General features: G+C 61.4%; 54 protein-coding genes (2 of these 54 only partly in view). 31 read left to right on the top strand and 23 right to left on the bottom strand.

Annotation, left to right across the window (positions count from 1 at the left end; genetic code table 11):
• On the bottom strand, positions 1-424 hold the 5' end (the start) of the coding sequence (locus tag G9X64_RS10295; RefSeq protein ID WP_171376516.1) for a 23S rRNA (adenine(2030)-N(6))-methyltransferase RlmJ. The gene continues 446 nt to the left of window position 1, outside the view; the window shows 424 of its 870 coding nt (coding positions 1-424); the start codon lies at positions 422-424; the stop codon falls past the left edge of the window.
• Positions 425-440: 16 nt separating this feature from the next.
• Here G9X64_RS10295 and G9X64_RS10300 point away from each other — a divergent pair, with 16 nt between their 5' ends.
• Positions 441-2,645 carry a molybdopterin-containing oxidoreductase family protein gene (locus G9X64_RS10300; RefSeq protein WP_171376517.1) on the top strand — a complete coding sequence of 735 codons (2,205 nt, stop codon included), beginning with the start codon at positions 441-443 and terminating at the stop codon, positions 2,643-2,645.
• Positions 2,642-3,232 carry an NUDIX domain-containing protein gene (locus G9X64_RS10305; RefSeq protein ID WP_171376518.1) on the top strand — a complete coding sequence of 197 codons (591 nt, stop codon included), beginning with the start codon at positions 2,642-2,644 and terminating at the stop codon, positions 3,230-3,232. Before G9X64_RS10300 ends, G9X64_RS10305 begins: the two co-directional genes overlap by 4 nt.
• Here the strand turns inward: G9X64_RS10305 and G9X64_RS10310 are convergent.
• Together G9X64_RS10310 and G9X64_RS10315 are read right to left on the bottom strand one after the other, a co-directional pair.
• Positions 3,229-3,633 carry a type II toxin-antitoxin system VapC family toxin gene (locus G9X64_RS10310; RefSeq protein ID WP_171376519.1) on the bottom strand — a complete coding sequence of 135 codons (405 nt, stop codon included), beginning with the start codon at positions 3,631-3,633 and terminating at the stop codon, positions 3,229-3,231. The two genes, G9X64_RS10305 and G9X64_RS10310, sit on opposite strands and share 4 nt — an antisense overlap.
• Complete coding sequence (locus G9X64_RS10315; RefSeq protein WP_017959842.1) at positions 3,633-3,872, bottom strand: type II toxin-antitoxin system Phd/YefM family antitoxin; 240 nt, start codon at positions 3,870-3,872, stop codon at positions 3,633-3,635. Before G9X64_RS10315 ends, G9X64_RS10310 begins: the two co-directional genes overlap by 1 nt.
• A gap of 181 nt (positions 3,873-4,053) precedes the next feature.
• Between G9X64_RS10315 and G9X64_RS10320 the strand changes: the two genes are divergently transcribed.
• Positions 4,054-5,223 carry an alpha-D-ribose 1-methylphosphonate 5-triphosphate diphosphatase gene (locus G9X64_RS10320; protein ID WP_171376520.1) on the top strand — a complete coding sequence of 390 codons (1,170 nt, stop codon included), beginning with the start codon at positions 4,054-4,056 and terminating at the stop codon, positions 5,221-5,223.
• Here G9X64_RS10320 and purN read toward each other — a convergent pair.
• A complete protein-coding gene (gene purN, locus G9X64_RS10325) occupies positions 5,220-5,891 on the bottom strand; it encodes a phosphoribosylglycinamide formyltransferase (RefSeq protein WP_171376521.1) in 672 nt (223 codons plus the stop codon). The two genes, G9X64_RS10320 and purN, sit on opposite strands and share 4 nt — an antisense overlap.
• Positions 5,888-6,961: a phosphoribosylformylglycinamidine cyclo-ligase gene (purM, locus tag G9X64_RS10330; protein WP_171376522.1), complete on the bottom strand. Its 1,074-nt coding sequence runs from the start codon at positions 6,959-6,961 to the stop codon at positions 5,888-5,890. Before purM ends, purN begins: the two co-directional genes overlap by 4 nt.
• A gap of 245 nt (positions 6,962-7,206) precedes the next feature.
• Here purM and G9X64_RS10335 point away from each other — a divergent pair, with 245 nt between their 5' ends.
• The 4 genes from G9X64_RS10335 to ppx all read left to right on the top strand — a co-directional run bounded on the left by G9X64_RS10335 (position 7,207) and on the right by ppx (position 12,841).
• On the top strand, positions 7,207-8,331 hold the full coding sequence (locus G9X64_RS10335) for an AI-2E family transporter (RefSeq protein WP_168309830.1): 1,125 nt from the start codon (positions 7,207-7,209) through the stop codon (positions 8,329-8,331).
• Positions 8,324-9,037 (top strand): DnaA regulatory inactivator HdaA, encoded by a 714-nt coding sequence (gene hdaA / locus G9X64_RS10340; RefSeq protein ID WP_018241492.1) that lies wholly within the window; start codon positions 8,324-8,326, stop codon positions 9,035-9,037. The genes G9X64_RS10335 and hdaA overlap by 8 nt, the downstream gene beginning before the upstream one ends.
• Positions 9,038-9,103: 66 nt before the next feature.
• Positions 9,104-11,308: an RNA degradosome polyphosphate kinase gene (locus G9X64_RS10345; RefSeq protein WP_171376523.1), complete on the top strand. Its 2,205-nt coding sequence runs from the start codon at positions 9,104-9,106 to the stop codon at positions 11,306-11,308.
• Positions 11,309-11,320: 12 nt separating this feature from the next.
• A complete protein-coding gene (ppx, locus tag G9X64_RS10350; RefSeq protein WP_171376524.1) occupies positions 11,321-12,841 on the top strand; it encodes an exopolyphosphatase in 1,521 nt (506 codons plus the stop codon).
• A gap of 276 nt (positions 12,842-13,117) precedes the next feature.
• Here ppx and G9X64_RS10355 read toward each other — a convergent pair whose 3' ends face one another.
• The 4 genes from G9X64_RS10355 to G9X64_RS10370 form a co-directional block, all read right to left on the bottom strand.
• Positions 13,118-14,476: an esterase-like activity of phytase family protein gene (locus G9X64_RS10355; RefSeq protein ID WP_171376525.1), complete on the bottom strand. Its 1,359-nt coding sequence runs from the start codon at positions 14,474-14,476 to the stop codon at positions 13,118-13,120.
• A 106-nt stretch (positions 14,477-14,582) separates the two neighbouring features.
• A complete protein-coding gene (locus G9X64_RS10360) occupies positions 14,583-15,644 on the bottom strand; it encodes an adenylate/guanylate cyclase domain-containing protein (protein ID WP_168309834.1) in 1,062 nt (353 codons plus the stop codon).
• Positions 15,645-15,821: 177 nt separating this feature from the next.
• On the bottom strand, positions 15,822-16,967 hold the full coding sequence (gene rnd / locus G9X64_RS10365) for a ribonuclease D (RefSeq protein WP_171376526.1): 1,146 nt from the start codon (positions 16,965-16,967) through the stop codon (positions 15,822-15,824).
• Between the two features lie 174 nt (positions 16,968-17,141).
• Positions 17,142-18,533: a multicopper oxidase family protein gene (locus tag G9X64_RS10370; protein WP_168309835.1), complete on the bottom strand. Its 1,392-nt coding sequence runs from the start codon at positions 18,531-18,533 to the stop codon at positions 17,142-17,144.
• Between the two features lie 253 nt (positions 18,534-18,786).
• Between G9X64_RS10370 and aspS the strand changes: the two genes are divergently transcribed.
• Complete coding sequence (aspS, locus tag G9X64_RS10375; RefSeq protein WP_171376527.1) at positions 18,787-20,577, top strand: aspartate--tRNA ligase; 1,791 nt, start codon at positions 18,787-18,789, stop codon at positions 20,575-20,577.
• 63 nt (positions 20,578-20,640) lie between these two features.
• Here the strand turns inward: aspS and G9X64_RS10380 are convergent, their stop codons facing one another.
• On the bottom strand, positions 20,641-21,807 hold the full coding sequence (locus G9X64_RS10380) for a serine hydrolase domain-containing protein (protein WP_171376528.1): 1,167 nt from the start codon (positions 21,805-21,807) through the stop codon (positions 20,641-20,643).
• A gap of 66 nt (positions 21,808-21,873) precedes the next feature.
• Here G9X64_RS10380 and G9X64_RS10385 point away from each other — a divergent pair, with 66 nt between their 5' ends.
• Complete coding sequence (locus G9X64_RS10385) at positions 21,874-22,515, top strand: TetR/AcrR family transcriptional regulator (RefSeq protein WP_171376529.1); 642 nt, start codon at positions 21,874-21,876, stop codon at positions 22,513-22,515.
• A gap of 58 nt (positions 22,516-22,573) precedes the next feature.
• Here the strand turns inward: G9X64_RS10385 and G9X64_RS10390 are convergent, their stop codons facing one another.
• On the bottom strand, positions 22,574-23,761 hold the full coding sequence (locus G9X64_RS10390) for an aq_1923 C-terminal domain (RefSeq protein WP_168309839.1): 1,188 nt from the start codon (positions 23,759-23,761) through the stop codon (positions 22,574-22,576).
• 235 nt (positions 23,762-23,996) lie between these two features.
• On the opposite strand from G9X64_RS10390, the gene parC reads away from it, so the two are divergent.
• Both parC and G9X64_RS10400 read left to right on the top strand, forming a co-directional pair.
• Entirely contained in the window at positions 23,997-26,252 is a 2,256-nt protein-coding gene (gene parC, locus G9X64_RS10395) for a DNA topoisomerase IV subunit A (RefSeq protein WP_171376530.1), read from the top strand.
• A gap of 158 nt (positions 26,253-26,410) precedes the next feature.
• Positions 26,411-26,869, top strand: a complete 459-nt coding sequence (locus tag G9X64_RS10400; protein ID WP_168309884.1) for an SRPBCC family protein — start codon at positions 26,411-26,413, stop codon at positions 26,867-26,869.
• Here G9X64_RS10400 and G9X64_RS10405 read toward each other — a convergent pair.
• From G9X64_RS10405 to hemB, 6 genes are all read right to left on the bottom strand, one after another.
• Positions 26,853-27,248 (bottom strand): type II toxin-antitoxin system death-on-curing family toxin, encoded by a 396-nt coding sequence (locus tag G9X64_RS10405; RefSeq protein WP_168316287.1) that lies wholly within the window; start codon positions 27,246-27,248, stop codon positions 26,853-26,855. The two genes, G9X64_RS10400 and G9X64_RS10405, sit on opposite strands and share 17 nt — an antisense overlap.
• Entirely contained in the window at positions 27,248-27,469 is a 222-nt protein-coding gene (locus tag G9X64_RS10410) for an AbrB/MazE/SpoVT family DNA-binding domain-containing protein (protein ID WP_003547144.1), read from the bottom strand. The genes G9X64_RS10405 and G9X64_RS10410 overlap by 1 nt, the downstream gene beginning before the upstream one ends.
• A 59-nt stretch (positions 27,470-27,528) precedes the next feature.
• A complete protein-coding gene (locus tag G9X64_RS10415; RefSeq protein WP_168309842.1) occupies positions 27,529-28,416 on the bottom strand; it encodes a DMT family transporter in 888 nt (295 codons plus the stop codon).
• Positions 28,417-29,193, bottom strand: a complete 777-nt coding sequence (locus G9X64_RS10420) for an arginyltransferase (protein WP_171376531.1) — start codon at positions 29,191-29,193, stop codon at positions 28,417-28,419.
• A 218-nt stretch (positions 29,194-29,411) separates the two neighbouring features.
• Entirely contained in the window at positions 29,412-29,870 is a 459-nt protein-coding gene (locus tag G9X64_RS10425) for an RDD family protein (RefSeq protein ID WP_168309844.1), read from the bottom strand.
• Positions 29,871-30,151: 281 nt separating this feature from the next.
• Complete coding sequence (gene hemB / locus G9X64_RS10430) at positions 30,152-31,165, bottom strand: porphobilinogen synthase (RefSeq protein WP_168316290.1); 1,014 nt, start codon at positions 31,163-31,165, stop codon at positions 30,152-30,154.
• 232 nt (positions 31,166-31,397) lie between these two features.
• Between hemB and G9X64_RS10435 the strand changes: the two genes are divergently transcribed.
• The 7 genes from G9X64_RS10435 (at position 31,398) to G9X64_RS10465 (ending at position 38,131) form a co-directional block, all read left to right on the top strand.
• Positions 31,398-31,835: a DUF6163 family protein gene (locus G9X64_RS10435; protein ID WP_130694244.1), complete on the top strand. Its 438-nt coding sequence runs from the start codon at positions 31,398-31,400 to the stop codon at positions 31,833-31,835.
• Positions 31,836-31,963: 128 nt separating this feature from the next.
• Positions 31,964-32,479 (top strand): transcriptional regulator LdtR, encoded by a 516-nt coding sequence (gene ldtR, locus G9X64_RS10440; RefSeq protein ID WP_003547156.1) that lies wholly within the window; start codon positions 31,964-31,966, stop codon positions 32,477-32,479.
• A 444-nt stretch (positions 32,480-32,923) separates the two neighbouring features.
• Positions 32,924-34,225 (top strand): L,D-transpeptidase family protein, encoded by a 1,302-nt coding sequence (locus G9X64_RS10445; RefSeq protein ID WP_168309846.1) that lies wholly within the window; start codon positions 32,924-32,926, stop codon positions 34,223-34,225.
• Positions 34,226-34,442: 217 nt separating this feature from the next.
• Positions 34,443-35,741, top strand: coding sequence for a serine hydroxymethyltransferase (glyA, locus tag G9X64_RS10450; protein ID WP_168316291.1), 1,299 nt, complete (start codon positions 34,443-34,445; stop codon positions 35,739-35,741).
• Positions 35,742-35,750: 9 nt separating this feature from the next.
• Positions 35,751-36,227, top strand: a complete 477-nt coding sequence (gene nrdR / locus G9X64_RS10455; RefSeq protein WP_003547190.1) for a transcriptional regulator NrdR — start codon at positions 35,751-35,753, stop codon at positions 36,225-36,227.
• A gap of 3 nt (positions 36,228-36,230) precedes the next feature.
• The gene (ribD, locus tag G9X64_RS10460) at positions 36,231-37,520 is read left to right on the top strand and encodes a bifunctional diaminohydroxyphosphoribosylaminopyrimidine deaminase/5-amino-6-(5-phosphoribosylamino)uracil reductase RibD (protein WP_171376532.1); all 1,290 of its coding nucleotides are present in this window, start codon (positions 36,231-36,233) and stop codon (positions 37,518-37,520) included.
• Positions 37,520-38,131, top strand: coding sequence for a riboflavin synthase (locus tag G9X64_RS10465; RefSeq protein ID WP_168309849.1), 612 nt, complete (start codon positions 37,520-37,522; stop codon positions 38,129-38,131). Before ribD ends, G9X64_RS10465 begins: the two co-directional genes overlap by 1 nt.
• Before the next feature lie 31 nt (positions 38,132-38,162).
• Here G9X64_RS10465 and G9X64_RS10470 read toward each other — a convergent pair whose 3' ends face one another.
• The 3 genes from G9X64_RS10470 to G9X64_RS10480 all read right to left on the bottom strand — a co-directional run bounded on the left by G9X64_RS10470 (position 38,163) and on the right by G9X64_RS10480 (position 39,727).
• Positions 38,163-38,678, bottom strand: a complete 516-nt coding sequence (locus G9X64_RS10470) for a GNAT family N-acetyltransferase (protein WP_168316293.1) — start codon at positions 38,676-38,678, stop codon at positions 38,163-38,165.
• Between the two features lie 26 nt (positions 38,679-38,704).
• Positions 38,705-39,208 (bottom strand): cupin domain-containing protein, encoded by a 504-nt coding sequence (locus G9X64_RS10475; protein ID WP_171376533.1) that lies wholly within the window; start codon positions 39,206-39,208, stop codon positions 38,705-38,707.
• A 159-nt stretch (positions 39,209-39,367) separates the two neighbouring features.
• On the bottom strand, positions 39,368-39,727 hold the full coding sequence (locus G9X64_RS10480) for a hypothetical protein (protein WP_168309852.1): 360 nt from the start codon (positions 39,725-39,727) through the stop codon (positions 39,368-39,370).
• 345 nt (positions 39,728-40,072) lie between these two features.
• Here G9X64_RS10480 and ribH point away from each other — a divergent pair, with 345 nt between their 5' ends.
• From ribH to G9X64_RS10495, 3 genes are all read left to right on the top strand, one after another.
• Complete coding sequence (gene ribH / locus G9X64_RS10485) at positions 40,073-40,528, top strand: 6,7-dimethyl-8-ribityllumazine synthase (protein WP_003558337.1); 456 nt, start codon at positions 40,073-40,075, stop codon at positions 40,526-40,528.
• A gap of 3 nt (positions 40,529-40,531) precedes the next feature.
• Positions 40,532-41,014, top strand: coding sequence for a transcription antitermination factor NusB (gene nusB / locus G9X64_RS10490; protein ID WP_018241520.1), 483 nt, complete (start codon positions 40,532-40,534; stop codon positions 41,012-41,014).
• Between the two features lie 198 nt (positions 41,015-41,212).
• Positions 41,213-43,351: a sodium-translocating pyrophosphatase gene (locus G9X64_RS10495; protein ID WP_131664262.1), complete on the top strand. Its 2,139-nt coding sequence runs from the start codon at positions 41,213-41,215 to the stop codon at positions 43,349-43,351.
• 104 nt (positions 43,352-43,455) lie between these two features.
• On the opposite strand, the gene G9X64_RS10500 is transcribed toward G9X64_RS10495, so the two are convergent.
• Positions 43,456-43,989 (bottom strand): outer membrane protein assembly factor BamE, encoded by a 534-nt coding sequence (locus G9X64_RS10500; RefSeq protein ID WP_168309853.1) that lies wholly within the window; start codon positions 43,987-43,989, stop codon positions 43,456-43,458.
• A 137-nt stretch (positions 43,990-44,126) separates the two neighbouring features.
• Between G9X64_RS10500 and G9X64_RS10505 the strand changes: the two genes are divergently transcribed.
• The 6 genes from G9X64_RS10505 to G9X64_RS10530 all read left to right on the top strand — a co-directional run bounded on the left by G9X64_RS10505 (position 44,127) and on the right by G9X64_RS10530 (position 48,618).
• Positions 44,127-44,783 carry a ubiquinol-cytochrome C chaperone family protein gene (locus tag G9X64_RS10505; RefSeq protein WP_168316295.1) on the top strand — a complete coding sequence of 219 codons (657 nt, stop codon included), beginning with the start codon at positions 44,127-44,129 and terminating at the stop codon, positions 44,781-44,783.
• Positions 44,784-44,794: 11 nt separating this feature from the next.
• A complete protein-coding gene (locus G9X64_RS10510; protein ID WP_168316296.1) occupies positions 44,795-45,349 on the top strand; it encodes a YceD family protein in 555 nt (184 codons plus the stop codon).
• A gap of 98 nt (positions 45,350-45,447) precedes the next feature.
• On the top strand, positions 45,448-46,494 hold the full coding sequence (gene plsX, locus G9X64_RS10515; protein WP_130743515.1) for a phosphate acyltransferase PlsX: 1,047 nt from the start codon (positions 45,448-45,450) through the stop codon (positions 46,492-46,494).
• A 20-nt stretch (positions 46,495-46,514) separates the two neighbouring features.
• Positions 46,515-47,486, top strand: a complete 972-nt coding sequence (locus G9X64_RS10520) for a beta-ketoacyl-ACP synthase III (RefSeq protein ID WP_011651317.1) — start codon at positions 46,515-46,517, stop codon at positions 47,484-47,486.
• 105 nt (positions 47,487-47,591) lie between these two features.
• Complete coding sequence (locus G9X64_RS10525; protein WP_047616420.1) at positions 47,592-47,930, top strand: integration host factor subunit alpha; 339 nt, start codon at positions 47,592-47,594, stop codon at positions 47,928-47,930.
• A gap of 148 nt (positions 47,931-48,078) precedes the next feature.
• Positions 48,079-48,618: a MerR family transcriptional regulator gene (locus G9X64_RS10530; RefSeq protein WP_047616421.1), complete on the top strand. Its 540-nt coding sequence runs from the start codon at positions 48,079-48,081 to the stop codon at positions 48,616-48,618.
• A gap of 9 nt (positions 48,619-48,627) precedes the next feature.
• Here G9X64_RS10530 and G9X64_RS10535 read toward each other — a convergent pair whose 3' ends face one another.
• Positions 48,628-48,975, bottom strand: coding sequence for a response regulator (locus tag G9X64_RS10535; RefSeq protein WP_168316297.1), 348 nt, complete (start codon positions 48,973-48,975; stop codon positions 48,628-48,630).
• A gap of 377 nt (positions 48,976-49,352) precedes the next feature.
• On the opposite strand from G9X64_RS10535, the gene G9X64_RS10540 reads away from it, so the two are divergent.
• Positions 49,353-50,999 carry an ATP-binding protein gene (locus G9X64_RS10540; RefSeq protein ID WP_171376534.1) on the top strand — a complete coding sequence of 549 codons (1,647 nt, stop codon included), beginning with the start codon at positions 49,353-49,355 and terminating at the stop codon, positions 50,997-50,999.
• 40 nt (positions 51,000-51,039) lie between these two features.
• Here the strand turns inward: G9X64_RS10540 and G9X64_RS10545 are convergent, their stop codons facing one another.
• The gene (locus G9X64_RS10545) at positions 51,040-51,354 is read right to left on the bottom strand and encodes a DUF1236 domain-containing protein (protein WP_168309860.1); all 315 of its coding nucleotides are present in this window, start codon (positions 51,352-51,354) and stop codon (positions 51,040-51,042) included.
• Between the two features lie 325 nt (positions 51,355-51,679).
• On the opposite strand from G9X64_RS10545, the gene bcsN reads away from it, so the two are divergent.
• The 3 genes in view from bcsN to G9X64_RS10560 are tightly spaced (at most 58 nt apart) and all read left to right on the top strand, a layout consistent with a single transcriptional unit that may run on beyond the window.
• Positions 51,680-52,660: a cellulose biosynthesis protein BcsN gene (bcsN, locus tag G9X64_RS10550; protein WP_171376535.1), complete on the top strand. Its 981-nt coding sequence runs from the start codon at positions 51,680-51,682 to the stop codon at positions 52,658-52,660.
• 58 nt (positions 52,661-52,718) lie between these two features.
• Positions 52,719-54,911, top strand: coding sequence for a UDP-forming cellulose synthase catalytic subunit (bcsA, locus tag G9X64_RS10555; RefSeq protein WP_168309862.1), 2,193 nt, complete (start codon positions 52,719-52,721; stop codon positions 54,909-54,911).
• Positions 54,908-55,717, top strand: the 5' portion of a protein-coding gene (locus G9X64_RS10560; protein ID WP_171376536.1) for a cellulose biosynthesis cyclic di-GMP-binding regulatory protein BcsB. It continues 1,647 nt past the right edge of the window; the window shows 810 of its 2,457 coding nt (coding positions 1-810); the start codon lies at positions 54,908-54,910; its stop codon lies beyond the right edge, outside the window. The genes bcsA and G9X64_RS10560 overlap by 4 nt, the downstream gene beginning before the upstream one ends.

A 55,717-nucleotide genomic window follows, 5' to 3' on the forward strand; every position in this document is an offset into this window, starting at 1 on the left:
TGATGCGGGCATGGTGATCGCCCTCGAACAGCCGGTGCAGCCTGACGTAATCCTCGGGATGCAGTTCCATCGCCGACAGCCGGTCTTGCGGCCGGAACAGCATGCGCGCAAGTTTCGGCGATCCGGGATAGAAGCGGATGCCGCCCTGCGGATTGAGTTCGCGGATTGCCGAAAGGTAGGGCTCCAGCAGTTCGGAAACCTGAGGGTCGAGGTCTGCCTCCATCAGCTTGCCGATGCCATCGAGCCATTCGCCGGTTTTCTGCGCTTCTTCCAAGGAGAGGTCGTAAAGGCCGATGCCGGCATGCGTGTCGAGCACGCGGAACCCGCCATCCTTTTTCTGCATGTAACGGATCAGCCGCGTCAGCACGACATGTTTCAGCACATCGGCAAAGTTGCCCGCGTGATAGATGTGGCGGTAGTTCATTTTCGCTGATGTCCGTATGAATTCGCGTCATGGGAAATTTTTGTGGCTTTTGGCCGTGCAAGCCTTGGAATATACAAATGCCATGAACATTGCGACCCCCATCCACGCCAAATCAGAAAAGCCGGACAACAGGGTAGGCCACACGGCCTGTCCGCATGACTGTCCCTCCACCTGCGCGCTGGAGGTCGAGATATCGGAGGATGGTCGCATCGGCCGTGTGCGCGGCGCGAACGACCATTCCTACACGTCGGGCGTCATTTGCGCCAAGGTCGCCCGCTACGCCGAGCGGCTCTACCATCCCGATCGCCTGATGCATCCGTTGCGTCGCACCGGCGCCAAGGGGGGAGGGCAGTGGCAGCAGATTTCCTGGGACGATGCGCTGGATGAGATCGCCGAAGCCTTTGTGAAGTCCGAGGCAAGGGACGGCAGCGAGGCGATCTGGCCGTATTTTTACGCGGGCACCATGGGCTGGGTGCAGCGCGATTCGATCGATCGCCTCCGTCACGCCAAGCGTTACTCCGGCTTTTTCTCGTCGATCTGCACCAACCCCGCCTGGACCGGCTTTACCATGGCGACCGGCACATTGCGCGGCCCCGATCCGCGCGAGATGGGCCTCACCGATTGCGTCGTCATCTGGGGCACCAACGCGGTTTCGACGCAGGTCAATGTGATGACCCACGCCATCAAGTCGCGCAAGGAGCGCGGCGCGAAGATCGTCGTCATCGACATCTACGACAATCCGACGATGAAGCAGGCCGACATGGCGCTGATCGTCAGGCCGGGTACCGACGCCGCACTCGCTTGCGCCGTTATGCACATCGCCTTCCGCGACGGTTACGCCGACCGCGAATACATGGCGAGATATGCCGATGATCCAGAGGGTCTCGAAGCGCATCTGAAGGCGAAGACGCCGCAATGGGCCGCCGCTATCACCGGCCTTTCGGTGGAGGAGATCGAAGCCTTCGCCAGCCTCGTCGGCACGACGAAGAAGACTTTTTTCCGCCTGGGCTATGGCTTCACCCGCCAGCGCAACGGCGCGGTCGCCATGCATGCGGCCGCGTCGATCGCCACCGTTCTCGGCTCCTGGCAATATGAAGGCGGCGGCGCCTTCCATTCGAACAGCGACATCTTCCGTATGAACAGTGCCGAACTGACCGGCCGGTCTATGAAGGATGCCGATATCCGCATGCTCGATCAGTCGCAGATCGGCCGCGTGCTGACAGGCGATGCCGTGGCGCTGCGCCATCGCGGCCCGGTGACTGCTATGCTGATCCAGAACACCAATCCCGCAAACATCGCCCCCGAGCAGCGCCTCGTCAGACGTGGCTTTGCCCGTGAGGACCTCTTCGTTGCCGTGCACGAGCAGTTCATGACCGAAACGGCCGAGATCGCCGATATCGTCATCCCGGCGACGATGTTCGTCGAGCATGACGACATCTACCGTGCCGGCGGCCAGAACCATATCCTGCTGGGACCGAAGCTGGTCGAGCCGCCGCCCACCGTGCGCACCAATCTCTTCGTCATCGAGGAACTGGCCAAGCGCCTCGGCGTCGCCGATCGCCCCGGCTTCGGTTTCACCGCCCGTGAAATGGTCGACCGCATCCTGGAATCGAGCGGCCTGCCGGATTACGACCATTTCCTCGAACACAAATGGTTCGATCGCCAGCCTGTTTTCGAGGAAGCGCATTACCTGAGCGGCTTTGCCCATCCGGATGGCAAGTTCCATTTCCGCCCGGACTGGATCAATCAGCCGGCGCCGAACAAGCCGCCGGCGGCGATCGGCGCACTCGGGCCGCACGCCGCGCTGCCGGCCTTCCCCGATCAGGTCGATGTCATCGAAGTCGCCGATCCCGAGCATCCCTTCCGTCTCGCCACGTCGCCGGCGCGCAATTTCCTGAATTCGAGCTTCTCCGAGACCAAGACCTCTCGCCAGAAGGAAGGTCGCCCTGAGGTGATGATCAACCCGGCCGATGCCGAAGCCAACGGCATCGCCCACGGCGATCTCGTCCGCATCGGCAACAGCCGCGGCGATCTGCGCATTCACGCCCGCATCACTATCGAAGTGAAAGCGGGCGTGCTGATTGCCGAGGGGCTTTGGCCGAACAAGGCGCATGTCGACGGCGAGGGCATCAACGTCTTGACCGGCGCCGACCCCGTCGCGCCCTATGGCGGGGCGGCCGTGCACGACAACAAGGTCTGGCTTCGCAGGGATGCAGCATGATGCAGCCGAAATCACGCGTGAAGATCGCCGGCGAGGAAACCCTGTCGAATGGGTGGACGCGGCTGAGCAGCTATCTCCTCGACTATATCGACCGCAAGGGCACAACCCAGCGGTTGAAGCGGGAGGTCTACCACCGCACGCCTGCCGCCTGCATCCTGCTTTATGATCCCAGGCGCGACCTCGTCGTTCTCGTCCGCCAGTTCCGCCTCGCCGTTCATCTCAACGGCGATCCCGCCTGGATGATCGAGGTGCCGGCCGGCCTTCTCGACGACGACCATCCCGAAGCGGCTATCCGTCGCGAGGCGATGGAGGAGACCGGCTATCGCCTGCGCGATGCGCGCTTCCTGTTCAAATCCTATACTTCGCCGGGTGCCGTCACCGAGGTCGTGCATTTCTTCGCAGCCCTCATCGACACCGCCGATCGCGTCGCCGAAGGCGGTGGTCTGGACGAGGAGCACGAGGATATCGAAGTCCTCGAAATCTCGCTCGACGAGGCGGCGGCGATGATCGAAACCGGCGAAATCTTCGACGTCAAAACGATCGTGCTTCTGCAATGGGCGCTGTTGAACAGGGGAACGCTTTCCTAACCTCGAGCGAAGGCAAGATTTTCCGCTGATGCGGCACGTTCCAGTTTGGCGTCCAGCGTCGCAAGCGATACGTTCTCTGCGACCGCAAGCGCCAGATAAGCGGCGTCATAGGCCGATAGCTGATATTTTCCGGCAAGTCGCAAGATCGGAAGATGGTCTTCGCTTGAGACAGTGCGCAGCGGCAGGCTGTTGAGTCGCATGAGGCAAGCGAGCACATCCTCGTTGGAGATTCGTTTCCGCCGTTCCGCAGTCAACAGGATGTTGCGTATCTCATGCCAGAAGAGATCGGGCACCAAGGCATCTTCCGTTTCGAGAAAAGACAGGGCTTCTTCGGCAGTCCGACTTTCCTCATCGGCCAGCAACCAAGCCGCCGCAACTGAAGCATCGACCACGAACGGCATCAGCGCTGGCCTTCGCGCCGCCAGGCCTGGATTTCAGCCGCGGTCGCTCCTGCGCGCTCTGCCCGTTCGCTGCGGAGTGCCCGGATGGCGTCGAGCCTCTGGCGACGGTCATCGATCTTGATCATGCGGGCGACCGCGTTGTTACCGCGTGATATCACCACATCTTCGCCTGCTTCCACCTTTGTTAGAAGCTCCGAGAGATGCGTTTTTGCCTCTGCCACTTTCACTTTGATCGTCATAGCCACCGTCCACTTCTCTCTCCAATGTAACGTCGCGCCAAAACTTGGTCAACTGATTGGTCATGTATGGCAAAGCAAGAACGAAAAGAGTAAGAAGCTTGGAAGTTCTTCATGCAGTTGTCACGAAGCAGCTCTATGCGCTGCGGTTTATCAATCATCGGATGCGGTCAGGAGAAAGCCCATGTGGCTCAGCAATTTCACTCTCGTTCTCCCAGACGAGGTGGTGAGGGAAGGTTCCGTGCGTGTTGAAAATGGCACCATCGCCGAGATCAGGCCGGAGCCGGTCGCGGGTGCTGTTATCGACGGCGGCGGACGGCTTCTGATGCCCGGATTCGTCGATCTGCATGGCGACATGATCGAGCGCGAGATCGCCCCTCGGCCGAATGCGCATATGCCGATCGATTTCGGCATCCACGAACTCGACAAGAAGCTTGCCGCTGCCGGTGTCACCACGGCGTTTGCCGCCGTCTCCTTTGCGACCGAAAGCGTCTACGGCCACGTCCGCTCGCTGGAGACGACATCCGCGGTGATCGAAGGCATCAACCGCCTGCGTGACGATCTGCTGATCGACCACCGTGTCCACGCCCGTTACGAAATCACCAATGTCGGTGCAGCCGCGGCACTCGAGCGCCTGCTGAATGCCGATCAGATCGACATGGTTTCGCTCACCGACCACACGCCGGGCCAGGGCCAGTACAACAACCTGCAGAGCTACATCCTCAGCATTTCCGAGCGCCGTGCCATCTCCGAGGACATGGCGGCGGAGATCGTTGCCAAGCGCATCGCCATGCGTAGTCATCCTGAGATCGAAGCCAAGCTGAAGGAGATCGTCGCGCTGTCGCTGAAGCACAAGCTGTCGCTTGCCTCGCACGACGATGACAGCGTCGAAAAGGTCGCAGAGATGCATGATCTCGGCGTCACCATCAGCGAGTTTCCGGTCACCGCACCCGCCGCAGAAGAGGCGCGCCGCCGTGGCCTCTGGACGCTGATGGGCGCGCCGAACGCGCTGCGCGGCCAGTCGATGTCAGGCAATCTCAGCGCGCTCGATGCTGCAAGGGCAGGCATGCTGAGCGTCATCGCCGCCGACTATCATCCGGCTGCCTTCGTGCCCGGCATCTTCAAGCTTGCCGACATGGTGGAAGGCGGCTTGCCGGCAGCCGTTGCCATGGCGACCGGCAACGCGGCCCGATCCGCCGGGCTTCTGGACCGCGGCGAGATCGCCATCGGCCAGCGCGCCGATCTTGTCGTGGTCGAGCCGGGCGATATCAACCGCATCCGCGCCACCTTCCGCGCCGGCCGCTTCGTCTACAGCGACGGCACGCTGCATCCGTTGCGGGCTTTGGCGGCTTAAGCGCGGTCGCCGATCAGCGAAATCAGCTGGCCTTTGGGCGCGACAATCGAAGCCTCAGTGCCCACCGCCTTGCCGCCTTCCATCGTCACACGGCCTTCGGCAAAAAGCCGCAGCGCCTGTGGGTAGATCTGGTGCTCCACGGTGAGCACACGCGCGGCAAGGCTTTCGGCCGTGTCGCCGGAAAGAACCGGTACGGCCGCCTGGCCGATCACCGGCCCCTCATCCATGCCTTCGGTGACGAAATGCACCGTGCAGCCGGCGATCCGCATGCCGGCGTCGATCGCCCGCTGATGCGTATGCAGGCCGGGAAATAGCGGCAGCAGGGAAGGGTGGATGTTGAGCATCCGGCCTTCATAACGCTGGATGAAGGTCGCCGTCAGCAGCCGCATGTAGCCTGCCAGGCAGAGAATGTCGGGCGAAAGCTCATCGAGCGCCGAAAAGATTGCCGCCTCGTGCGCGTCCTTGCTGGCATAGTCCTTACGGGGAAAGGCGAAGGTGGCGATGCCTTCGGCGGCGGCCTTGGCAAGCCCGCCGGCATCCGCCTTGTCGGAGATGACGCCGACGATCTCGACCGGATAGTCGGTTGCCTTTGCCGCCGCAACCAGCGCCATCATGTTGGAGCCGCTGCCTGATATGAAGACGACGGCGCGTTTGCGCGGCGAGCTCATATGGCAAGCGTGCCCTTGTAGACCGTGCCGGCAGCGCCCTCGTCGCGGGCGATCATGCGGCCGAGCGTGATAACCGTCTCCCCCTCGGCTTCGAGTGCGGCGGAAACCGCCGCAACACTCTCACCGGCGACGACGGCGATCATGCCGACGCCACAGTTGAAGGTGCGCAGCATTTCCTTGGATTCGACGCCACCCGTCTTGGCGAGCCATGAAAACACCGGCGGCACCTTGACGGCGGCAAGATCGATCTCGGCCGCCAGATGCTTCGGCAGCACGCGCGGAATATTTTCCGGGAAGCCGCCGCCGGTGATGTGCGCCAGCGCCTTGATGGCGCCGGTCTCGCGGATCGCCTTCAAAAGCGGCTTCACATAGATACGCGTCGGCTCGAGCAGGGCTTCGCCGAGCTTCTTGTCTTCGGTGAACGGCGCCGGTGCATCCCAATCGAGGCCGGACAATTCGACGATCTTGCGCACCAGCGAGAAACCGTTGGAATGGACGCCGGAGGAGGCAAGGCCGAGGATCACGTCACCCTCGGCAATATCGCCTGACGGCAGGAGCTTGCCGCGTTCGGCAGCACCGACGGCAAAGCCCGCGAGATCGTAATCTCCGGAGGAATACATGCCGGGCATTTCGGCCGTCTCGCCGCCGATCAGCGCGCAGCCCGCCTCGCGGCAGCCGGCGGCAATGCCGCCGACGATAGCCGCGCCCTGGTCGGGGTCGAGCTTGCCGGTCGCGAAATAATCGAGGAAGAACAGCGGCTCGGCGCCCTGTACCACGAGATCGTTGACGCACATGGCGACGAGGTCGATGCCGACGGTGTCGTGATAGTCGGCATCGATCGCGATCTTCAGCTTGGTGCCGACGCCGTCATTGGCGGCGACGAGAACCGGATCGGTAAAGCCTGCCGCCTTGAGATCGAACAGTCCGCCGAAGCCGCCGATCTCGCCGTCGGCGCCGGGCCGGCGGGTAGAGCGCACCGCCGGCTTGATCTTCTCGACGAGGAGGTTGCCGGCATCGATGTCGACGCCCGCATCGCTATATGTCAGGCCGTTTTTCCCAGACTGGCTCATGCTGGTCTCCGATGGCTATTTCAGGCGGCAAACGTGCCGCGTCATCTGCCGGTCGCAATTGCATGACAGGGGCTTTTATGCAAGCGTTGCATGGCGAAAGCCCCCAATTTCCCGCTTCTTCCTCCGGCCTTTCCGGGATTTGGCGCGACAGGGTTGACCATCTTTGCACCTGCATCCTATGTGCTGAATGGCCGCTTCGGATCGGATGCGGCATCAGGCAGCGGCGAGCGATCAGCGGGGAAGCAATGCCACAGCAAGTCAGCGGCAACAGTCTCAAGCGCCAGATCTTCTTCTGGCTGGCGGTGCTCGTCTTCTTTATCGTCTTTTTGTATGTTTTCAGTTCGATCCTGCTACCCTTCGTGGCCGGCATGGCGATCGCCTATTTCCTCGACCCGGTGGCAGACCGGCTACAGCGGCTGGGCCTGAGCCGCATGATGGCGACGATCGTCATCCTGATTGCCTTCATCATCACCTTCACACTGGCGCTGATGATCCTCATCCCCGTGCTCGTCAGCCAGTTCAACGATTTCGCCGAGCGGCTGCCCGGTTATATCAGCCAGTTGCAGCAGTTCATCGACAATTCGAAGAACTCGCTGCTGCCGGAATGGATCAGGAGCCAGGCCGGCACGATCAAGGACAATTTCTCCGGCATCCTCTCCGAAGGCATGGGCTTTCTTACCGGTCTCTTCGCGCAGATCTGGAATTCCGGCAAGGCGATCGTCGACGTCATATCGCTGCTCGTCGTCACCCCCGTCGTCGCCTTCTATATCCTGCTCGATTGGGATCGCATGGTCTCCAAGGTCGATCAGTGGATCCCGCGCGATTATGTCAGCGATGTCCGCCAGATCGCCAGGGAAATCGACCAGGCGATCGCCGGTTTCATCCGCGGCCAGGGCTCGCTCTGCCTCATCCTCGGCATCTACTATGCCGCCGGCCTCTCTCTCGTCGGCCTGAATTTCGGCCTGCTGATCGGCCTCTTCGCCGGCATGATCAGCTTCATTCCCTATGTCGGCTCGCTGGTCGGTCTCGTTTTGTCCGTCGGCGTGGCGCTCGTGCAGTTCTGGCCGGATTATCCCTGGATCGGCCTGGTGCTCGTCGTCTTCTTCAGCGGCCAGTTCCTGGAAGGCAATATCCTGCAGCCGAAGCTCGTCGGCTCCAGCGTCGGCCTGCATCCGGTCTGGCTGATGTTTGCGCTGTTTGCCTTCGGCGCGCTCTTCGGTTTCGTCGGGCTTCTGGTTGCCGTGCCGGCGGCGGCGGCCGTCGGCGTCCTTGTTCGTTTCGCGCTTTCACGCTACCTTCAGAGCGATCTTTATTTTGGCGGGTCGCCTAGCGGCCGCGTTCAGAAGACGAAATCAGTTCCCAATGAATGACGTGAAAAACGCTGATCCGAAGCGCAAGGCCGGAGAGCAGCTGCCGCTGGTCTTTTCGCACGATGCCGCAAGCGGGCGCGACGACCTCCTGATCTCGGAGCGTCTCGCTGCCGCCGTTTCGATCGTCGATGCCTGGCCAGCATGGCCGTCGCCGGTCGTCGTGCTCGCCGGCCCCGTCGGCTCGGGAAAATCGCATCTCGCCCGCATCTGGCGGGAATTGAGCGGCGCCGTCGACATCCATCCCGAGCTTGGCTCGGACGCCGCGGTTGCCGCCGCCGCCGGACCGGTGCTGTTCGAGGACGCCGACCGCCTCGGCTTCGATGACAATGCGCTGTTCCACGTCATCAACAGCGTGCGCGAAAACGGCACCAGCCTGTTGATCACCAGCCGTCTCTGGCCAATGTCGTGGCCGGTTTTGCTGCCCGATCTTCGCTCGCGCCTGAAAGCGGCGACCGTCGTCGAGATCGGCGAACCCGATGAGGCGCTGTTGTCGCAGGTGATCGTCAAGCTCTTTGCCGACCGGCAGCTTTATATAGATGACAAACTCGTGCTCTATATCGTTAACCGGATGGAGCGGTCGCTGAACGCGGCCCAGACGATCGTCGAAAGGCTTGACCGGCTGGCCCTGTCGCGGGGCACGAAAATCACCCGGTCTCTTGCTGCCGAAGTATTGAATGAATTGGGAAATTCGGAACCGGCCGATTGACTGTCACAGTTCCGTCGTGAAACTGATATAATTGCCTTCGGCGATTGAAAATGGGGTAAGCGGACCATGGATAGTGCAGTCGCAGAACATCAGGAACTCACTCCGGAAACCAACGACAACACCCCCTCGCTGGAAGAGCTGCTCAAGAGCCCCGAGCGCTTCATCAACCGTGAATTCTCCTGGCTGCAGTTCAACCGCCGTGTCCTGGAAGAGACGCTGAATACCGAGCACCCGTTGCTCGAGCGCGTCCGCTTCCTGTCGATCTCGGCCGCCAATCTCGACGAGTTCTTCATGGTGCGCGTCGCCGGCCTCGAGGGCCAGGTACGCCAGAATATCGCTATCCGCAGCCCGGACGGCAAGACGCCGGCCGAGCAGCTCGACTCGATCCTGCAGGAGATCGACCATCTGCAGATGGAGCAGCAAGCCTCGCTCGCCGTATTGCAACAATATCTCGCCAAGGAAGATATCCTGATCGTGCGCCCCGGCGCGCTGAGCGAGGGCGACCGCCAGTGGCTGGCCGCCGAATTCGAACAGGCGATCTTCCCGGTGCTGACGCCGCTGTCGATCGATCCCGCCCATCCGTTCCCCTTCATTCCGAATCTCGGCTTCTCGATTGGTCTGCAGCTCGTCAGCAAGAACGGCCGCGAGCCGATGACGGCGCTGCTGCGCCTGCCGGTGGCGCTCGACCGCTTCGTCCGCCTGCCGGATGATGGAAACACAATCCGCTACATCACGCTGGAAGATGTCGCCAACATCTTCATCCATCGGCTCTACCCGGGTTACGAGGTGCAGGGCTCCGGTACGTTCCGCGTCATCCGCGACAGCGATATCGAAGTCGAGGAAGAAGCCGAGGATCTCGTCCGCTTCTTCGAAACGGCGCTGAAACGCCGCCGCCGCGGCAAGGTCATCCGCATCGAGACCGATTCGGAAATGCCGGCCTCGCTCCGTCAGTTCGTCGTTCAGGCGCTAAATATCCCCGACAATCGCGTCGCCGTTCTGCCGGGCCTGTTGGCGCTGAACACCCTGTCCGAGATCACCAAGGCGCCGCGCGACGATCTCAGGTTTCTTCCCTACAATGCGCGATTTCCCGAGCGCGTCCGCGAACATGCCGGCGACTGCTTCGCCGCCATCCGCGAAAAGGACATGGTCGTCCATCACCCTTACGAATCTTTCGACGTGGTGGTCCAGTTTCTTCTCCAGGCTGCGCGCGATCCTGACGTCCTGGCGATAAAGCAGACGCTTTACCGCACCTCCAACGACAGCCCGATCGTTCGCGCGCTGATCGATGCCGCCGAAGCCGGCAAGTCGGTGACGGCGCTGGTCGAGCTCAAGGCCCGCTTCGACGAAGAGGCGAACATCCGCTGGGCACGTGACCTCGAGCGCGCCGGCGTGCAGGTCGTCTTCGGCTTCATCGAGCTCAAGACCCACGCCAAGATGTCGCTGGTCGTCCGTCGCGAGGATGGCAAACTGCGCACCTATTGCCATCTCGGCACCGGCAACTATCACCCGATCACCGCGAAGATCTACACCGATCTCTCCTACTTCACCTGCAATCCCGTCATCGCCCACGACATGGCGAACATCTTCAACTTCATCACCGGCTACGGCGAGCCGGAACAGGGCATGCAGCTCGCGATCTCGCCCTATACGATGCGCTCGCGCATCCTGCGTCACATCGAGGAAGAGGTTCAGCACGCCAGGAACGGCGCGCCGGCGGCGATCTGGATGAAGATGAATTCGCTTGTCGATCCCGATATCATCGACGCGCTCTATCGCGCCAGCCATGCCGGCGTCGAGATCGATCTCGTCGTGCGCGGCATCTGCTGCCTGCGTCCGCAGGTGCCCGGCCTTTCGGAAAAGATCCGCGTCAAGTCGATCGTCGGCCGCTTCCTCGAGCACAGCCGCATCTTCTGCTTCGGCAACGGCCACGGCCTGCCGTCCGACAAGGCGCTGGTTTACATCGGCTCGGCCGACATGATGCCGAGAAACCTCGATCGCCGTGTCGAAACCATGGTTCCGCTGACGAACCCGACCGTTCACGAGCAGGTCTTGTCACAGATTATGCTCGGCAACGTGATTGACAATCAACAAAGCTACGAGATATTGCCCGACGGTACGTCGCGTCGCATGGAAGTGCGCAGAGGCGAAGAACCGTTCAATGCGCAGCAGTATTTCATGACCAATCCGAGCCTGTCAGGCCGTGGTGAAGCTTTGAAGTCCAGTGCGCCGAAGCTGATCGCCGGCCTGCTCGAAGGCCGCAACAACAAGTAAAACTGGACCTAAATGGTTGAATCTGAAGCCCAGGGGCGCCTTCCGGGGATCGCCCCGGTCTCCGTCGTCGATATTGGATCGAATTCCATTCGTCTTGTCGTCTACGAAGGCATGTCCCGTTCTCCGACCGTCCTCTTCAACGAAAAGGTCCTCTGCGGCCTCGGCAAGGGCGTCGCCCTTACCGGCAAGATGGATGAAGACAGCGTCGGCCGGGCTCTGGCGGCGCTGCACCGTTTCAAGGCTCTGTCCGACCAGGCGCGCGCCGCCACCATGTATGTGCTGGCGACGGCGGCCGCGCGAGAGGCGAGCAACGGTCCCGATTTCATTCATCAGGCAGAAACCATCCTTAACCGCAAGGTGCGCGTGCTCTCGGGCGAGGAGGAGGCGAAATTCGCATCGCTCGGTATCATCAGTGGTTTCTACAATCCTGACGGCATTGCCGGCGATCTCGGCGGCGGCTCGCTGGAGCTGATCGATATCAAAGGCAAGGAAGTCGGCAAGGGCATCACGCTGCCGCTTGGCGGCCTGCGCCTGTCGGAATATGCCGGCGGGTCGCTCTCCAAGGCGCAGACCTTTGCCCGCAAGCAGTTGAAGACGGCAAAGCTGCTATCGAAAGGTGAGGGGCGCACCTTCTACGCCGTCGGCGGCACCTGGCGAAACATCGCCAAGCTGCACATGGAAATCACGCATTATCCGCTGCACATGATGCAGGGCTATGAGGTGCCGCTCGAAGCCATGATGTTGTTCCTCGACCAGGTGGTGGCCGCGCGCGATTCCAGGGAGCCGGCGCTGCAGGCCGTTTCCAAGCACCGCCGTTCGCTGCTGCCCTTCGGCGCCATCGCCATGAAGGAAGTCCTGAGCGCGATGAAGCCGTCGTTGATTTCCTTCTCGGCGCAGGGTGTGCGCGAGGGATATCTCTATTCGCTGCTGTCGGAGGCCGAGCGCCGCGCCGATCCGCTGCTGGCCGCCGCCGGCGAACTGGCGATCCTGCGTGCCCGTTCGCCCGAGCATGCCCGCGAGCTGGCGGAGTGGACCGGCCGCATGATGCCCCTCTTCGGCATCCAGGAAACCGACGAGGAAAGCCGCTACCGTCAGGCCGCCTGTCTGCTGGCCGATATCAGCTGGCGCGCCCATCCAGACTATCGCGGCCTGCAGGCGCTGAACGTCATCGCCCACTCGTCCTTCGTCGGCATCAGTCATCCTGGCCGCGCTTTCATCGCGCTTTCCAACTATTACCGTTTCGAAGGCCTGCATGACGACGGCGCCACCGGCCCGCTGGCGCAGATCGCCACGCCGCAGCTCATCGAGCGCGCCAAGCTGCTCGGCGGCATGCTGCGCGTCGTCTATCTCTTCTCGGCCTCGATGCCCGGCATCGTGAAGAACCTGACCTTCCGCAAATCGTCGAACCCGGACCTCGACCTCGAATTCGTCGTGCCTCCCGAGTATCGCGACTTTGCGGGCGAACGCCTGGACGGTCGCCTGCAGCAGCTGTCGAGGCTGACGAACAAACGTCTGGCGTTTCGGTTCGAGTAGCTCTGATTTACAACCCGACTTGTGCCGAGGAGGCCCCCCTCTGGCCTGCCGGCCATCTCCCCCACAGGTGGGGAGATTACAAGTGGCATGACCTTCCCGCATCTTGAACGTCAAGCCGAGTTGAATCGCTGATTGTTTGGGGAAGCCCCTGCGCCCAGCCAATCTCCCCACCTGTGGGGGAGATGCCCGGCAGGGCAGAGGGGGCACACACGGCACAGCGTCAACGAAAAAGGCGGCGCCTTCGCGCCGCCCTCTCTATCTCACATCACGCTCGAATTACTTCGCGTTCAAAAACTCGCCGACCTCAAGCAAGCTGAACTCGTTATTGTCGGCCTTGTCGACCGCGCGACCGGCCGAGAAGGGCAGGTTGTTGTCGTTGCCGATGATGACGTGGGTGGCGTCGACGCGGTCGACGTTTTCGATCGTCACGAACGGCATGTCGTAGACGCCGTCCTTGCTGCCGGCCTTCTTCTTGTTGTCGGGGTCCTGGATGTTCAGGAGGTCGATATAGCCGATCTTGCGGACGGCCTTGCCGACATTGGCATCGTTGAACTCGATCTTGTAGACGCGCTTCAGCACGGCCGGAGCTTCGAAGCAATCCGGCTTCGGCTGCTTCGGGTCGGCGCAGGCCTTGTCCGTCGTGCCGGCGCCGTTATCGCGCTCGATGACGAGAGCGGTCGTGTCGTCGAGCATGTTGAAGTCGCCGATCGACACGCCCTTGTCCTCGAACGGATAGAGCCAGCTGCGGCCGGTCCACTTCTTCGAAGCGACATCGAACTCGATGACGCGGACGGCGGTGTGGCCGTCGACCGTTTCCACCGTGCCGTCATCCTTGTAGATGGCGCCTTCGAGCAGGCCGTAGAGCTTGGCGCCGTCCTTCGACATGGCGAGACCCTCGAAGCCGCCGGAGCGCTTCAGATTGAAGACCGGCATCTTGGCGGCCGGGTTGGCCGGGACCGAGAGAAGCGGATTGTCGGGCGAAAGCACCGGCTTGCCGTCGAGCGTCGTCGGGATGACGTCGGTGAGGCGGCCTGATATGTCGAACTTCAGGATGTAGGGACCGAATTCGTCGCCGAGCCAGAAGCCGTCGGCAACCGGCTGGATCGATTCGATGTCGAAGTCGGCGCCGGTGAGATAACGCGTATCGGTGCCTTCGAGAACGATCGGGAACGGAGCGATCTTGTTCGGATCGGAGAGGAAGAGGTTCTTGACGACTTCAGCCTTGTTGCCGGCCCAGTCGAACTTCATCTGGTGCAGGAAGAGCATGGAGTCCGACGAATTGGACTTCGAGCCGAAACCGTTGTCGGAGAGCGTCCAGAAGGTGCCGTCGGCCATCGTCTTGACGCCGGAAAAACCCTGGATCGGCTGGCCGTCGAAAGGAAGCTTCAGGTCGGTGACGCGGGCGCCGTCCTTACCGGGGACGGTGCCGAGCGCTTCGGTACGCTTGCGGTCCGGCGTTGTAAACTTGCCGGAATGCTTGAGAAATTCGGGGGCATCGGCCGGTGCCGGAACCATGGTGTTGGCAGGCAGGATCGCCTGGCCGGCGAGCTTGGCCGGGAACTGCTGCTGGTCGGCCGAAGCAGAGCCCGCGACCAGGATAAAAAGCGATACGGAAGCAAAAAGGACGTTCTTCATAATATCCCCGTGGAGCGGATTGCAAAGGCCTTCCGCTTAGCAGGGCTTCCGTGTCAGCGAATTGACGGTTGGGTGAAGCTTTGGTGACGTAAGGTCAAGACCGTGCTCAGCCGTGCAGAATGACGGCCGGCGTGTTCAGCACGGTGACCGCGCGCGAGGAAAGCGCCATGACGCCGAGTGCCTGGCCGCGTCCCTTCACCGCATGGGTGCCGAGATCCTCGCAGGATATGTCGTCGGGAAAATTCATGCGCCGGGCAAGCTCGGTGGAGATCAAAACCGATCGGTTCAGACTGCGGCAGAGCGTCTCCAGCCGGGCGGTGGTGTTCACCGTATCGCCGAAATAGCTGATCTTGTGATGGTCGACGCCGATTTCGGCGGTGATGATCTCGCCGCCGTGGAGGGCGGCGCGGAGCTTCGGCACCTGCCCGTAATTCTTTCGCCAGCCGGCGGCGTTGGCGTCGATATCGGCGAGGATATCGAAGATGCAGCGCACGCAACGCGCATCCTTGACGCCGCGGGCAAGTGGCCAGGTGATGATCGCAGCATCGCCGACATAGTCGTTGATCATGCCCTTGTGACGCCTGACGGGCTCGGCGAAGGTCGCAAACAGCGAGCTCAGCAGTTGTTGCGCCCTGAGGTCGCCGTGCTTTTCGGCAAAAGCCGTCGAATCGACGAGGTCGATGAACAGGAAGACGCGCTCTTCCCTGACCGGATTGCGATAGCGGCTGATGAGCATGCTGAGGAAAACTTCACGACCAAGCAGTTCCCGCACGCGCAAGACGAAGATCAGCATCGTGCAGACCGCAAGCGCATAGAGGAAGACCTCGAACGGCATGATGACGAGGTCGAGGAGCGACACCGGCTTCACCATGCCGAGCCACCAGAGCAGCAGGCCGGCGCAGGCAAAGCCGATGCTCATCAGGATTTCGTAGATCAGCAGCTCGGTGATGATGAAGGCGAAGGTCGGCAGCTTCTGGATGCGCCTGTAGAGTGCTCGAAACAGTACCTTGCGCTCGAAGGCGAGGATCGGCATGCCGATGAAGAGCGCGAAGATCGCCCCGATGATCGGCGTCTGATTAGAGTAGAACATCAGATCATAGATGACGCCGCTGGCCGCAAGGACGATCGTGATCAGGATCCAATTCTGTGTCGGAGATATTTCCCGCATGCCGCCTCTGCGCCGTGATGTTTCTTCCCGCCATTGTTTCAGGCCGGAAAAAACCGTCAAGCGAATTCGAAATTACAGCGCCGCGCGTCTTTTCCAGACACGCGGCGCTGTAGCACTTTGAATGGCTGCATAATTTTGTTCTTAAACCGATGCCGATTTAAGGCGAGTGTAGTCGCCTCAGAGGCTGACGGTTTCGACCTTGCGGTCGACGAAACGCAGGGCGATCGCGCCTTGGATCAGCTGCAGTGCCGGCTCGCCGAAAAGATCGCGCCGCCAGCCGTGCAGGGCAGCGACTTCGGCCTTCTCGCCTTCGGCGGCGATCTTGTCGAGATCTTCGCTATTGGCGATCACCTTTGGCGCCACGCCGTGTTTTTCCGAAATGAGCTTCAGCAGCACCTTCAACAATTCGACGGCAGCAGCAGCCCCTTCGGGCGCCTGCGCCTGGCGTGGCACATGGGGCATATCGGCCTTCGGAAGAGCAAGCGCCGTGTTGACGGCCTCAACGACCGCGGCGCCGGAAGTCGAACGCTCCCAACCCTTCGGAATGGTGCGCAGACGGCCGAGCGCCTCGGTATCCTTAGGCTGCTGCTGGGCGATCTCGTAGATCGCATCATCCTTCAGCACCCGCGAACGCGGCACGTTGCGGGCCCGCGCCTCGCGTTCGCGCCAGGCGGCGACATATTTCAGGATCGCCAGCTCCTGCGGCTTGCGCAGGCGCATCTTCAGCCGCTGCCAGGCATCGTCCGGATGCATGTCGTAGGTTTCGCGCGACTCGAGAATGTCCATTTCCTCGGAGAGCCAGGAGGTGCGGCCTTCGCGTTCCAGTTCCGCCTTCAGCGACAGGTAGACGTCGCGCAGGTGGGTGACGTCGGCCAGCGCATAATCCAGCTGTTTGTCCGAGAGCGGCCGGCGGCTCCAGTCGGTGAAGCGCGAAGACTTGTCGATATGGACGTTCTTGATGCGGCTGACCAGCTGGTCATAGGAGACGCTGTCGCCGAAGCCGCAGACCATGGCGGCGACCTGCGTGTCGAAGATCGGATGCGGAATGAGATTGCCGCGATTGAAGATGATTTCGATGTCCTGGCGGGCCGCATGAAAGACCTTCAGCACCTTCGTATCGGCCATCAGCTCGAAGAAGGGGGCGAGATCGATGCCCTTGGCCAGCGGGTCGACGAGAACTTCCGTCGTTGGGCTTGCCATCTGGATCAGGCAGAGCTCCGGCCAGAAGGTCGTTTCGCGCAGGAATTCGGTGTCGATGGTGATGAAGTCGGACTTGGCCAGCTCTTTGCAGGCGGCCGCCAAATCGGCGGTGGTTTCGATCATATCATTTCATTCGCAAGGAAAAGGTCGGTTAAACCTTCCTTCTCCTTTCGGTTCGATATGTCAATACAACAGCATACGCTTCGAGCATTGCTGGCGAAGAATCACGTCCAAACTGAGGCAAGGCGCGAACGCCGGCGCGAAGCACAGCCGCAACCGCGGCGAAAGCGCACTGTCTCAGCTGACCCTGAGATAGCTCGTCATCCCCGTCTTCTGATGCTCGATGATATGGCAATGCAGCAGCCAGTCGCCTGGATTATCGGCGACGAAGGCAAGCTGCACCTTCTCGTCCGGCTGGATGAGATAGGTATCGGAGGTGAGCGGCATCACCTCCCGCGTCGAGGAGGAGATCACCGTGAAGCTCATCCCGTGCAGATGGATCGGATGCGCATGCGGCGTGGTATTTTCCAGATTGAAGACATAGCTCTTGCCGAGCTTCAATTCCGCAAGCGGCGCCGTCGGATCGGGCGTGTCGCCCGGCCACGGCACCTTGTTGATGGCCCAGAAACTGTAGCCCAGCGAGCCGCAGATGCTTTCGACGGCGGCATTCTCGGCGGTGGCGCTCAGTACCAGCGGGATCTGCTCGGCGGCGGAAAGATCGGCCTTAGGGACGGGGTTGTCGACAAGCGGTCCGAGATCGCCGATGGCGCGCTTCAACGATGATCCGACCGCGCGCAGGCTGGCGATCACCTTCGGCGCCGTGCCGCGAATATCCTCGAGCGTCGCGACGGCGCCTTCACCATCCGGCATGCGCACGGCAAGATCGAGCCGTTGACCCGGTCCGATCTGCAGCAGGTCGAGGGAAAAACGCTTCGGCACCGGATTGCCGTCGATTGCAATCACGGTCGCATCGGCGCCTTCCATCTTCAGCGAGAAGATCCGCGTCACGTCGGTGACCGCGATGCGCAGCCGCACCAGCCCGCCGGCCGGCGCGTCATATCGCGGCTCCTGGTGCCAGTTGGCGGTCCGCACCGTGCCGTAGGTGCCGGTCTTGGCAGCGTCGCGCGGCCGGAAGGGGGCAATGAATTGTCCGTTGCCGCCGAGCCGCCAGTCGCGCAGGTTCAGCACCACCTCGGCATCGAATTCCGGATCGGCCGGATCTTCGACGACGATGACGCCGGTCATGCCGTGCCCCATCTGCGTCAGCGTGTTGCAATGTGGATGATACCAGAAGGTGCCGGCATCCGGCGGTGTGAAGGCATAGTCGAAGCTGTCGCCGGTATAGACGTAGGGCTGCGTCATGAACGGCACGCCGTCCATGCGATTGTCGATGCGAAGCCCGTGCCAGTGGATCGTCGTCGGCTCGTCGAGCCCATTTTTCAGCCGCGCCGCATAGGGTCGCCCCTTCCTCATCCGTACAACCGGCGGCATGCCATCATGGCCCCAGCTCATGATATCCTTGGTCGGTCCCGCCTCGGTCAGCATGGTTTCGGTCTTTACCGCCGTCAGCAGCTGCGGCTCGGGAGCCGCCTCGGCAAACCCGAATTTACTGGCAACGCCGATGCCGACACCATAGGCGCCCGCGACAGCGGATGCCTTGAGAAGGTTGCGGCGGCTAAGGAGAGGCATGCGGATGCTCCACGGTGAGAATGCCGATCCTTTTAAAGTTGACCGACATCTTCATCAATACAGGAAGCGCGGCCAAACTGCCGCAGCATGCGGGTCGCAGCCTCGCCATAAACGCGTGTCAAACGCTCAGCCGCTTGCGCCAAGCCTTGACAAATCGGAGCGTCCATGCGCTTTTCCGCCCGATTTTCTTGTCGGCGCTTGAGGGTCTTGGAACCCTTGCTGCCGTCTTAAGCCACATCCAGGATTTGAGATCATGCATCGCTACCGCAGCCACACATGCGCCGCCCTCCGCAAGTCGGATGTCGGCTCGACCGTCCGTATCTCCGGCTGGGTTCACCGCGTTCGCGACCATGGCGGCGTTCTATTCATCGACCTTCGCGACCATTACGGCATCACCCAGGTCGTTGCCGATCCCGACAGCCCGGCCTTCAAGATGGCGGAAACCGTGCGTGGAGAATGGGTCATCCGTATCGATGGCCTCGTCAAGGCCCGCACCGAAGACACCGTCAACAAGAGCATGGCGACCGGCGAGATAGAGCTCTATGCGCAGGAGATCGAAATCCTCTCCGCCGCCAAGGAATTGCCGCTGCCGGTCTTCGGCGAGCCGGATTATCCCGAAGACGTCCGCCTGAAGTATCGCTTCCTCGATCTTCGCCGCGAAACGCTGCACAAGAACATCGTCAAGCGCACCCAGGTCATCTCCGCCATGCGCCGCGAAATGGGCAATGTCGGCTTCACCGAATATACGACGCCGATCCTGACGGCTTCTTCGCCGGAGGGCGCGCGGGACTTCCTGGTGCCGAGCCGCATCCATCCCGGCACTTTCTATGCGCTGCCGCAGGCGCCGCAGCAGTACAAGCAACTGCTGATGGTGGCCGGCTTCGACCGTTATTTCCAGATCGCGCCCTGCTTCCGCGACGAAGACCCGCGTGCCGATCGCCTGCCGGGTGAATTCTACCAGCTCGACCTCGAAATGAGCTTCGTCACCCAGGAGGACGTCTGGGACACGATGGGTCCGCTGATGACCGGCATTTTCGAAGAGTTCGCCGAAGGCAAGCCGGTCACCAAGGAATGGCCGCGCATCCCCTATGACGAGGCGATCCGTAAATATGGTTCGGACAAGCCGGACCTGCGCAACCCCATCGTCATGGAAGCGGTCACCGAACATTTCGCCGGCTCCGGCTTCAAGGTTTTCGCAGGCATGATCGCCTCCAACCCGAAGGTCGAGATCTGGGCTATTCCGGCCAAGACCGGCGGTTCCAGAGCGTTCTGCGATCGCATGAATGCCTGGGCGCAGTCGACCGGTCAGCCTGGCCTTGGCTACATCTTCTGGCGCAAGGAAGGTGACAAGCTCGAGGGTGCCGGCCCGCTTGCAAAGAACATCGGCGAGGAGCGTACCGACGCGATCCGTACCCAACTCGGCCTCGATGACGGTGACGCCTGCTTCTTCATTGCCGGCGATCCGGCGAAGTTCTACAAGTTTGCCGGTGAAGCCCGCACCAAGGCCGGCGAAGAGCTGAACCTTGTCGATCGCGACCGTTTCGAACTCTGCTGGATTGTCGACTTCCCGTTCTTCGAATGGAGCGAGGAAGAAAAGAAGGTCGATTTCGCGCACAACCCGTTCTCGATGCCGCAGGGCGGCCTCGATGCGCTGCAGAACCAGGATCCACTGACGATCAAGGCATTCCAGTACGACGCCGTCTGCAACGGTTTCGAAATCGCCTCGGGCTCGATCCGTAACCAGTCGCCGGAAACCATGGTCGCCGCATTCGAAAAGGTCGGCCTCAGCCAGCAGGACGTCGAAGACCGTTTCGGCGGCCTCTACCGCGCCTTCCAGTACGGCGCGCCCCCGCATGGTGGCGCCGCCTTCGGCATCGACCGCATTGTCATGCTGCTCGTCGGCGCGAAGAACCTGCGCGAAATCTCGCTGTTCCCGATGAACCAGCAGGCCCAGGACCTGCTGATGGGTGCGCCGAGCCCGGCAACCCCGACGCAGCTGCGCGAGCTCTCGATCCGACCGATCCCGCCGGTCAAGAAAGACTGAGATCATCTGATCCCAAATGCAAAAGCCCGGCAAATCGCCGGGCTTTTCATTTTGTTCGCTCGCTCACAATGACGCGTAGATCGCCTCGCGAAGATCGACTGTGAACTTGCCCCACATGCCTTCCAGCGTCGTGTTGGTCAGCGCAACGACGGTCAGCCCGTTGACCGGATCGATGAACCAGCTATGGCCGTAGACGCCGCCCCATTTCAACGTGCCCTTGGGGAAGGGGACGCCTGCCTCGGCCGGATTGGTGATGACTGACCAGCCGAAGCCAAAGCCGGAGCCGGGTTCGTGCTGCTGACGGTGCCCGCTGGCCTGGTCGGTCATCATCATCCCTACGGTTTCGATCGAGAGCAGCGGTGCGCCACCCCTGCGGATGGTTTCGAGTATGGCGAGCACGTCACCTGCCGTTCCCGCCATGCCGGCGCCGCCCGAATGATAGGAGGCGGGGTCGAAGATACGGTTCGGCGCGAAGCGGATCGGACCCATCAGCGACATCACCAGCGCAGTCTCGCCCATCAGCACCGGTTCCGGTGAAGCGTTCATATAGGCCGCGGCAAGCCGGCTGCGATCGCGAACCGAAAACGCCGTATCGGCAAGGCCAAGCGGTTTTGTCACCAGATCAGTGACGACCTCGCCCAGCGGCACGCCGGTTTCCGCCTCGATGACGCCGCCCAGAACATCCATGGCGACGGAATATTGCCAGTCGCTGCCCGGCGCGAAGCGCAGCGGTGCGCTGGCGATCCGCCGCAGGTTCTCGGCCAGCGGCAGTCCCGGTTCGTCGAGGCCGTCGGAAACGCCGGCGCGGGCATAAGAACCGTCCTCTTCGAAGAAGCTGTAGCTGAGGCCGGATGTATGGGTCAGCAGCTGGCGAATGCGAATGGTTGCTTCGCTGCCATCAGGCAGCCTCGGTCGAAAGTCCGGCAGCCATCTCGTCACCGCGTCGTCGAGCCCGATTCTTCCCTGCTCGACGAGCCGCATCGCGGCGATGGTGACGATCGGCTTGGTGATGGAGGCAAGCCTGAAGATGGTGTCCTCGCGCATCGGCAGACCGCTTTCGCGGTCGGCAAGGCCGGCGGCGCGGCTATGCACGATCTCTCCGTCGCGCGCGACGAGCACCACCGTTCCAACCAGACGCTTTTCGGTAAGCGCACTTGTGATGGCCTCATCGACCACTGCCGCCAGCGATGAATTCCTGTCGGCATCCGCCGTTTCGAGGGGAAGACTCATCAGATTAAATCTCCTATAATCACAATGACCGTTCCTGAATATAGCAGGCCGCTTCGAATTTCTAGAGTGATCATTGTGAAAAATGCTACGGACATGAAAAAGTCTACCGCCCGCCGCCGCGGCCGACCGCCGGCTTTCGACCGCGAGACCGTGCTGTCGGCGGCCCGCGAGACCTTCTGGGCGCGTGGATACGAGGGCGCCTCGATCGCCGATCTCACCGCCGCCATGGGCATCACGCCGCAAAGCCTCTATGCCGCCTTCAATTCGAAGGCCGATCTCTATCGCGCGGCGCTCGAGCAATATCGCGGACTGGGCGCCGACACGTTTTCCGCGCTCGGCGAGCCGATCGACACCGTATCCGCCTTCGAGCGCATATTGCGGGGCTCGGCGGCGATTTTCTCGGCTCCGGAGCATCCGAAAGGCTGCATGATTTCGACGGCTGTGCTGAATTGCGCCAGCGAGAACGACGTGATCGCCGACCATGTCGCAGCGATGCGCCGTCGGTCGCTGGACGCTTTCACGGCGAGGATCGAGCGCGGCATCCGCGAGGGCGACATGAAGGCCGGGACGAATGCTCGCGCGCTAGCGCGGTTTCTTGGCGCCATCATCCAGGGCATGTCGGTGCAGGCGAGGGACGGCGCATCGCTAGAGGAATTGCTTGATATTGCAGTCCTCGCCATCGCCGAGGTCGGCCGCCACCGCGCCTAAAAACGAAAAGGCCCGGCAGTTCACGACTGCCGGGCCCTTGATCGCAAGATCGACGCAATCAGTCGTTGGCGGTAACCTTGACGCCAAGCACTTGCGGCAGCGTGTTCGGAGCGCCCATGGCGGCGCCCACGATCGTCGGGAACGGTACCGGCTTTTCAGGAGCGGCCTTGACGGTCAGGCTCTTCGGATCGTCGAGGAAGGTGTTTACGGCAGCCGAAACGGCGTTCTGCAGTTCCGGGATATTGAACTGCGCCAGCATGATCGGCGTCATCGCCTTCAGCGAATCCGCCATCTGCTTGCCGGAAATGTTCTGCTGTGCACCGGCATAATCGAGCGCGCGCTTGGTGATCGAGGCATCTTCGAAACGCACCTGCGCGGCCTCGAAGGAAAGCTGCTGCATCAGGCCGAGCATGGCAAGACCGAGCGCCTGCTGCGATTCTTCCTTGTTCGGGTTGGCTTCGGATTGCTTCATCGCATCCTGCAGCGACTTCACGAAGGCCATCGTGTAGCCCGAGATCTTGAAGCCAAGGTTCAGCTTGCCGATGTTGGTGAAGTCGAAGGCGAATTCTGAAATGTCGATCGTGCCGGGCGCGAGTTCCCAGGCGCCCTTCATGGTGATGTCGCCCTGGATGTGCTGCAGGGCCAGCTTCTCAATGGCGTCCTTGCTTTGCGGATCCTCGGCTTTGCTGAGATCGGCCTTCATGCTTTTGAAGGCGCCGTCGAAATCGAAGCCGGATTCGTCTTCGCGCAGCGTCAAGTTGACGTCGCTTTCGAGCACCGAGAACAATTCCGCCCCATCCTTGACCACCTTCAGTGGGCCGGTATGGGCAGTCTCGTAGAGCATCATGGTATCGAGCGTGTCGCCGCCCGGTGTTGCCGGGATCGAGATGCCGCCGAGCGTCAGCTCCTGCGCCGTGACCGTGACGCCGTCTTTCGTGGTGTTGATATCGGGGAAGGCAGCCTCTTCGATGTAATAGCCGCCATCCTCGTCTTCTTCGACGCCGGAGAGGGTGACTTCGCCGACGGCCAGGCTTTCGCCGCCGGCCGATTTGACGCTGACATTCTTCAGCGTCGCGGTCGTGCCGTCGATATCGACGCTGTCAGCCGAAATCGTTCCGCCCTGTGCGGCATAGGCGGCATTGAGCTTCTTCAGCAGATCGGCGCCGTCGAGAGCGAAAGCCGAGCCGGCAAGCGAGAAAAAGGCTGCGCTCGATAGCATCAGCCGCGTTGTCCGGTAAAAGTTCATGGGGTGATTCCTCTGGTGGCGTGGTGGCGGTTGGAAATCTGCAGTGACGCTACTACGGATTAGGCCTGCTTTATATTTGCCGACCTCTAAATTTTTGTTGAGAGGAACGGCAAACGAAGTCCAAATTGGGGCGGAGCGTTTGTCTCATCCTTTGATGTCGGTCCCAAGACTTCATCCACAGCTGCAATGGCCCCGATTCCTTGCCCGCCGGCCGCTTCTGAGCTAGTCAGAACCTATGGGACAAGAGATTTTGCCGCCTTCAGGCGGAGACGACGATCACATTCAGCCGGTCGACCTTAAGGCGGCGCTCGAGCAGCGCTATCTCGCCTATGCGCTGTCGACTATCATGCACCGCGCTTTGCCTGACGTGCGCGACGGGCTGAAGCCCGTTCACCGCCGCATCGTCTATGCGATGAACGAGATGGGGCTGAGGCCGAACTCGGCCTTCAGGAAATGCGCCAAGATCGTCGGCGAAGTGATGGGTAACTACCATCCGCACGGCGACCAGTCGATCTACGATGCGCTTGCTCGCCTCGCCCAGGATTTCTCGCAGCGCTACACGCTGGTCAACGGCCAGGGCAATTTCGGCAATATCGATGGCGATAGCCCCGCCGCCATGCGTTACACCGAATCGAAGATGACGGCGGTCTCGGAACTGCTGCTCGAAGGCATCGATCAGGATGCCGTCGATTTCCGTGATACTTACGACGAATCGAATACAGAGCCGGTCGTCCTTCCCGGCGCCTTTCCGAACCTGCTCGCCAACGGCTCCTCCGGCATCGCCGTCGGCATGGCGACCTCGATCCCGTCGCACAATGCCCACGAGCTTTGCGACGCGGCCCTGCATCTGATCAAACATCCCGATGCGACCGTCGAAAAGCTGGTCGAATTCATTCCCGGCCCGGATTTCCCTACCGGCGGCATCATCATCGACAACCGCGACAGCATCATCGAGAGCTACCGCACCGGACGCGGCGGTTTCCGCGTGCGGGCGAAATGGCAGACGGAAGATCTCGGCCGCGGCGGTTACCAGATCGTCATCACCGAAATTCCCTTCCAGGTGCAGAAATCGCGGCTGATCGAGAAAATCGCCGAGCTGCTGATCGCCCGCAAGCTGCCGCTGCTGGAAGATATTCGCGACGAATCGGCCGAAGACATCCGTGTCGTGCTGGTGCCGAAGACCCGCAGCGTCGATCCGACGATCCTGATGGAATCGATGTTCAAGCTGACGGAACTCGAAAGCCGCTTCCCGCTCAACATGAACGTGCTCTCCATGGGCCGCGTCCCGCGGGTCATGGCGCTGAACGAGGTGTTGAAGGAGTGGCTGGACCACCGCCGCGAAGTTCTGCAGCGCCGTTCGCGCTTCCGTCTGGCGGCGATCGACAGACGCCTTGAAATCCTCAGCGGCCTGCTGGTCGCCTACCTCAACATCGATGAGGTCATCCGCATCATCCGCGAGGAGGACGAGCCGAAGCCGGTGATGATGGCGCGCTGGGATCTCACCGACAATCAAGTCGAAGCGATCCTCAATATGCGGTTGCGCGCCTTGCGCAAGCTGGAAGAGTTCGAGATCCGCAAGGAATTCGACGAACTCACCAAGGAAAAGGGCGAGATCGAGACGCTGCTTTCCTCCGACGACAAGCAATGGCAGACGGTCGCCTGGGAAATCGGCGAAGTGAAGAAGAAATTCGCCAAGGCGACCGAGGTCGGCCGCCGCCGCACCCAGTTTGCCGATGCGCCTGAGACCGACGAGGAAGCAATCCAGCAGGCGATGATCGAGAAGGAACCGATCACCGTCGTCATTTCCGAAAAGGGCTGGATCCGCGCGTTGAAGGGCCATATCGCCGACACGGCAACGCTGACCTTCAAGGAAGGCGACGGCTTGAAGATCGCCTTCCCGGCGCAGACCACGGACAAGATCCTGATCGTTACGACAGGCGGCAAGGCCTTCACGCTCGGCGGCGACAAGCTGCCGGGCGGTCGCGGTCACGGCGAGCCGCTGCGCATCATCGTCGATATGGATAACGACCAGGCGGTGTTGACCGCTTTCGTCCATGATCCCTCGCGCAAGCAGCTGATCGTCTCGACCGCCGGCAACGGCTTTGTCGTTCCCGAAGCCGAGCTGGTCGCCAATACCCGCAAGGGCAAGCAGATCATGAATGTCGGGCTGCCCGAGGAAACGCAGTTGCTCGTGCCCGTCAGCGGCGACCATGTCGCCGTCGTCGGCGAAAACCGCAAGCTGCTGGTCTTCCCCTTAGCACAGGTGCCGGAAATGTCTCGCGGCAAGGGGGTGCGTCTGCAGCGTTACAAGGATGGCGGCATTTCCGACGTCCGCTGCTTCGCAATATCAGACGGCCTCGTCTGGGAAGACAGCGCCGGCCGCACCTTCACGAAGAACAAGGACGAGCTTGCCGAATGGCTCGCAGACCGCGCCACCGCCGGCCGCACCGTGCCGAAGGGCTTCCCGCGTAGCGGCAAATTCGCCGGCTGAGGCTTAAAAATTCCGCGTTCGGCTCTTGGCGGGCGCGGGAACTTCTCTATCTCATTCCCGTTACCAAAAATAAGAGAAGGCCGGCTCCGAAGGCGGACGGAATGGCCGCGGCCCGTGCGCTTGGGGAAAGTGCGCTTGCCCTTAACGGAGGAAAATCGATGCCCGCCAGCACCATCAAATTGCATGTCAGCCACACCTACAAAGCGCCGCCTGCTGTCGTCTACGACGCCTGGCTCAACCCCGAAATCGCCCGCCGCTTCCTGTTTGCGACCGATGACGGTCATGTCATCCGCGCCGATATCGATCCGCGTGTCGGCGGCCGTTTCTTCGTCGTCGACCGCCGCCCGACCGGCGACGCTTTTCATCAGGGCGTTTTCCTGGAATTGAAGCGCCCGCAGCGCATGGTCTTCAGCTTCTCCGTCGAGGAGCACGATCACAATTGCGACCGCGTCGAGATCAACATCGAGCCTCTCGGCGGCGGCAGCCGTCTGACGTTAACCCACGAAATGTGCGCCGAATGGGCCGAACACGAGGAAAAGACCCGGCAAGGCTGGGCGCATGTGGTCGAAGGTCTTGGCAGGGAACTGGAGCAGCAGCAGTTCAAGGCGACGGGTTGAGCGGAATGGTGAAATCCCGCAGGAAGCGGGTCGCGCCTTCTTCGTCGATCTCGCCGGCGGCTACGGCAAGAACGAAGGCGTAGAGATTGGCATCGGTCGTTTCGATCTCATAGCCATTTTCGAGAAGGAACACGCCGGCGGTTACGATCGCAATCCGCTTGTTTCCATCAACGAAGGCGTGGTTGTGCGCAAGGCCGAAAAGATAGGCGGCGGCGAGTTCGATGACGTCGTCGCAGCCGTAATTTGCCTTGTGCATCGGCCAGCCGAGAGCGGATTCCAGCGCGCCTTCATCACGCAGCCCTGCGAGACCACCGAAGCGCTCAATCTGCATTTTCTGCAGGCTCTCCACCAACGGTCTCGTCAGGAATTTGAAAGCCATTATTCGGCCAGCTTTTTCAAGGCCACCTTATACTTGTCCATGAAATATCGCGCCGCCTCGAGCTGACGAGACAAATCCTCATCGGCCGGCTTCAAAGTGATGCCGCCGTTTTCCATCTGCAATTCCAGTGAATCGCCGGTCTTCAATCCAAGTCGGTCGAGGGTTTCCTTCGGGATGATAATACCCTCGGAATTGCCGATCTTGCGGATCGTGACGTTCATCGCTTCATCCTCTGTGTGGTAACGGAGTTATAACATGGAGCGAAGCAGGCGACAATGTCCTAGCCAGCCATTTGAACGATGCTTTTTCTCCGCACCATCCAGACGGAATGCGCTGCGATCGCCGCCACCAGGATGCCGCCGCCAACGAGTGTCATGGTCGCCGGCGTTTCCGCAAAGATCAGCCACACCCAGATCGGTGCGAGCACTGTTTCGAGCAGGTAGAACATGCCGACCTCCGGCGCGGAGAGGTAACGCGGCCCGGTCGCCAGACACCAGAAGGCAAGGGGCATCATCACCGCGCCGTTAAAGAGGATCCAGGCGGGATGCTCCATCGAAAAACCGCCTGCGGGCATGACCGAGATCAGGCCGACCGCCGCCGGCAGCACCGTCGAAAGCAGCGAGACGAAGCCCATCTCCCGGCGGGATGCGCGGCTGATGGTGATGGCGGCGGCAATGATGAAGGCGGTAAGCAGCGCCATGGTATCGCCGAAGAGATGGCCGCCCGAAAGCCCGTCCCGCACGATCAGGCCGACGCCGAAGATCATCGCCGCCATGGCGACCAGCGTTGCTGGCGCCGGCCGCTCCTTGAGGAAAATCCAGGAAAGAAGGGCGGCAAACATCGGATTGAAGGCGACGATGAAAACGACATTAGCCGTCGAGGTGTTGAAAACGGCGAGAAGAAAGATCACCGTCGTCAGGCCGTAGAGTAGACCGGTGACTAGGCCCGGCCAGCCCGGCACCAGCAGCGGCCAGCGCCCATTGGCGATCCTGAGCACTGTGGCGACCAGAAGCGTCACGATAAGGGTCGCGATGCTTCTTACGGCAAGGATCGACCACAGCTCGCCGTCAGCGAGCCTCATCAGCGGGATATCCACGGAAAGCGCCAGCCCGCCGATTGCCGTCAGCAGCAGGCCCTTCCGATGGTCGGAAAGAGCGGTGGGGAACATTCAGTCGTGGGTGCTCTCGGGCATGGATGAGGGATCGAAACGTTCCCAGCCGCGCGGGGTCAGATGCTCCTGCGGCTGGAAGCGCGTCTTGTAGTCCATTTTCCGCGACCCTTGAACCCAGTAGCCGAGGTAGACATGCGGCAGTCCCAGCGCTTTCGTGCGCCTGACATGGTCGAGAATCATGAAGGTGCCGAGCGAACGCCGCTCAAGCGCCGGATTGAAATAGGAATAGACCATCGACAGCCCGTCGCTCATCGTGTCGGTGAGGGCGGCGGCGAGCAGCTCGCCCTTTGGCCGCTGCTCCAGTCCCGAGCCTTCCTCGCGCAGGCGATATTCGATGATTCTCGTATTCACATGCGTGTCTTCCACCATGATTGCATAGTCGAGCACGGTCATGTCGGACATGCCGCCCTGCTGGTGGCGAAAATCGAGATAGCGTCGGAAGAGCGAATATTGCTCGCTCGAGGGCTGGGCTGCGAATTCGGTGGCGATGACATCGGAATTGGCGCCAAGCACGCGCTTCATCGATTTCGTCGGCTCGAATTCCTGGGCGAGAATTCGCACGGAAACGCAGGCGCGACAGGATTCGCAGGCCGGGCGATAAGCGATGTTCTGCGAGCGGCGGAAACCGCCCTGCGTCAGGATGTCGTTCATCTCGGCGGCGCGCGGGCCGACCAGATGGGTGAACACCTTGCGCTCCATCTCATGCGGCAAGTACGGACACGCAGCCGGAGCCGTCAGATAAAACTGCGGGGATGGCGTCGTCTGCGTATTCATTTGTCGCGGAAATTTCCTTGTCGAGACCGTGCCGTTTCCTGACAGCATGACCTAAGAATAAAAAACGTCAACAGCGGGGCGCTTTTCGCCCTTCATATCAGTCTTCTAATTTTAAATATGGAGCGCCGGCGCCCGCCGGCAAAGAGAAGGCGGAGACTTTATTTCGTCTCCGCCCCAGGGTCGCAGTTAGGGTTTCAGCCAAAGTCTCAGCCAAAGTCTCAGACTGTGCGCACCGTCGCCGTGCCCACCAGCAGGTCATGAACCAGACGGCTGCGTTCGATAAACAGGCCGGCAAGCAGGATGAGTGGCGTTAGCACCGAGTTGAGGATCCAGAACAGTGCCAGATGCACGATCGCTGTCATGAAATCCATCGGCCGTCCATCGACGCGCACGATTGCGATCCCCATGGCCCGCATGCCGAGCGAGGCCTGGCTCGGCCCGCCGACAGTCAGGCCGAAGTAAATGCCGGCGACGATGACGAAGAGGGCAGGGTAGAGAAAGAAGCCGAGCCCCAGCGTGACGATCGACAGAAAGAACAGCACGATCGCCGCGGGAATGCAGAGCAGCGCCACGATGACGTAGTCGAGGATGAAGGCGAAGACTCGGCGGCTCAACACGCCGCTATAGGCGCGCCAGTCCTCCGGTGCGGCATAAAGCGGATTGGGGTTGTAGCTCATCTCAATCTCCTGCGGAAAAACGATGCCGCTGATATGGTATCGGCAGGGCAAAATGCAATAATCTGCCCCCAGATGCAGATGGTTTTAGGCCGTATCCGCCTAAAACCATCTGCATCCAAATCAAAGAAATGGAGCATGATGTCGTCCGAAGACCGCGGACACTTTTCGGCATCGTGCACTACAGCACCGCGCGTCTTTTGAGATGCGCAAAGGACGCTGTAGCACTTTGAATCGCTGCATAATTTTATCCTAAATCGATTCCGATTTAAGGAATTATGCAGTCACCGCTTTGCGAGAATTTTCGCCACTTCGACCGCGAAATAGGTGAGGACACCGTCGCATCCCGCCCGCTTGAATGACAGCAGCGTTTCGAGCATCGCCCGCTCGCCATCGATCCAGCCATTCATCGCCGCCGCCTTGATCTGCGTATATTCGCCGGAAACCTGGTAGGCGAAAGTCGGCAGGCCAAAGGCTTCCTTCATCCGCCAGCAGATGTCGAGATAGGGCAGGCCGGGCTTGACCATCAGCATGTCGGCGCCTTCCTCGACGTCGAGGGCCGCGTCGCGGATCGCCTCGGTGCCGTTGGCGGGGTCGATATAATAGGTCTTCTTGTCGCCTTTCAGCAGTCCGCCCGTCGAGATCGCCTCGCGATAGGGACCGTAGAAGGCGGAGGCGAATTTCGTCGCATAGCTCATGATGCCGACGCTCTGGTGGCCGGCTGCATCAAGCGCCATGCGGATCGCGCCGATGCGTCCGTCCATCATCTCCGACGGCGCGATGATATCGGCGCCGGCATCCGCCTGCATCACGGCGGCGCGCGCCACCTGATCGACAGTTTCGTCATTGACGATCTCGCCGTCTCTGAGGATGCCGTCATGGCCGTGGCTGGTGAAGGGATCGAGCGCGACATCGGTAATGATGCCGATATCAGGCACCGCCTTCTTGATCGCCGCCGTCGCCCGATTGATCAGGTTGTTGGCTTCGAGGCTGTTCGAGCCGGTCTCGTCGCGCAGCTCCATCTCGATATTCGGAAAGGTGGCAAGGGCCGGAATGCCGAGGCCGGCCGCTTCGCGCGCAGCTTCCACGGCCTTGTCGATGCTCATCCGGTTGACGCCGGGCATGGCCGGGATCGGATCGATGATGCCGGAACCCGGCACGATGAAGATCGGCCAGATCAGGTCGTCGACCGTCAGCCGGTTTTCCTGCACCAGCCGGCGTGTCCAATCCGCCTTGCGGTTGCGCCGCATGCGGCGATGGCCGGTGATGTCGTCGACGAGATGCGTCCTGTCCTGCATGATATCTGTCCCTGGCCCATTCCATTTATCGGAGCGCTCATTATCATGGCGCCTGGAAAATCCAAACCGGACGATTGGCCGCGGCGGAAAACCTGTGGCGCATGATGCCGATAATCGGAATCGATTTTTTCGGGGTATGCGCAAACTCAAAGTGATAAAGCGTTCTCCAGCGCGTCTTGTTAGACACGCGGCGTTCTTTATGAAGATGCAACCTCAAACCGATGTCTGCGCTATGGAAACCGAATCCTCGACGATACCGAAACGCACACTGGCGGATATCCTCTTCATTCTGTTCCTGAGACTGGTTGCCGTATCCTGCTTCTGGTTCGGCCTGCAATATTGGGCGATGCTCGTCGGCTATTCGCTGGTCGGCGCCGGCCGCTTCGATCTTTTGAGCCTGCCGTGGAAGGTGGCGAGCACCAGCCTCGCCGTGCTCTTCCCCGTCGCCTCCCTCGGCCTCTGGCTCACCGTCTCCTGGGGACCGGTCATCTGGGTGTTGGCCGCCGGCGGGCAGATCCTCATGTATGGCCTGCTGCCGGATATTTTCGGCCCCAACCAGCTGATCATCCTGCTGCATGTCATCGTCGCCGTGGTCTACTTGATTTTTCGCCTGCTGCTTTGGCTGGAAAAGCGGCGGCATCGCCGTCAGGTAAGTGTTGATTTACCCTGAGACAACGTGGAGTTACCGGTAAGGCTCCGTTAAGCCTGCGGTTTAAGTCGAATTTTATATGTATTCGATAGGGTCTCACTCAAGGCGGGAAGAAAACACACCGCCAAACAAACAGTGAGGCAGTCAATATGAACACGAAAATCAAGCCGCAGGCGGTATCGACCTTCCGTGACCAGCAGGATCACGACATCCGTGATCTTTACATGGAATCCCTTCATCTCGTTGAACGTCTGCACCGTCGTCTTCTCGACGTCATCAAGGACGAATTCGACCGTCAGGGTCGCAGCGACGTCAACGCCATCCAGGCGCTGCTCCTTTTCAACATCGGCAATTCCGAGCTGACCGCCGGCGAGCTGCGCTCGCGTGGCTACTATCTCGGCTCCAACGTTTCCTACAACGTCAAGAAGCTGGTCGATCTCGGCTTCATCAACCACCAGCGCTCGCGCATCGACCGCCGCTCGGTCCGCATCAGCCTGACCGAAACCGGCCAGGACATCGCCGAAACGGTGGCCAAGCTCTACGAACGCCACATCGCCTCGATCGACAAGGTCGGCGGCATCGGCACCGACGAGTTCACCCAGATGAACAAACTGCTCCAGCGTCTGGACCGTTTCTGGAACGACCAGATCCTGTATCGCCTCTGAGACCCCTGACCTCCTTCCAGGGTTGACCAAAACCGGATGCGTCCCTGCGCGTCCGGTTTTGCCGTTTGCTCTCGCGTGGCATCTTTGCAACGCAGGGCAGGCCAAGCGTTCTCGCGTGTATTCAAGCCGTTTTTTAGCCGTTATTAACCGGCACGCTTTACCCGTCATATGGTTCGTTGCGTCCTGTTTCCGGCAGTCGGTAAGTCCGTCTTCCGGCCCGGCAACACGAATTGGCCATATTGGTGTGGCAGCGGAAGGCTTAACAACCGGCGCTTTCAATAGACCGATCAGGATGTTCAGGCTGCCGCATCGCAATCTTGTGATGGGGCAAGCGGAATCTTTCGGTGCGCCGGAACAACGAATGGACTGGGATCTGCGTTAAAGCGCAGTGATATCGCAAAAGGCCGCAGATTCTCTTTATAGCGGCATTCAGTGGTTGGGACTATGTCGAAGAAAAACGGAATTGAAGCTCTCTCGCGCCGCGCCTTCCTTGCGTCTGCGGCAACGGTCGGTGCCAGCGCGCTTGCCGCGCCGGCATTCGCGCAATCGGCGCTCGATACGCTGATCAATGCGCCGCGCCGCGGCAACTGGGACGACCAGTTCGACGCCAAGGCGGCTTCGCGCACGGCGACCGCCATGGTTTCCAACACGCCGATCCTCGGGCCCCAATCGGTCGCGAGCGCCCAGCAGGCAATCATGCAGTATCAGCAGATCGCCGCAGCCGGCGGCTGGCCTGAGGTCAATCCCGGTGACCAGCGTCTGCAGCTCGGCGTCAGCTCTCCTGCCGTCCAGGCGCTGCGCCAGCGTCTTGCGATCACCGGCGATCTGCCGCGTGAGGCCGGCCTGTCCAACGCCTTCGATTCCTATGTCGATGGCGCCGTCAAGCGCTTCCAGGCGCGTCACGGCCTGCCCGCCGATGGCGTTCTCGGCGAATTCACGCTGAAGGCGATGAACATCCCCGCCGATGTCCGCCTGCAGCAGCTGAACACCAATGTCGTCCGTCTACAGACCTTCCCGGAAGACCTGGGCCGCCGTCACGTGATGGTCAACATCCCGGCCGCCTATGTGGAGGCTGTTGAAGACGGCAGTGTCGCAACGCGCCACACCGCGGTTGTCGGCCGCTTGAGCCGCCCGACGCATCTCGTCAACTCGAAGATCTACGAGGTCATCCTCAACCCTTACTGGACTTCGCCGCGCTCGATCGTCGAGAAGGACATCATGCCGCTGATGCGCAAGGATCCGACCTATCTCGAAAAGAACGCCATCCGCCTGATCGACGGCAAGGGCAACGAAGTCGCCCCCGAGACCATCGACTGGAACGGCGAGGCGCCGAACCTGATGTTCCGCCAAGACCCCGGCAAGACCAACGCCATGGCCTCGACCAAGATCAACTTCTACAACAAGAACGGCGAGTATATGCACGACACGCCGCAGCAGGGCTTGTTCAACAAGCTGATGCGCTTCGAATCGTCCGGCTGCGTCCGCGTGCAGAACGTGCGCGATCTGACGAACTGGCTGCTGCGCGAGACCCCCGGCTGGAACCGCCAGCAGATGGAGCAAGTGATCGCAACCGGCGTCAACACGCCGATCAAGCTCGCCACGGAGGTTCCGGTTTATTTCGTCTACATCTCCGCCTGGGGCATGCCCGACGGCATCGTCCAGTTCCGCGACGACATCTATCAGATGGACGGCAATGCGGAACTGGCGCTCGACACCACGGCCGGCATGGAACAGCCGGTCCAGTAATAAGCGGCAACCTCTGCGTCGTGATTGAAAACCGCGCTTTCCGGCGCGGTTTTTTTACGTCCGATAGGCGCTCCCCGGTATGGGCGTCAGGCATCGGCGTCGTACGGCCGCAAAAGAGCGGGCGCGCGCGCTTTGCTCAGCAAATGTCGTTCTCCGTATTGCCCTTGCCACGGCGGAAGGCTAATACCTCAGCGCATTCCAGTTGAGGAGCCCGCCCATGACCAATGCTTCCACCGAATCCTTCTTCAATCGCTCGCTTGCGGACGTCGATCCAGACATTTTCGGCGCGATCGGAAAGGAACTCGGTCGCCAACGGCACGAGATCGAACTGATCGCTTCTGAGAACATCGTCTCCCGCGCCGTGCTGGAAGCCCAGGGCTCCATCATGACCAACAAATATGCCGAGGGTTATCCCGGCAAGCGTTATTACGGCGGCTGCCAGTTCGTCGATATCGCCGAGGAACTGGCGATAGAGCGCGCCAAGAAGCTGTTCGGCGTCAATTTCGCCAACGTCCAGCCGAATTCCGGTTCGCAGATGAACCAGGCCGTATTCCTGGCGCTGCTGCAGCCCGGCGATACCTTCATGGGACTCGACCTGAATTCGGGCGGCCACCTCACGCATGGTTCGCCGGTCAACATGTCCGGCAAGTGGTTCAACGTCGTCTCCTACGGCGTGCGCGAAGGCGACAACCTGCTCGACATGGATGAAGTCGCCCGCAAGGCTGAGGAAACCAAGCCGAAGCTCATCATCGCCGGCGGCACTGCCTATTCCCGTATCTGGGACTGGAAGCGCTTCCGCGAGATCGCCGACAGCGTCGGCGCCTATCTGATGGTCGACATGGCCCACATTGCCGGCCTTGTCGCCGGTGGCGTTCATCCGTCGCCGTTCCCGCATTGCCATGTCGCGACGACGACGACCCACAAGTCGCTGCGCGGCCCGCGCGGCGGTGTCATCCTCACCAATGACGAGGATCTGGCGAAGAAGTTCAATTCGGCCGTCTTCCCGGGTCTGCAGGGCGGCCCGCTGATGCACATCATCGCCGCCAAGGCAGTGGCCTTCGGAGAGGCGCTGCAGCCGGAGTTCAAGGATTATGCCGCCCAGGTGGTGAAGAACGCCCAGGCGCTTGCCGAAACGCTGATATCGGGTGGCCTCGACGTCGTCTCCGGCGGCACCGACAACCACCTGATGCTGGTCGACCTGCGCAAGAAGAATGCCACCGGCAAGCGCGCCGAGGCAGCCCTCGGACGCGCCTACGTCACCTGCAACAAGAACGGCATTCCCTTCGACCCGGAAAAGCCCTTCGTCACCTCGGGTGTGCGTCTCGGCGCGCCGGCCGGCACGACCCGCGGCTTCAAGGAAGCGGAATTCCGCGAGATCGGCAATCTGATCGTCGAGGTTCTCGACGGCCTGAAGGTCGCCAATTCCGATGAAGGCAACGCCGCCGTCGAAGCCGCCGTGCGCGATAAGGTGGTCAGCCTCACCGACCGCTTCCCCATGTACGGCTACATGGGATAAGGAGTAGGGATGCGCTGCCCCTATTGCGGTTCGGAAGATACCCAGGTCAAGGATTCGCGCCCGGCGGAGGACAACACGTCCATCCGCCGGCGGCGCATCTGTCCCGATTGCGGCGGCCGCTTCACCACGTTCGAGCGTGTGCAACTGCGCGAACTGATGGTCATCAAGAAGACCGGCCGCAAGGTGCCCTTCGACCGCGACAAGCTGGTGCGCTCCTTCGAGGTGGCGCTGCGCAAACGCCCGGTCGAGCGGGATCGCATCGAGCGCGCCGTCTCCGGCATCGTCCGCCGGCTTGAAAGCTCCGGCGAGACCGAGATCTCCTCCGAGCAGATCGGCCTGCAGGTGCTGGAGGCCATGAAGAGCCTCGATGATGTCGGCTTCGTGCGCTACGCCTCGGTCTATCGGGATTTCTCGCTTGCCGAGGATTTCGAGAAGGTCATTTCCGAAATCAACGCCAAGATCGCCCGCGACCCGCTGGACAGGTGAGCCATGAGCATCACGCCGCATGACGAACGTTTCATGGCGGCGGCAATCCGCCTGTCGCGCTGGCATCTCGGCCGCACCGCCACCAACCCCTCCGTCGGCTGCCTGATCGTCAGAGAGGGTATCATCGTCGGCCGTGCGGTGACGGCGCTCGGTGGCCGCCCGCATGCCGAGACGCAGGCGCTCGCTGAAGCCGGCGCGCTCGCCCGTGGCTCCACTGCCTATGTGACGCTCGAACCCTGCTCGCATCACGGCAGGACGCCGCCTTGCGCCGAGGCGCTGATCGCCTATGGCGTTGCCCGCGTCGTCATCAGCGTCACCGATCCCGATCCGCGTGTCTCCGGCCGCGGCATCGCCATGCTGCGCGAAGCCGGCATAGAGGTGGATGCTGGCGTGCTGGAGGCGGAAGGCCGGCGCTCACTTGCCGCCTATCTCACCCGCCAGACGAAGAACCGGCCCTATGTGACTCTCAAGCTTGCCGTTTCCGCCGATGGCATGATCGGCCGTCAAGGGGAGGGGAAGGTGGCCATCACCGGCCCGCTCGCCCGCGCCCAGGTGCAGGCGCTGCGTGCCGAAACCGATGCGATCCTCGTCGGTATCGGTACCGCTATTGCGGATGATCCGCTGCTGACGGTACGGACATCTGCTCTCGAAGCCCAGTCGCCGATCCGCATCGTGCTCGATCCCGCCCTGGCATTGCCGCTGACCAGCAAGCTGGTCGAGACGGCGCGGGAAGTGCCGGTGATCGTGGTGGCGAGTGAGGAGGTGTGGCCTTTGTCGGCGGATGCGGAGGGGCTACCCCCCTCTGTCCTGACGGCAGATGTAGGGCGGGGAGCAAGCCCCCAGCTAATCTCCCCACCTGTGGGGGGTGAGGCGCGTGCCGGCGAAGCCGGAGCGATCGATCCAGTGGATCAATCGCAGCGTCGAACGCCCGGCAGGGCAGAGGGGGGCATCCCACCCACAGATCCCGCAGATATGGACTCCCGCCGCGCAGCCCTCGAAGCCGCGGGCGTCGAGGTCGTCTACTGCAATCCCTATCATCCGGAAGTCCTGCTGCCGGCACTCGCGACGCGCGGTATTTCCTCGCTCCTGGTCGAGGGTGGCGCAAAGACGGCGCGGCTTTTTCTCGATGCTGGCCTCGTCGACCGCATCCAGCTTTATCAGGCGCCTGTCGTCATCGGCGAGCGCGGTATTGAATCCCCGCTTGATGCAACCGACATACCATCGGGTTTTGCCCATACGGGCACGCTGATGTTCGGCGAAGATCGCCTGGACGAATACGAAAGAGGGCTTTGATGTTCACCGGAATAGTCACCGATATCGGTACGATCGAATCCGTTTCGCCGCTGAAGGAGGGCATCAAGCTCCGCGTTGCGACGAGTTACGACCCGGCGACCATCGATATGGGCGCATCCATCTCTCACTCCGGCATCTGCCTCACCGTCACCGGCCTGCCGCAGGAAGGCAGCAACGGCCGCTGGTTCGAGGTCGAGGCCTGGGAAGAGGCGCTGCGGCTGACGACGATCGGCGCCTGGCAGGAGGGCAGCCGCATTAATCTCGAACGGTCGCTGAAGATCGGTGATGAACTCGGCGGCCACATCGTTTCCGGCCATGTCGACGGCAAGGCGGAAATTCTCTCTGTGACGGCAGAGGGCGACGCCACGCGCTACCGCCTGCGCGCGCCCGAACATCTGGCGAAATTCGTCGCCCCCAAGGGTTCGATTGCACTCGACGGCACCTCGCTGACGGTCAATGCGGTCGACGGCACGGATTTCGATGTGCTGCTCATCCGCCACACGCTCGAGGTCACCACCTGGGGCGATCGCAAGGCCGGCGATTTCGTCAATTTCGAAGTCGACACCATGGCGCGTTACGCCGCCCGGCTGGCCGAATTCCCGAGCGCATAAGTGACAGCCGTCCCGTTGGACGCGCGGCGTCTTACCTCGAAAACTGAATGATCTCCCCATTGTACTGCGTGCGCGCCGTCTCGCGGAAGCCAAGCTTGGCTGCGACCCGCAGCGAGGCCTGGTTCTCGGGGCTGATGATGCAGCTCATCGGTTTTCCCGGGAAGTGCGTTTCCGCCCAGCCGATCAGGACGGCCAGCGCCTCGGTGGCATAACCGCGGCCGTGCGCCGAAGGCATCAACGCCCAGCCGACCTCCATCGTCCCCTCGATCGAGGGTTCCATCTCGCGGCGGGCTTCCAGGAAGCCCGCTTCGCCGATGAACCGGCTGCTCTCCTTTTCGACGATCGCCAGAAAGCCGAAGCCCATATGGTGCCACATGCCGGCAACGCGCAGCATGCGGCTCCAGCTCTGCTCGCGCGTCGATGGCAGGCCGGTGATGAAGCGCACGACGTCCTCGTCCGCCCACAGCGCTGCATGCGCGTCGAAATCGTCAAGGCGGTGAGGGCGAAGCGTCAGCCGCGCCGTTTCGAGGGTCGGAATGTCGGTCACGATGGGTCCTTATGGAAATCGCACTCTCAGGCGCCGGGCTCGCCGTCCCAATAGTCGAGATCGCCTTCCGGCCGTCCGATGTGGCGGAAGCGCCTAGCTTCTGTACCGTCTCTATTCGTCTTGGCAAGGAACTTGCCGGAATCGGGATATTCGACGATCTCGGTCTTCGCCATCGTCGAGATGCCGAGATAGACGAGTGTGGCCGTGCCAGTGTTGATGATCTGGTGCGCCGTTTCCGGTCCGCCCGCCGGCGCGCCGAGCACGTCGCCCGCCTTGATCGGATGGCGTTCGTCGCCGAAGCGATATTCGCCGGCGCCGGCGATGACGTAGAAAAGCTCGTCTTCGACATGGTGATTGTGGAAGGGACAGCTCGATTTGCCCGATGGCACCTCGTTATAGCTGATGCCGAGGCCGACAAGGCCAAGAAGCGCGCCGAACGAGGTGTCGGTGCTTTCGTACAACTCGCCCTGTTTCCAGTGGTCGAGCTTGAGATCGGTGGTGTTGATCACCGCTTTCGGTTCCGTCGCCATGGTGTCCTCCTGTTGTAGGAAGAGAAACCATCATCGCGCCGGAAAATTCAACGTTTTATCTGGATTTTATCTGGAAAATCCCCAGCATGGGCGGAGAGGAGACCGCCGCCCACGCTTGGAGCGTTGCGTGTCTATGAGGACGCGCTAACGCTGGAACCGTCAGCGAACGTAGAAGGTCACGCTTCCGTCGGCCGCCTGCTCGGCATTGACGACATTGCGAATATTGACACCCTCATTGTTGAGACGGTGGGCCAGCGACTTGTTGGCGTCGATCGACGCCTGGATGCCGCGGATAGCATCGCCGGAGCGTTGCGGTGCGGAGTGTGGGCCGCTCGTCTCGTCGTCGAAGTTGTGCCAGTTGTAAACCTCCTGGACATTGAAATCATTGCCTTGGAAGGTCCTCAGCGTCTGCTCGATGCCGTGAGGGGTGTTCATCTCAAGGCTGTCGGCCCGGCTGACGCCGGCAAATGCCATGGAGGAGAGGGCTGCTGCAATGGTGAGTGTGACAACGCGGTTCATGATGGTATCCTTTCATCTGCTGTGACGGTCGGCTGTCGTGCAGGGGATCGTCGGCGTTACGACAGGGAATTGGCGTTCTCCCTTTCGCGATTCAATGGGTTAAGCCACTGAAAATCCATTAAGAATTGTTCATGAAAACTGCCTTCGAATTGCCGCTTTCCAGGCGACCGGGAAAGCCGATTTGAGAGGCTTGCTCAGCGGTGCATACAGGGCGCCGCTATCCCCTTGCAGATATTTCCTCTTTCCCGTTGCGGCATCGGGCGAAATTGCTTGCCATTCGGACGAAGGCATGTTTTGACCGCGGGCTGCCGAGTGGGTAAATGTCCCGCCAACCGAAGGTGAACCATGCCGAGAGAGACCGCTCCCCATATTTTGATCGTTGAGGCCCGCTTCTACGACGACATGGCCGACGCCCTGCTCGAAGGCGCGACCTTTGCATTGACAGAGGCCGGCGCCACTTTCGAGGTCGTCACCGTTCCCGGCGCACTGGAAATTCCGGCGGCGATTGCCATGTCGCTCGATGGAGACGACAATGGCGGAACGCATTATGACGGCTATGTCGCCCTCGGCATGGTCATTCGCGGTGAGACCTATCACTTCGATATCGTGTCGAACGAATCCTCCCGCGCCTTGATGGATCTCGCGGTCAGCGAGTCCCTTGCCATCGGCAATGGCATCCTGACCGTCGAAAACGACGAACAGGCATGGGCGCGCGCGCGCCGCTCGGACAAGGACAAGGGCGGATTTGCCGCTCGTGCAGCTCTGACCATGATCGAGCTGAAGCAGAAACTGGGTGCATAACGAATGAACGACGACAAGACGGAACGGCCGGTCAAGACTGCAAACCAGCGGGGCGCTGCCCGTCTTGCTGCCGTTCAGGCACTGTATCAGATGGATGTCGGCGGCACGGGCGTTCTGGAAATCGTCGCCGAATACGAGGCGCACCGTCTTGGTCAAGAACTGGACGGCGCGACCTATCTGAAGGCCGATGCCGCCTGGTTCCGTTCCATCGTTTCCGGCGTCGTGCGCGATCAGGTCCGTCTCGATCCGTTGATTGCCGCAGCCCTGCAGGATGATTGGGCCTTGTCGCGCCTCGACAGCACCGTGCGCGCCATCCTGCGCGCCGGCGTTTTCGAGATCACCGACCGCAAGGACGTCCCGGTGGCGGTCATCGTCACCGAATATGTCGAGATTGCCCAGGCCTTCTTTGATGACGACGAGCCGAAGCTCGTCAACGCCGTGCTCGACCGCATCGCAAAGCAGGTCCGCGGCGAGGCGAAGAAGTAGGTCTTTCGCCGCCAAACAGCCTCCCGTCTCTTTCTTCGCACCGCAATAGTTTTCCCCCATTTGCGGTCTTGACGCCACGTGATCGACCACGCAATCTCCGCACCGCTTAGCTGTGGCGTTTCTGTGGAGAGGAAGGCGATTCGGCGGCGTTTTTGCCGGAGAAGGAGTGAGCTCCGGCCTTTGGGAGGAAAGAGCGAAATGACGATTCTTTTATGCGTAATCGCATGCGGTCTGCTCTCGGTGGTCTATGCCGCCTGGGCAACCCGGTCGGTGCTTGCCGCCGATCAGGGCAATAGCCGCATGCAGGAGATCGCGGGCTATATTCGCGAAGGTGCGCAAGCCTATCTGACGCGCCAGTACAGAACCATTGCCATTGTCGGCGTTGTTGTTTTCATTTTAGCCTGGCTGCTCCTTTCCGGTGAGGCCGCGATCGGCTTCCTGATCGGCGCCGTACTATCAGGTGCTGCCGGTTTCATCGGCATGCACGTCTCCGTCCGCGCCAATGTGCGCACCGCTCAGGCGGCTTCCGTGAGCCTTTCCGCCGGCCTCGACATCGCCTTCAAGTCGGGTGCGATCACCGGCATGCTGGTGGCGGGCCTGGCGCTGCTCGGCGTCTCCATCTACTATACGGTCCTGACCATCGGGCTCGGCCATGAGAGCGGCTCGCGCGAAGTCATCGATGCGCTGGTGGCGCTCGGCTTCGGCGCGTCGCTGATCTCGATCTTCGCCCGTCTCGGCGGTGGCATCTTCACCAAGGGCGCCGATGTCGGCGGCGATCTCGTCGGCAAAGTGGAAGCCGGCATTCCCGAAGACGATCCGCGCAACCCGGCAACGATCGCCGATAACGTCGGTGACAATGTCGGCGACTGCGCCGGCATGGCTGCCGACCTTTTCGAGACCTATGCGGTCTCGGTCGTCGCTACCATGGTTCTCGCCGCGATCTTCTTTGCCGGCGCGCCGATCCTCCAGTCTGCGATGGTCTATCCGCTGGCGATCTGCGGCGCCTGCATCATCACCTCGATCATCGGCACCTTCTTCGTCAAGCTCGGCTCGAATGGCTCGATCATGGGCGCTCTCTACAAGGGCCTCATCGTCACCGGCCTGCTGTCGATCGTCGGTCTTGGCGCTGCCACCTCGCTCACCATCGGCTGGGGATCGATCGGCTCCGTCGGCGGCGCCGACATATCAGGCGCGAACCTCTTCTTCTGCGGCATCATCGGCCTCGTCGTCACCGCGCTGATCGTCGTGATCACTGAATATTATACCGGCACGGGCAAGCGCCCGGTCGTCTCGATCGCCCAGGCCTCGGTCACCGGTCACGGCACCAACGTCATCCAGGGCCTGGCCGTCTCGCTGGAATCGACGGCACTGCCGGCGATCGTCATCGTTGGCGGCATTCTCGCCACCTACCAGCTCGGCGGCCTGTTCGGCACCGGCATTGCGGTTACGGCCATGCTCGGCATCGCCGGAATGATCGTCGCGCTCGACGCGTTCGGGCCTGTGACGGACAACGCCGGCGGTATCGCCGAAATGTCGCATCTGCCGCCGGAGGTGCGCAAATCCACCGATGCGCTCGATGCCGTCGGCAATACGACCAAGGCCGTCACCAAGGGCTACGCCATCGGTTCTGCCGGTCTCGGCGCCCTGGTTCTCTTCGCAGCCTACTCCTACGACCTCAAATATTTTGCGGCGAATGGCGACAAGTTCCCTTATTTTGCCGGCATCGGCGAAATTTCCTTCGATCTTTCCAACCCTTACGTGGTGGCCGGATTGATCTTCGGAGGTCTCATTCCCTACCTCTTCGGCGGTATTGCCATGACCGCCGTCGGCCGTGCGGCCGGCGCGATCGTCGAGGAAGTGCGTCGTCAGTTCAAGGAAAAGCCCGGCATCATGCAGGGAACGGAAAAGCCGGATTACGGCAGGGCGGTCGACCTACTGACCAAGGCCGCCATCCGCGAGATGATCGTGCCGTCGCTGCTGCCGGTGCTGGCGCCGATCGTCGTCTATTTCGGCGTGCTTCTCATCTCCGGTTCCAAGGCCTCCGCCTTTGCCGCCCTCGGCGCATCGCTGCTCGGCGTCATCATCAACGGCCTTTTTGTCGCCATCTCGATGACATCGGGCGGGGGAGCCTGGGACAATGCCAAGAAGAGCTTCGAAGACGGTTTCGTCGACAAGGACGGCGTGCGTCACATGAAGGGTTCGGATGCGCACAAGGCCTCCGTCACCGGCGATACCGTCGGCGATCCCTACAAGGATACCGCCGGCCCCGCCGTCAACCCGGCGATCAAGATCACCAACATCGTGGCACTTCTGCTGCTCGCCGTTCTCGCCGGATAAACAACGCCGCCGGCTTGGCGTGGTCACTCATGCCAGGCCAGCGACTATTAAAAAACCCGCCGGAGCAAGCGATCCGGCGGGTTTTTCGTATGAGGCATGTCCGATCAGCGTAGGCTGCTCGGGTTCTGCGGCGTGCCGCCGGCGCCACCGCCGAACAGGCTGCGGGCAGCACTCGCGGCGCTGCCGCCGGAAAGCATTTGTTGCAGGAAGGTGAGTTCCTTGCCGCCGGTCGGCGTGACGCGTCCGATCGTGTCGAACACCTTGCCGTCCTGCAGCGTATAGTTGGCGCGGCGGCTGACGACGCCGTCCTTGTCGAAATAGATCGCCAGAACGCTCTGATCGACGACCTTCAGTTTCTGGAAGGCCACCGCACGCGTGCGCCGCTGCGAGATGTAATAGAAGACTTCGCCGTCGAAGGTCGCCGTCGTCGACGGGGTGCCGAGCGAAAGCAGCACCTGCTCGCGGCTGGAGCCTTCCGGAACGAGGTTCAACGACTGCTGGTCGGCGACGTAGCCGCCGTTGAGCACGGTGCTGGTCTGGCAACCGGAGAGAGCGGTAGTGGAGGCAATTATGAAGGCAATGGCCGCACTGCTGAAGAATTTCATGTCAGACTTGAAATACCGTTTCTTCAACGACATTTACTCCCTGTGAGTGTCGATAGCAGCCATTTGGGGCCTTGCACGCTTTCCTCCTGCAAAACCATTGTGGCCATTCCGGGTCGAATATCCCGAATTCGCTTCGCTGACGCATCGAAGGAGTCGTCCCGAAACAGGCCATGATCGGCATTGCAATTCGCGCCTGCTTCGGTAAACCAGCTTTCGAAATCATGCAACAAGGCCAGACGCCAGCCGGCATGAAGAATGAGGCATTTCCGGAAAAAACAATGATCTTCGGGCTCTTCCGTAAGAAAAACAACAATCAGGCGATCGTCGACAGGCAATATGCGGCGTTGGCGGCGGCCGCGCGCATGCCGGAACTCTACGAGCGGCTCAATGTGCCGGATACGGTCATGGGCCGTTTCGAGATGCTGTCGATCGCCATGATTCTGTTTTTTCGCCGCACCCGTGCTTCCGCCACCAGCGGCCAGGAAATCGCCCAGGAGATCGTCGACGCGTTCTTCCAGGATATCGACTATTCGATCCGCGAACTCGGCATCGGCGACAACAGCGTGCCGAAGCGCATGAAAAAGCTTGCCGGCATGTTTTACGGCCGGCTCGAAGCCTATTCGAAGGCGATGGACACAGGCGATGCCGAGGCCCTCGCTCTTGCCCTTCAGCGCAATATCTACCCCGAAACCGCGGCGCCTGCCGATATGTCCGGTCTCGCCGGATGGATGACGGCCGCAGAATCGCATCTGTCTGCCGTTGCCGAGGAGGTGATCGCCACTGGTTCGGCGACGCTCCCGCCGGTCGCCTGCCCACCGGTCATCTGAAGGAGGAAACGATGCAGAATGATCGGGACGATGTTCCCTTCTCCTATCCAGTCAAGGTCGGCCACATCTCGGCCAACCCCGTCGAGGTCCATGTCGAGGCCGACGCCAGCGAACTGAAGGCGCTTGCCGAGACCTGGAACGTCGTCTCCGTCGATGATCTCAGCGCCGATCTGCAGATTGCCCGATGGAAGCGCGACGGCGTGCGCATCAAGGGCCGCGTGCGGGCGAAGATCGTCCAGTCCTGTGTCGTGACGCTGGAACCGGTCGAATCCGCCATCGACGAGACCTTCGAGCAGATCTTCGTGCCGGAGGGCTCCAAGCTTGCCCGCCAAGCCGGTAACGACGCAGGCGAGATGCTGCTCGATCCCGACGGTCCTGATCTGCCCGAAAACTTTGTCGGCGATACGATCGACGCCGGCGAGGTGGTTGCCGAATTCGCCGCTCTGGCGATCGATCCCTATCCGCGCAAGCAGGGTATCGAATTCGCCGGCCATGTCGAAGACAGCGGCGAGGACGATAAAAAGCCCTCCGCTTTCGCAGCCCTCAAGGACTGGAAAAAGGACTGAAGCCCCTCTGGCATTTGACACAATTCAGTTGTAAGCGACGCCAAAACCGGTATTTTGGCCGAAATTTCGCCCTCGGCGAAAAGAAGGATCAGGGACGCGTGATCAGAATATCTCTCGACCTCATGGGTGGCGACTTTGGTCCCCAGGTTGTCATCCCCGGCGCCGCCAAGGCGTTGGATCGGCATCCGGATATTTCCTTCGTTCTCTATGGTCTCAAGGAACAGTGCGATCCGGTTCTCGCCAAGTTTCCGAAGCTCAAGGAAAAATCGATCTTTCACGACTGCGAGCTTGCCGTCGCCATGGATGAGAAGCCGAGCCAGGCACTGCGCCGTGGCCGCTACATCTCCACCATGTGGCGCTCGATCGAGGCGGTGAAGACAGGTGACGCCGATGTCGCAGTCTCGGCCGGCAATACCGGCGCGCTGATGGCGATGGCGAAGTTCTGTTTGCGCACCATGGCCAATATCGAGCGTCCGGCGATTGCCGCGATCTGGCCGACGCTGAAGGGTGAGAGCATCGTGCTCGATGTCGGGGCGACGATCGGCGCCGACGCACAGCAACTGATGGATTTTGCCCTGATGGGCGGCGCCATGGCGCGCGCGCTGTTCGAAGTCGAACGCCCGACGGTTGGGCTTCTCAACGTCGGTGTCGAGGAGATGAAGGGCCAGGAGGAGGTCAAGGAGGCCGGCCGGCTGTTGCGCGAGGCGAACATCGATTCGCTCGAATATTCCGGCTTCGTCGAGGGCAACGACCTTGGCAAGGGCACGGTCGACGTCGTCGTCACCGAAGGATTTTCCGGCAATATCGCGCTCAAGACCGCCGAAGGCACCGCCAAGCAGATCGGCGAATATCTGCGTGCCGCCATGTCGCGCACCCTGCTCGCCCGCATCGGCTACCTCTTCGCCAAAAGCGCCTTCGACATGCTTCGCGAGAAGCTCGATCCGAGCAAGGTCAATGGCGGCGTGTTTCTCGGCCTGAACGGCATCGTCATCAAGAGCCATGGCGGGGCGAATGCCGAAGGCATCGCAGCCGCCATCGAAGTCGGCTACGACATGGCCAAGAACGGCCTCAATCAGAAAATAGAAAACGATCTGAAGAAATATCATGCCAAGCGGCTGCCCCCGATGGGCCCGGAAGCGGCATGAGCGATGGGGTTCAATCAAAGATGATCCGTTCAGTGGTTCGCGGGTTCGGAGCCGCACTTCCGAAGCGCGTGATGACCAATCGTGATATGGAGGCCATCGTCGACACATCAGACGAATGGATCGTCCAGCGCACTGGCATTCGCCAGCGTTATGTCGCCGGTGATGACGAGACGACGGCGTCGCTCGGCGAAGCCGCCGCGCGCGCAGCCCTTGCCAATGGCGGCCTGACGCCTGCCGATATCGATCTTGTCATCTGCGCCACCTCGACGCCGGACAACACGTTTCCGGCCACGTCGGTCAACATCCAGAACCGCCTCGGTATGAGCCATGGCTTCGCCTTCGATGTCCAGGCTGTCTGCACCGGTTTCGTCTATGCGGTCACGACGGCGGATGCCTATATCCGCGGCGGGCTTGCCAAGCGCGTTCTCGTCATCGGCGCCGAAACTTTTTCGCGCATTCTCGACTGGAACGACCGCACCACCTGCGTGCTTTTCGGCGACGGCGCCGGCGCGATCATACTCGAAGCGACCGAAGGCGAGGGCACAGTTGCCGATCGCGGCGTGCTGACCGCACATCTGCGTTCCGATGGCTCACACAAGGAAAAGCTCTATGTCGATGGCGGACCGTCGACGACGGGCACTGTCGGCAAGCTGCGCATGGAAGGCCGCGAGGTCTTCAAATATGCCGTCGGCATGATCACCGACGTTATCCAGGCGGCTTTCGATTCGACCGGCACCACCGCCGACGATCTCGACTGGCTGGTGCCGCACCAGGCCAATCGCCGCATCATCGACGGTTCGGCAAAGAAGCTGAACATCGATGCCGCGAAGGTGGTCATCACCGTCGACCTGCACGGCAATACGTCGGCTGCCTCGATCCCGCTCGCACTTGCGACCGCTGCCGGCGACGGCCGCATCAAGAAGGGCGACCTGGTGATGCTCGAAGCGATGGGCGGCGGCTTTACCTGGGGTGCGGTTCTGCTGCGCTGGTAGGCACGAATCCTAAAAAACTGGCGGCGAACAAGAGCTTGACCGTAAGGCGCAAGACAAATACTCTTCGTACGATTTCACAAAATATTTTGTATGGGCGGGGAAACCATGACCGGAAAAACAGTGACGCGAGCAGACCTGGCGGAATCCGTTTTCCGAAAGGTTGGGCTTTCCCGCACCGAATCTGCCGAACTGGTCGAAACCGTCATCGACGAGATCTGCAACGCCATCGTGCGTGGTGAAACCGTCAAGCTTTCCTCCTTTGCCACCTTCCAAGTGCGCGACAAGAACGAACGAATCGGCCGCAACCCGAAGACCGGCGAGGAGGTTCCGATTTCCCCCCGCCGGGTCATGACCTTCAAGGCGTCGAACGTGCTGAAGACGCGCATCCTCAAGGCGCATGTCGCTCGCAAGATCAAGCTGAAGCCGCAGAATCCGGCTCCCTGATATTGGCATCCCCTTTCGGAACGGCGTTTTTTTCTCTCGCACTCCCCATCCTTGTGCGCAACGTCGAGACATGACTTGAATTGTCGGCGCCAAACCGTTGAAATATGATGAGTCGCCGTAGGATCGAGCCGCGAGGTCGCGTAGCAGCATGACGTTGGACAAGAGCCCCGATGCCTTTCGCACCATCAGCGAAGTCGCAGACGATCTTGATCTGCCGCAGCATGTGCTGCGCTTCTGGGAGACGCGTTTTCCCCAGATAAAGCCGATGAAGCGCGGCGGCGGCCGTCGCTACTATCGGCCGGAGGACGTCGACCTCCTCAAGGGCATCCGGCATTTGCTCTATGATCACGGCTATACGATCAAGGGTGTGCAGAAGCTCCTGAAGACCAACGGCAACAAGTTCGTCATATCGGTCGGCCACGGCGATCTCGCCAGCGTCGAGGCGCTTGCCTCGGGCGTGCAGGATGCCGGCGCCGGGGAACCGCGCGTCGGCATGGCCGACGAAGACCAGATTGTCGGCCGCGCCAAGCCGCCGATCACCCGCCGGTTCTTCAATTTCGTCGCTGGCGACGACGAACAGGAAGTCTCGATCGGCAAGTCGAGCGTCGGCAAGGAAGACCGGGCGCTACTGCAGGAGGCACTCTACGACCTCCTGGAATGCAAGCGTCTGCTCGACCAGGTGCGCTGAAGAGGAAAGTCAAGCTTCGGTAAGCCGCTTCATCGCCTGTTCGAGTTCGCCGAGTTGGAAGGGTTTTTGCAGCACGGGCAATGTGCTTGGGCTGCTGCCATCAGGGGCGGTACCGTATCCCGTCGCGTAGAGATAGGGTTTGCCGCGTTCGTCGAGCAGCTTTGCGACCGGCAGCGAACTCTGCCCGGCAAGCGAGACATCGAGTATGGCAGCATCGAACTCCGTATCCCTGGCGGCTGTCAGCGCCCGTTCCAGGTCGGGCGCGCTGGCGCAGACCCGGTAGCCCAGATCGGCGAGCATATCCTCGAGCAGCATGGCAATCAGCGCGTCGTCTTCGACGATGAATATGTCTTTCATGATCCGGTTCACCCATTGCCCCCTTGCTAAAGCATGTCGCGCAAAAGTATGCCGCGGTTTTGCGATAACGACATGCGTAAAAACAAAGACCTAAAGCGCAAGGAGCGAATCTGAAAGATTGCGAGACGCTTTAGGCATGGAGGTTTATGTGGACTGCTTGCACGGCTCGTCAAGACGTCGTGCCCGCTAGTGCGAGAAACAGCATATTGCCGGTTGAAATTCGATGTGCAAAAGCTGGGATGCCGTCTCCGCAACGGCGACTGCATAATTCCTTAAATCGGAATCGATCTATGGATAAAATTATGCAGCAATCCAAAGTGTTACAGCGTCCTTTGCGGCTCTCGAAAGACGCGCGGCGCTGTAAGAAGGGGTGTCGAATGGATTTGCTGAGTGCCACGGATTGGCTGCGTCACAGGCCGGGTTATACATATCCGCTGGCCATTGCCTTCGTTGGCCTGATGTTGCTTCTGAGGCTTGCCGCCAGCGACACTCTTTCCGGATTCCCCTTCCTGAGTTTTCTTCCGGCGATATTGCTCGCGAGTTTCATAGGCGGCGCCGGGCCGGGCTTTGTCGCGACCTTGGTTGCCGGTTTCATTGTCCAGCAGTTTTTCGTCGAGCCGCACAATGTTTTTTGGCCGGCCAGCGCCGGCCAATGGGTCGGCCTTTCCACCTATCTCATCAATGCCGTGATCATCGTCGGCCTGATGGAGATGATCATCATCGCCCATGGCAGGCAGAGCCGCCTTCGCAGCGAGCTCAACAGCTTCAACACGCGCCTCGAACAGACAGTGGTCCAGCGCACTGCCGAGCTCAGGCACGAGATGGAAGAGAATGCCGCCGCTCAGGCGCAGGTCCGCCAGCTGCAGAAGATGGAAACGATCGGCCAACTGACCGGCGGTGTCGCCCATGATTTCAACAATATGCTGGCGATCATCATCGGCAACCTCGATCTCGCCCAGCGGCGCCTGACCGGTAGCGAGGATCCTCGCCTACTATACTCCATCCAGAACGCCAGAGATGGTGCGCAGAGAGCGGCGGTGCTGACCGCGCGTCTTCTCGCCTTCTCGCGCCAGCAGCCGCTCGCCCCGGAGGTGATCGACCTCAATAAGCTGGTCGGCGGCATGTCGGAGCTGCTGCGGCGCACGCTCGGCGAGCACATCCGGATCGAGACCGTGCTTGCCGGCGGTCTCTGGCCGAGCTTTGCCGATTTGAGCCAGCTCGAGAATGCCATCCTGAACCTTGCCGTTAACGCTCGCGATGCCATGCCGGGCGGTGGAAATCTGACGATCGAGACCGCCAATACCGAACTCGACGAGCGATATTCGCGCATGCATTCGGAGGTTGAAGCAGGTCAATATGTGATGATCAGCATCACTGACACCGGCACCGGCATGTCGCCGGAGGTGATCGAACGCGCCTTCGACCCGTTCTACACGACCAAGGGACCCGGCAAAGGCACAGGTCTCGGCCTCAGCCAAGTCTATGGCTACATCAAGCAGAGCGGCGGCCACATCAAGATCTATTCAGAGATCGACAGGGGCACGACGTTGAAGATCTATCTCCCCCGTCATGTCGGCACGGCGGATGCCCGGTTGAACGTCGCCGGCGCCCAGCCGCTTCCTCAGGGCAGCGTCAATGATACGATCCTGGTGGTGGAGGACGATGAGAACGTCCGCACCATGACTGCCGAAAGCCTGCATGAACTCGGTTACACCGTGTTGCAGGCGGCTAGCGGTATGGAGGCCCTTATGCTTCTGGAGCAGAATGCGGCAGTCGACCTGATCTTCACCGATATCGTCATGCCGCAGATGAGCGGACGCCAGCTTGCCGATATCGTCCATGAAAAATGGCCGGCGATCCGGATCCTCTATACGACGGGCTACACCCGCAACGCCATTGTCCATAATGGTGTGCTCGATTACGGCGTTTCCCTGCTTGCCAAGCCCTTCAGCCTGGAACAGCTCGCTCATAAGATCCGCGAACTTCTGAATGTACCGGAGAGGGTGGGAGACGAGCGGACGTGAAGCCGGAATACGGCCGCACGTCCGCAATTCTCTATCCGCGTTATTCGAGGACCTGGATTATGCGATGCGTTTTCGGCTCGACGATCACGCGTCGCTCATTGACGACGGTATAGCCGTAGCCGTCGACATCAGGCACGGTATGCACTTCGACGGTATCGGGCAGCGTCGCGCCGACCGCGATATCGCCATCATAGACTACGGAAGGTGTGTTTTGCTCCATCACATAGGTGCGCACCTCGCCGGGCAATACGACGGAGCCGGTCGGTGCGGGATCTGTGATGATGACGGTGCTCTGCGCGAAGGCGGCAGAGCTGATGGTCAGCATGGCGGCCGCAGCCAGCATGGTCTTGCGCATGGGATTTCTCCTTTTCCTACCTGAGACATCGAGGCAACGCGGGCCATGCGGCATAGTTCCCCGCGGGCTTTTCGCGACAGCGGTAACAGACGTAATGAGAGCATTTAAGTTGTTACTAAATTAATTTTTGCATCATACGGTTGAGCTGTCTGAACAGCGTTCGAAAAGAATCCAGATGGTGATGTTAGAGCTCGCTTGTTTACTTTTCGCTAACCATGTTGGACGTTTATTCTGAACGGACGACCAACCGGTCGTTGATTCGACGATCCGTCGCGTTTCGGCTTGCGAATGGATCTCTAGAAAGACGATTGCGGCGGCTCGAGACATGCGGTTGCGAAAGACGATATTGCTGTTGGCCGTGGCGGGCATGATGGCCGGCTGCACATCGACGGGCAATGTGCGCCAGCCTTCCGCGCCGGAAATCGTGGCGCCTGAAAAGGCGCTGGTGCTGCCGCCGCCGGGCGGCCCGTCGATCGTCAGCGTCGTCGAGCGCAAGCGCGGCAACGGCGTCGAGCAGACGATTTCGCTGTTTACCTCATCCTCCGTGCCCGGTCAGAATTCCCTGAAGGTCCAGTTCTTCGGCGCTTCGGGGGCCAATCCCGGCGCCGGCAATGCCGCCTTCAGCAAGATCAATGAGAGCGGCATTGCCCGCGAAGTGGCCCGTTCGGCCCCGGGCGTGCCGATGGCGACGTCGGCGACCTTCCTGCAGAACGCCTATGGTCCCTTCGGCTATGCCTCCGGCCGCAGCCGTGCCGGCGACACCTGCCTCTATGCCTGGCAGCAGATCCGCTCGAGCACAGCAGCCAATACCCAGGCGCGCAATTTCGGCATGATCCAGCTGCGCCTGCGCCTTTGCGATGCGAGAGCGAGTGAGCGCCAGCTGCTCGGCATCGTCTATGGCTACACCGTCACCGGGACCTTCGACGGCGAGGTCTGGAACCCTTACGGTAATCCGCCGCCTGCCGATGGTGCGCTCGGACGCACCGGCGAGCCGATCTATCCCGACGAGGGCGGTTACCGCGCCAGCCCTATGCCGATCGGCTATGAGCCCGCGCCCGCGATTGTCAGCCGGCCGCGGGCAACGCCTGTTCGCAGGGCCTCGACCTCACAACCGGCTCAAGGCGCAGCACCCATGCCCGCGCCCATCGGCCCGCATGTACCGCTGCCGGGCGAGGCGCCACAGACGAGTGCAAAGCCGGATGCGGCGCCCGCGCCGAACGAACAATCGGTAAGGGCGATCGGCGTCACCGTGCCTTCGCCGGACTGCATGGGCGACTCGGCCATGACGGCCGCCTGCCGACGATAATGAGCATGTCCGTAGGCGCCAGATGGTGCCCCGGTTGAGCAATTTCGAAGGAACGTCGATGCGCAAAGCCCGCAGTGTCATCATATGGGCCGTGGTTTCGCTCTGCATGATCGTGCTGATCACGCTGCCGGTCAACCTGCAGACCCAGCTCATCGCCAGCATCACGGTCGTGACTGTGATGGCGGTGATCAAGATCTTGAAGGGCGAGGGGACGTGGCGCCTGGTGGCGCTCGCATTCGGCACGTCGATCGTGCTGCGCTACGTCTACTGGCGCACCACCAATACGCTGCCGCCTCTGAATCAGCTGGAAAATTTCATTCCCGGCCTGCTGCTCTATCTGGCCGAAATGTATAGCGTCGCAATGCTGGCGCTCAGCCTGTTCATCGTCGCCACACCGTTGCCGTCGCGCCCCTCGCGTGCCGCCAAGAATGAGCGTTTCCCCCATGTCGACGTCTTCGTGCCATCCTACAACGAGGATGCCGGCCTGCTGGGAAACACGCTGGCCGCCGCCAAGGCCATGGATTATCCGGCCGAGAAGCTGCATGTCTGGCTGCTCGACGACGGCGGCACCTTGCAGAAGCGCAATTCCGGCAAGCTGCTCGAAGCCCAGGCGGCCGCCGCCCGCCATATCGAGCTGAAGCAGCTCTGCGACGATCTCGACGTCAATTACCTTACGCGTGACCGCAACGAGCATGCCAAGGCCGGCAACCTCAACAACGGCATGAAACATTCGACCGGCGAACTCATCGCCGTCTTCGATGCCGACCACGCGCCGGCCCGCGATTTCCTGCTGGAGACCGTTGGTTACTTCGAAGACGATCCGAAGCTTTTCCTCGTCCAGACCCCGCACTTCTTCATCAATCCCGACCCGCTGGAGCGCAACCTGCGCACCTTCGACAAGATGCCGAGCGAGAACGAAATGTTCTACGGCATCATCCAGCGCGGCCTGGATAAATGGAACGCCGCCTTCTTCTGCGGCTCGGCCGCGGTTTTGAGCCGCAAGGCGCTTGAATCCCAGAACGGCTTTTCCGGCATCAGCATCACCGAGGATTGCGAGACGGCGCTGGCGCTGCACGGCAGCGGCTGGAACAGCATCTATGTCGACAAGCCGCTGATCGCCGGCCTGCAGCCGGCCACCTTCGCAAGCTTCATCGGCCAGCGCAGCCGCTGGGCGCAGGGCATGATGCAGATACTGCGCTTCCGCTTCCCGCTTCTGAAGCGCGGCCTGACGATCCCGCAGCGCCTCTGCTACATGTCCTCCACGCTTTTCTGGCTCTTCCCGTTCCCGCGCACGATCTTCCTGTTTGCGCCGCTCTTCTATTTGTTCTTCGACCTGGAAATCTTCACCGCCTCCGGCGGCGAGTTCCTTGCCTATACGCTTGCCTATATGCTTGTGAACCTGATGATGCAGAACTACCTCTACGGGTCGTTCCGCTGGCCCTGGATTTCCGAACTCTACGAATATGTCCAGACCGTGCATCTGCTGCCGGCTGTCGTCTCCGTCATGCTCAATCCGCGCAAGCCGACCTTCAAGGTCACCGCCAAGGACGAATCGATCGCCGTCAGCCGCCTGTCGGAGATCAGCCGTCCGTTCTTCGTCATTTTCGCGGTGCAGATCATCGCGCTCGTCATCACCATCTACAGGATCTACGCCGAGCCCTATAAGGCCGACGTCACGCTCGTCGTCGGCGGCTGGAACGCCATCAACCTGATCATGGCCGGCTGCGCGCTCGGCGTCGTCTCGGAGCGCGGCGAACGCGCCTTGTCCCGCCGCGTCCGCGTCAACCGGCGCTGTGAATTTGGCGCCAACGGCAAATGGTACGCGGCCTCGATCGAGGATGTCTCCGTCCATGGCGCAAGGCTTCACATCTTCAACAAGCATCTCGACGAGATGCTGGTCGGAGCCGTCGGCGAAATCCGTTTCCGGCCCTATAGCGGCGCGGATATGGAAACGCTGCCGCTCATCGTCCGCAATATAGAGCCGTCGGGCGACATCTCCAATGTCGGCTGCCAGTACGTGCCGAAAAGCGCGCTCGACCATCGCCTGATCGCCGACCTGATGTTTGCCAATTCCGGCCAGTGGACTGAGTTCCAGGCCGCGCGCCGCCGCAATCCGGGCCTGATCCGCGGCACTATCTGGTTCCTCGGCCTGTCGCTCTACCAGACCAGCCGCGGCCTCATTTACTTCTTCCGCAGCATGCGGCCGGAGCGGGAGGCGCAGCAGCAGGCGGCAAAGGTCAACGCCGGATGAGAAGGATCGTGGCCGCCTCGCTTCTTCTGCTGCATGCCTCCGCCTTCGCCCAGGCGCAGACGGCACCCTTCGACATGTCCGGCGAGCGGCCGCCCGGGGCATCCGTTACCCCGAGATTGACGCCGCCCACGCCGTCGCCAGCCCCTGCGCCGGCTCCCGTCACGCCGCCGGTTTCCGTCATACCCGCACCTACTCCGGCCGCTCCCGCTCCCGCACCCGTTCCTCCGGCGATCGCCGTCCAGTCGCAGCCGACGGCGCCTGCGCTCCAACCGGGCGCCGCAAATACCGCCGCGCCGCCGCGCTCCGGCGATGTCCGCCGCTATGTCGTGCCCTTTTCGAAACTGGGTCTCGGCGGTGAATATGATCGCCGGTCATGGTCGGTCTATCTGACGCCGGAACAGGCGGCGGCCAAGGCAAGCTTCACCTTCGCCTACCAGAATGCGATTGTCGTCGCGCCTGAGGCCTCGGCGCTGACCGTCTATCTCAACAACCGCCCGATCGGCCAACAGCGCGTCGGCTCGCCGGATGGCCCGTCGGCCGTCACTTTCGATGTCCCGCCCGGTTTGCTGCAGCCCGGCGCCAATCTCGTCACCTTCGAAGCCGCCCAGCGCCACCGCACCGATTGCAGCATCCAATCCACTTATGAGCTGTGGTCGAACATCGATCCGGCCGGAACCTATCTGAGCTTTGCCGGCAGGGATGCCGCAGAGCTCTCGAGTGCCGACGCGATCCGCGCCATCGGCGTCGACGGCGCCGGCAAGACCGAGTTCGACATCGTCGTCCCGGCGCTGGAGCAGCCGGGAACC

Origin of the sequence: Rhizobium sophorae, from assembly GCF_013087515.1 — a bacterium.
GTDB classification, from domain to species: Bacteria; Pseudomonadota; Alphaproteobacteria; order Rhizobiales; family Rhizobiaceae; genus Rhizobium; species Rhizobium sophorae.

What these genes read in the sequence shown, in the direction of transcription:
- G9X64_RS10300 (WP_171376517.1), top strand. Translation starts at nt 441, where the DNA reads ATGAATTCGCGTCATGGGAAATTTTTGTGGCTTTTGGCCGTGCAAGCC.
- G9X64_RS10305 (WP_171376518.1), top strand. Translation starts at nt 2,642, where the DNA reads ATGATGCAGCCGAAATCACGCGTGAAGATCGCCGGCGAGGAAACCCTG.
- G9X64_RS10310 (WP_171376519.1), bottom strand. Translation starts at nt 3,633, where the DNA reads ATGCCGTTCGTGGTCGATGCTTCAGTTGCGGCGGCTTGGTTGCTGGCC.
- G9X64_RS10315 (WP_017959842.1), bottom strand. Translation starts at nt 3,872, where the DNA reads ATGACGATCAAAGTGAAAGTGGCAGAGGCAAAAACGCATCTCTCGGAG.
- G9X64_RS10320 (WP_171376520.1), top strand. Translation starts at nt 4,054, where the DNA reads ATGTGGCTCAGCAATTTCACTCTCGTTCTCCCAGACGAGGTGGTGAGG.
- purN (WP_171376521.1), bottom strand. Translation starts at nt 5,891, where the DNA reads ATGAGCTCGCCGCGCAAACGCGCCGTCGTCTTCATATCAGGCAGCGGC.
- purM (WP_171376522.1), bottom strand. Translation starts at nt 6,961, where the DNA reads ATGAGCCAGTCTGGGAAAAACGGCCTGACATATAGCGATGCGGGCGTC.
- G9X64_RS10335 (WP_168309830.1), top strand. Translation starts at nt 7,207, where the DNA reads ATGCCACAGCAAGTCAGCGGCAACAGTCTCAAGCGCCAGATCTTCTTC.
- hdaA (WP_018241492.1), top strand. Translation starts at nt 8,324, where the DNA reads ATGAATGACGTGAAAAACGCTGATCCGAAGCGCAAGGCCGGAGAGCAG.
- G9X64_RS10345 (WP_171376523.1), top strand. Translation starts at nt 9,104, where the DNA reads ATGGATAGTGCAGTCGCAGAACATCAGGAACTCACTCCGGAAACCAAC.
- ppx (WP_171376524.1), top strand. Translation starts at nt 11,321, where the DNA reads ATGGTTGAATCTGAAGCCCAGGGGCGCCTTCCGGGGATCGCCCCGGTC.
- G9X64_RS10355 (WP_171376525.1), bottom strand. Translation starts at nt 14,476, where the DNA reads ATGAAGAACGTCCTTTTTGCTTCCGTATCGCTTTTTATCCTGGTCGCG.
- G9X64_RS10360 (WP_168309834.1), bottom strand. Translation starts at nt 15,644, where the DNA reads ATGCGGGAAATATCTCCGACACAGAATTGGATCCTGATCACGATCGTC.
- rnd (WP_171376526.1), bottom strand. Translation starts at nt 16,967, where the DNA reads ATGATCGAAACCACCGCCGATTTGGCGGCCGCCTGCAAAGAGCTGGCC.
- G9X64_RS10370 (WP_168309835.1), bottom strand. Translation starts at nt 18,533, where the DNA reads ATGCCTCTCCTTAGCCGCCGCAACCTTCTCAAGGCATCCGCTGTCGCG.
- aspS (WP_171376527.1), top strand. Translation starts at nt 18,787, where the DNA reads ATGCATCGCTACCGCAGCCACACATGCGCCGCCCTCCGCAAGTCGGAT.
- G9X64_RS10380 (WP_171376528.1), bottom strand. Translation starts at nt 21,807, where the DNA reads ATGAGTCTTCCCCTCGAAACGGCGGATGCCGACAGGAATTCATCGCTG.
- G9X64_RS10390 (WP_168309839.1), bottom strand. Translation starts at nt 23,761, where the DNA reads ATGAACTTTTACCGGACAACGCGGCTGATGCTATCGAGCGCAGCCTTT.
- parC (WP_171376530.1), top strand. Translation starts at nt 23,997, where the DNA reads ATGGGACAAGAGATTTTGCCGCCTTCAGGCGGAGACGACGATCACATT.
- G9X64_RS10400 (WP_168309884.1), top strand. Translation starts at nt 26,411, where the DNA reads ATGCCCGCCAGCACCATCAAATTGCATGTCAGCCACACCTACAAAGCG.
- G9X64_RS10405 (WP_168316287.1), bottom strand. Translation starts at nt 27,248, where the DNA reads ATGGCTTTCAAATTCCTGACGAGACCGTTGGTGGAGAGCCTGCAGAAA.
- G9X64_RS10410 (WP_003547144.1), bottom strand. Translation starts at nt 27,469, where the DNA reads ATGAACGTCACGATCCGCAAGATCGGCAATTCCGAGGGTATTATCATC.
- G9X64_RS10415 (WP_168309842.1), bottom strand. Translation starts at nt 28,416, where the DNA reads ATGTTCCCCACCGCTCTTTCCGACCATCGGAAGGGCCTGCTGCTGACG.
- G9X64_RS10420 (WP_171376531.1), bottom strand. Translation starts at nt 29,193, where the DNA reads ATGAATACGCAGACGACGCCATCCCCGCAGTTTTATCTGACGGCTCCG.
- G9X64_RS10425 (WP_168309844.1), bottom strand. Translation starts at nt 29,870, where the DNA reads ATGAGCTACAACCCCAATCCGCTTTATGCCGCACCGGAGGACTGGCGC.
- hemB (WP_168316290.1), bottom strand. Translation starts at nt 31,165, where the DNA reads ATGCAGGACAGGACGCATCTCGTCGACGACATCACCGGCCATCGCCGC.
- G9X64_RS10435 (WP_130694244.1), top strand. Translation starts at nt 31,398, where the DNA reads ATGGAAACCGAATCCTCGACGATACCGAAACGCACACTGGCGGATATC.
- ldtR (WP_003547156.1), top strand. Translation starts at nt 31,964, where the DNA reads ATGAACACGAAAATCAAGCCGCAGGCGGTATCGACCTTCCGTGACCAG.
- G9X64_RS10445 (WP_168309846.1), top strand. Translation starts at nt 32,924, where the DNA reads ATGTCGAAGAAAAACGGAATTGAAGCTCTCTCGCGCCGCGCCTTCCTT.
- glyA (WP_168316291.1), top strand. Translation starts at nt 34,443, where the DNA reads ATGACCAATGCTTCCACCGAATCCTTCTTCAATCGCTCGCTTGCGGAC.
- nrdR (WP_003547190.1), top strand. Translation starts at nt 35,751, where the DNA reads ATGCGCTGCCCCTATTGCGGTTCGGAAGATACCCAGGTCAAGGATTCG.
- ribD (WP_171376532.1), top strand. Translation starts at nt 36,231, where the DNA reads ATGAGCATCACGCCGCATGACGAACGTTTCATGGCGGCGGCAATCCGC.
- G9X64_RS10465 (WP_168309849.1), top strand. Translation starts at nt 37,520, where the DNA reads ATGTTCACCGGAATAGTCACCGATATCGGTACGATCGAATCCGTTTCG.
- G9X64_RS10475 (WP_171376533.1), bottom strand. Translation starts at nt 39,208, where the DNA reads ATGGCGACGGAACCGAAAGCGGTGATCAACACCACCGATCTCAAGCTC.
- G9X64_RS10480 (WP_168309852.1), bottom strand. Translation starts at nt 39,727, where the DNA reads ATGAACCGCGTTGTCACACTCACCATTGCAGCAGCCCTCTCCTCCATG.
- ribH (WP_003558337.1), top strand. Translation starts at nt 40,073, where the DNA reads ATGCCGAGAGAGACCGCTCCCCATATTTTGATCGTTGAGGCCCGCTTC.
- nusB (WP_018241520.1), top strand. Translation starts at nt 40,532, where the DNA reads ATGAACGACGACAAGACGGAACGGCCGGTCAAGACTGCAAACCAGCGG.
- G9X64_RS10495 (WP_131664262.1), top strand. Translation starts at nt 41,213, where the DNA reads ATGACGATTCTTTTATGCGTAATCGCATGCGGTCTGCTCTCGGTGGTC.
- G9X64_RS10500 (WP_168309853.1), bottom strand. Translation starts at nt 43,989, where the DNA reads ATGTCGTTGAAGAAACGGTATTTCAAGTCTGACATGAAATTCTTCAGC.
- G9X64_RS10505 (WP_168316295.1), top strand. Translation starts at nt 44,127, where the DNA reads ATGATCGGCATTGCAATTCGCGCCTGCTTCGGTAAACCAGCTTTCGAA.
- G9X64_RS10510 (WP_168316296.1), top strand. Translation starts at nt 44,795, where the DNA reads ATGCAGAATGATCGGGACGATGTTCCCTTCTCCTATCCAGTCAAGGTC.
- G9X64_RS10520 (WP_011651317.1), top strand. Translation starts at nt 46,515, where the DNA reads ATGATCCGTTCAGTGGTTCGCGGGTTCGGAGCCGCACTTCCGAAGCGC.
- G9X64_RS10525 (WP_047616420.1), top strand. Translation starts at nt 47,592, where the DNA reads ATGACCGGAAAAACAGTGACGCGAGCAGACCTGGCGGAATCCGTTTTC.
- G9X64_RS10530 (WP_047616421.1), top strand. Translation starts at nt 48,079, where the DNA reads ATGACGTTGGACAAGAGCCCCGATGCCTTTCGCACCATCAGCGAAGTC.
- G9X64_RS10535 (WP_168316297.1), bottom strand. Translation starts at nt 48,975, where the DNA reads ATGAAAGACATATTCATCGTCGAAGACGACGCGCTGATTGCCATGCTG.
- G9X64_RS10540 (WP_171376534.1), top strand. Translation starts at nt 49,353, where the DNA reads ATGGATTTGCTGAGTGCCACGGATTGGCTGCGTCACAGGCCGGGTTAT.
- G9X64_RS10545 (WP_168309860.1), bottom strand. Translation starts at nt 51,354, where the DNA reads ATGCGCAAGACCATGCTGGCTGCGGCCGCCATGCTGACCATCAGCTCT.
- bcsN (WP_171376535.1), top strand. Translation starts at nt 51,680, where the DNA reads ATGCGGTTGCGAAAGACGATATTGCTGTTGGCCGTGGCGGGCATGATG.
- bcsA (WP_168309862.1), top strand. Translation starts at nt 52,719, where the DNA reads ATGCGCAAAGCCCGCAGTGTCATCATATGGGCCGTGGTTTCGCTCTGC.